Annotated in this window: 50 protein-coding genes and 1 riboswitch (2 of these 51 running past the window's edge); of the genes, 17 read left to right on the forward strand and 33 right to left on the reverse strand. The window is 70.7% G+C overall.

Translation table 11 applies throughout. The features are described from left to right. From ACGFWE_RS33400 to ACGFWE_RS33415, 4 genes are all read right to left on the reverse strand, one after another. Positions 1 to 350, reverse strand: partial view of a hypothetical protein gene (locus tag ACGFWE_RS33400; RefSeq protein WP_352382254.1) — the 5' portion only. Its footprint begins 547 nt before the window's first position; only the first 350 of its 897 coding nucleotides appear in the window; its start codon is at positions 348 to 350; the stop codon falls past the left edge of the window. Positions 351 to 363: 13 nt separating this feature from the next. Next, a complete protein-coding gene (locus ACGFWE_RS33405; RefSeq protein WP_005481602.1) occupies positions 364 to 660 on the reverse strand; it encodes a DUF4193 domain-containing protein in 297 nt (98 codons plus the stop codon). Between the two features lie 405 nt (positions 661 to 1,065). Then, positions 1,066 to 2,301 carry a HAMP domain-containing sensor histidine kinase gene (locus ACGFWE_RS33410; protein ID WP_352382256.1) on the reverse strand — a complete coding sequence of 412 codons (1,236 nt, stop codon included), beginning with the start codon at positions 2,299 to 2,301 and terminating at the stop codon, positions 1,066 to 1,068. A gap of 6 nt (positions 2,302 to 2,307) precedes the next feature. After that, the gene (locus ACGFWE_RS33415) at positions 2,308 to 2,961 is read right to left on the reverse strand and encodes a response regulator transcription factor (RefSeq protein ID WP_352382258.1); all 654 of its coding nucleotides are present in this window, start codon (positions 2,959 to 2,961) and stop codon (positions 2,308 to 2,310) included. A gap of 413 nt (positions 2,962 to 3,374) precedes the next feature. Here ACGFWE_RS33415 and ACGFWE_RS33420 point away from each other — a divergent pair, with 413 nt between their 5' ends. Then, positions 3,375 to 3,539: a hypothetical protein gene (locus ACGFWE_RS33420; RefSeq protein ID WP_352382260.1), complete on the forward strand. Its 165-nt coding sequence runs from the start codon at positions 3,375 to 3,377 to the stop codon at positions 3,537 to 3,539. A gap of 111 nt (positions 3,540 to 3,650) precedes the next feature. Here the strand turns inward: ACGFWE_RS33420 and ACGFWE_RS33425 are convergent, their stop codons facing one another. Both ACGFWE_RS33425 and ACGFWE_RS33430 read right to left on the reverse strand, forming a co-directional pair. Next, on the reverse strand, positions 3,651 to 4,466 hold the full coding sequence (locus ACGFWE_RS33425; protein ID WP_393603786.1) for an inositol monophosphatase family protein: 816 nt from the start codon (positions 4,464 to 4,466) through the stop codon (positions 3,651 to 3,653). An 8-nt stretch (positions 4,467 to 4,474) separates the two neighbouring features. Continuing rightward, positions 4,475 to 5,602: a ferrochelatase gene (locus ACGFWE_RS33430; protein ID WP_352382264.1), complete on the reverse strand. Its 1,128-nt coding sequence runs from the start codon at positions 5,600 to 5,602 to the stop codon at positions 4,475 to 4,477. Between the two features lie 168 nt (positions 5,603 to 5,770). Here ACGFWE_RS33430 and ACGFWE_RS33435 point away from each other — a divergent pair, with 168 nt between their 5' ends. The 3 genes from ACGFWE_RS33435 (at position 5,771) to sepH (ending at position 9,754) form a co-directional block, all read left to right on the forward strand. Next, the gene (locus ACGFWE_RS33435) at positions 5,771 to 7,009 is read left to right on the forward strand and encodes an MFS transporter (protein WP_352382266.1); all 1,239 of its coding nucleotides are present in this window, start codon (positions 5,771 to 5,773) and stop codon (positions 7,007 to 7,009) included. Next, positions 6,969 to 8,288 (forward strand): D-arabinono-1,4-lactone oxidase, encoded by a 1,320-nt coding sequence (locus ACGFWE_RS33440; protein ID WP_352382267.1) that lies wholly within the window; start codon positions 6,969 to 6,971, stop codon positions 8,286 to 8,288. The genes ACGFWE_RS33435 and ACGFWE_RS33440 overlap by 41 nt, the downstream gene beginning before the upstream one ends. 431 nt (positions 8,289 to 8,719) lie before the next feature. Next, on the forward strand, positions 8,720 to 9,754 hold the full coding sequence (gene sepH / locus ACGFWE_RS33445; RefSeq protein WP_352382269.1) for a septation protein SepH: 1,035 nt from the start codon (positions 8,720 to 8,722) through the stop codon (positions 9,752 to 9,754). Between the two features lie 70 nt (positions 9,755 to 9,824). Here the strand turns inward: sepH and ACGFWE_RS33450 are convergent, their stop codons facing one another. Beyond that, a complete protein-coding gene (locus ACGFWE_RS33450; RefSeq protein WP_393603789.1) occupies positions 9,825 to 10,682 on the reverse strand; it encodes a sulfurtransferase in 858 nt (285 codons plus the stop codon). A gap of 234 nt (positions 10,683 to 10,916) precedes the next feature. Between ACGFWE_RS33450 and ACGFWE_RS33455 the strand changes: the two genes are divergently transcribed. After that, positions 10,917 to 11,708 carry a VOC family protein gene (locus tag ACGFWE_RS33455; RefSeq protein WP_393603791.1) on the forward strand — a complete coding sequence of 264 codons (792 nt, stop codon included), beginning with the start codon at positions 10,917 to 10,919 and terminating at the stop codon, positions 11,706 to 11,708. A 19-nt stretch (positions 11,709 to 11,727) separates the two neighbouring features. On the opposite strand, the gene ACGFWE_RS33460 is transcribed toward ACGFWE_RS33455, so the two are convergent. The 4 genes from ACGFWE_RS33460 to ACGFWE_RS33475 are packed head-to-tail and all read right to left on the reverse strand — an operon-like array spanning position 11,728 to position 17,109. Continuing rightward, positions 11,728 to 12,387, reverse strand: a complete 660-nt coding sequence (locus ACGFWE_RS33460) for a thymidine kinase (protein WP_352382274.1) — start codon at positions 12,385 to 12,387, stop codon at positions 11,728 to 11,730. A 49-nt stretch (positions 12,388 to 12,436) separates the two neighbouring features. After that, on the reverse strand, positions 12,437 to 13,633 hold the full coding sequence (locus ACGFWE_RS33465; protein WP_393603793.1) for an alkaline phosphatase family protein: 1,197 nt from the start codon (positions 13,631 to 13,633) through the stop codon (positions 12,437 to 12,439). Next, on the reverse strand, positions 13,633 to 14,220 hold the full coding sequence (locus ACGFWE_RS33470) for a DUF5998 family protein (RefSeq protein WP_352382278.1): 588 nt from the start codon (positions 14,218 to 14,220) through the stop codon (positions 13,633 to 13,635). The genes ACGFWE_RS33465 and ACGFWE_RS33470 overlap by 1 nt, the downstream gene beginning before the upstream one ends. Positions 14,221 to 14,271: 51 nt before the next feature. After that, entirely contained in the window at positions 14,272 to 17,109 is a 2,838-nt protein-coding gene (locus tag ACGFWE_RS33475; protein ID WP_393603795.1) for a GNAT family N-acetyltransferase, read from the reverse strand. 197 nt (positions 17,110 to 17,306) lie between these two features. On the opposite strand from ACGFWE_RS33475, the gene ACGFWE_RS33480 reads away from it, so the two are divergent. Then, complete coding sequence (locus ACGFWE_RS33480; RefSeq protein ID WP_007385204.1) at positions 17,307 to 17,588, forward strand: HPr family phosphocarrier protein; 282 nt, start codon at positions 17,307 to 17,309, stop codon at positions 17,586 to 17,588. A gap of 126 nt (positions 17,589 to 17,714) precedes the next feature. Here ACGFWE_RS33480 and ACGFWE_RS33485 read toward each other — a convergent pair whose 3' ends face one another. From ACGFWE_RS33485 to ACGFWE_RS33500, 4 genes are all read right to left on the reverse strand, one after another. Further along, a complete protein-coding gene (locus tag ACGFWE_RS33485) occupies positions 17,715 to 18,410 on the reverse strand; it encodes a GntR family transcriptional regulator (RefSeq protein WP_352382282.1) in 696 nt (231 codons plus the stop codon). Between the two features lie 189 nt (positions 18,411 to 18,599). Next, on the reverse strand, positions 18,600 to 19,352 hold the full coding sequence (locus ACGFWE_RS33490) for a M23 family metallopeptidase (protein ID WP_352382284.1): 753 nt from the start codon (positions 19,350 to 19,352) through the stop codon (positions 18,600 to 18,602). Between the two features lie 13 nt (positions 19,353 to 19,365). Continuing rightward, positions 19,366 to 19,529: riboswitch (cyclic di-AMP (ydaO/yuaA leader) on the reverse strand. Between the two features lie 192 nt (positions 19,530 to 19,721). Next, on the reverse strand, positions 19,722 to 21,110 hold the full coding sequence (locus ACGFWE_RS33495; RefSeq protein WP_393603798.1) for a M16 family metallopeptidase: 1,389 nt from the start codon (positions 21,108 to 21,110) through the stop codon (positions 19,722 to 19,724). Continuing rightward, entirely contained in the window at positions 21,107 to 22,507 is a 1,401-nt protein-coding gene (locus ACGFWE_RS33500; RefSeq protein WP_352382572.1) for a pitrilysin family protein, read from the reverse strand. Before ACGFWE_RS33500 ends, ACGFWE_RS33495 begins: the two co-directional genes overlap by 4 nt. Before the next feature lie 325 nt (positions 22,508 to 22,832). On the opposite strand from ACGFWE_RS33500, the gene ACGFWE_RS33505 reads away from it, so the two are divergent. Beyond that, entirely contained in the window at positions 22,833 to 25,286 is a 2,454-nt protein-coding gene (locus ACGFWE_RS33505) for a DNA topoisomerase IV subunit A (protein ID WP_352382288.1), read from the forward strand. Here the strand turns inward: ACGFWE_RS33505 and ACGFWE_RS33510 are convergent. Then, entirely contained in the window at positions 25,283 to 26,380 is a 1,098-nt protein-coding gene (locus ACGFWE_RS33510) for a CobW family GTP-binding protein (protein ID WP_393603800.1), read from the reverse strand. The two genes, ACGFWE_RS33505 and ACGFWE_RS33510, sit on opposite strands and share 4 nt — an antisense overlap. Positions 26,381 to 26,702: 322 nt before the next feature. On the opposite strand from ACGFWE_RS33510, the gene ACGFWE_RS33515 reads away from it, so the two are divergent. The 4 genes from ACGFWE_RS33515 to ACGFWE_RS33530 all read left to right on the forward strand — a co-directional run bounded on the left by ACGFWE_RS33515 (position 26,703) and on the right by ACGFWE_RS33530 (position 28,842). Then, positions 26,703 to 27,185 (forward strand): DUF6082 family protein, encoded by a 483-nt coding sequence (locus ACGFWE_RS33515; RefSeq protein WP_352382292.1) that lies wholly within the window; start codon positions 26,703 to 26,705, stop codon positions 27,183 to 27,185. A gap of 120 nt (positions 27,186 to 27,305) precedes the next feature. Continuing rightward, entirely contained in the window at positions 27,306 to 27,542 is a 237-nt protein-coding gene (locus ACGFWE_RS33520) for a hypothetical protein (RefSeq protein ID WP_352382294.1), read from the forward strand. Between the two features lie 212 nt (positions 27,543 to 27,754). Beyond that, positions 27,755 to 28,018, forward strand: a complete 264-nt coding sequence (locus ACGFWE_RS33525) for a hypothetical protein (protein WP_393603803.1) — start codon at positions 27,755 to 27,757, stop codon at positions 28,016 to 28,018. A gap of 185 nt (positions 28,019 to 28,203) precedes the next feature. Next, entirely contained in the window at positions 28,204 to 28,842 is a 639-nt protein-coding gene (locus tag ACGFWE_RS33530; RefSeq protein WP_352382574.1) for a DUF6082 family protein, read from the forward strand. 10 nt (positions 28,843 to 28,852) lie between these two features. On the opposite strand, the gene ACGFWE_RS33535 is transcribed toward ACGFWE_RS33530, so the two are convergent. After that, the gene (locus ACGFWE_RS33535) at positions 28,853 to 30,019 is read right to left on the reverse strand and encodes a citrate synthase/methylcitrate synthase (RefSeq protein ID WP_393603805.1); all 1,167 of its coding nucleotides are present in this window, start codon (positions 30,017 to 30,019) and stop codon (positions 28,853 to 28,855) included. A 112-nt stretch (positions 30,020 to 30,131) separates the two neighbouring features. On the opposite strand from ACGFWE_RS33535, the gene ACGFWE_RS33540 reads away from it, so the two are divergent. From ACGFWE_RS33540 to ACGFWE_RS33555, 4 genes are all read left to right on the forward strand, one after another. Beyond that, entirely contained in the window at positions 30,132 to 31,394 is a 1,263-nt protein-coding gene (locus ACGFWE_RS33540; protein ID WP_393603807.1) for a citrate synthase, read from the forward strand. Between the two features lie 52 nt (positions 31,395 to 31,446). Next, positions 31,447 to 32,391, forward strand: a complete 945-nt coding sequence (locus ACGFWE_RS33545) for a sucrase ferredoxin (protein ID WP_352382300.1) — start codon at positions 31,447 to 31,449, stop codon at positions 32,389 to 32,391. 90 nt (positions 32,392 to 32,481) lie between these two features. Continuing rightward, positions 32,482 to 34,152 (forward strand): sensor histidine kinase, encoded by a 1,671-nt coding sequence (locus ACGFWE_RS33550; RefSeq protein WP_352382302.1) that lies wholly within the window; start codon positions 32,482 to 32,484, stop codon positions 34,150 to 34,152. Beyond that, positions 34,149 to 34,829, forward strand: coding sequence for a response regulator (locus ACGFWE_RS33555; protein ID WP_393603809.1), 681 nt, complete (start codon positions 34,149 to 34,151; stop codon positions 34,827 to 34,829). The genes ACGFWE_RS33550 and ACGFWE_RS33555 overlap by 4 nt, the downstream gene beginning before the upstream one ends. Positions 34,830 to 34,835: 6 nt before the next feature. Here ACGFWE_RS33555 and ACGFWE_RS33560 read toward each other — a convergent pair whose 3' ends face one another. The 3 genes from ACGFWE_RS33560 to ACGFWE_RS33570 form a co-directional block, all read right to left on the reverse strand. Further along, positions 34,836 to 35,906, reverse strand: a complete 1,071-nt coding sequence (locus ACGFWE_RS33560; protein ID WP_393603811.1) for an ABC transporter substrate-binding protein — start codon at positions 35,904 to 35,906, stop codon at positions 34,836 to 34,838. A gap of 73 nt (positions 35,907 to 35,979) precedes the next feature. Further along, positions 35,980 to 36,846, reverse strand: coding sequence for an ABC transporter permease (locus ACGFWE_RS33565; RefSeq protein WP_393603813.1), 867 nt, complete (start codon positions 36,844 to 36,846; stop codon positions 35,980 to 35,982). Then, entirely contained in the window at positions 36,836 to 37,651 is an 816-nt protein-coding gene (locus tag ACGFWE_RS33570; RefSeq protein ID WP_393603815.1) for an ABC transporter ATP-binding protein, read from the reverse strand. Before ACGFWE_RS33570 ends, ACGFWE_RS33565 begins: the two co-directional genes overlap by 11 nt. 161 nt (positions 37,652 to 37,812) lie before the next feature. Here ACGFWE_RS33570 and ACGFWE_RS33575 point away from each other — a divergent pair, with 161 nt between their 5' ends. After that, entirely contained in the window at positions 37,813 to 38,505 is a 693-nt protein-coding gene (locus ACGFWE_RS33575) for a response regulator (RefSeq protein ID WP_352382311.1), read from the forward strand. A gap of 74 nt (positions 38,506 to 38,579) precedes the next feature. On the opposite strand, the gene ACGFWE_RS33580 is transcribed toward ACGFWE_RS33575, so the two are convergent. The 6 genes from ACGFWE_RS33580 to ACGFWE_RS33605 all read right to left on the reverse strand — a co-directional run bounded on the left by ACGFWE_RS33580 (position 38,580) and on the right by ACGFWE_RS33605 (position 45,680). Beyond that, positions 38,580 to 40,172, reverse strand: a complete 1,593-nt coding sequence (locus ACGFWE_RS33580; protein ID WP_393603817.1) for a cation acetate symporter — start codon at positions 40,170 to 40,172, stop codon at positions 38,580 to 38,582. Then, a complete protein-coding gene (locus ACGFWE_RS33585) occupies positions 40,169 to 40,732 on the reverse strand; it encodes a DUF485 domain-containing protein (protein WP_393603819.1) in 564 nt (187 codons plus the stop codon). The genes ACGFWE_RS33580 and ACGFWE_RS33585 overlap by 4 nt, the downstream gene beginning before the upstream one ends. A gap of 60 nt (positions 40,733 to 40,792) precedes the next feature. Further along, positions 40,793 to 41,485 carry a response regulator transcription factor gene (locus tag ACGFWE_RS33590; protein WP_352382316.1) on the reverse strand — a complete coding sequence of 231 codons (693 nt, stop codon included), beginning with the start codon at positions 41,483 to 41,485 and terminating at the stop codon, positions 40,793 to 40,795. After that, a complete protein-coding gene (locus ACGFWE_RS33595; RefSeq protein ID WP_352382318.1) occupies positions 41,482 to 42,633 on the reverse strand; it encodes a histidine kinase in 1,152 nt (383 codons plus the stop codon). The genes ACGFWE_RS33590 and ACGFWE_RS33595 overlap by 4 nt, the downstream gene beginning before the upstream one ends. Next, entirely contained in the window at positions 42,630 to 43,157 is a 528-nt protein-coding gene (locus ACGFWE_RS33600; protein ID WP_352382320.1) for a DUF1453 domain-containing protein, read from the reverse strand. Before ACGFWE_RS33600 ends, ACGFWE_RS33595 begins: the two co-directional genes overlap by 4 nt. A 399-nt stretch (positions 43,158 to 43,556) precedes the next feature. Continuing rightward, the gene (locus ACGFWE_RS33605) at positions 43,557 to 45,680 is read right to left on the reverse strand and encodes a type IIA DNA topoisomerase subunit B (RefSeq protein ID WP_393603822.1); all 2,124 of its coding nucleotides are present in this window, start codon (positions 45,678 to 45,680) and stop codon (positions 43,557 to 43,559) included. Between the two features lie 442 nt (positions 45,681 to 46,122). Here ACGFWE_RS33605 and ACGFWE_RS33610 point away from each other — a divergent pair, with 442 nt between their 5' ends. Then, positions 46,123 to 46,353, forward strand: coding sequence for a hypothetical protein (locus ACGFWE_RS33610; protein ID WP_352382324.1), 231 nt, complete (start codon positions 46,123 to 46,125; stop codon positions 46,351 to 46,353). A 144-nt stretch (positions 46,354 to 46,497) separates the two neighbouring features. Here ACGFWE_RS33610 and ACGFWE_RS33615 read toward each other — a convergent pair whose 3' ends face one another. The 7 genes from ACGFWE_RS33615 to ACGFWE_RS33645 all read right to left on the reverse strand — a co-directional run. Next, positions 46,498 to 47,361 carry a serine protease gene (locus ACGFWE_RS33615; protein WP_393603824.1) on the reverse strand — a complete coding sequence of 288 codons (864 nt, stop codon included), beginning with the start codon at positions 47,359 to 47,361 and terminating at the stop codon, positions 46,498 to 46,500. 120 nt (positions 47,362 to 47,481) lie between these two features. Beyond that, complete coding sequence (locus tag ACGFWE_RS33620; protein ID WP_352382328.1) at positions 47,482 to 49,020, reverse strand: RNA polymerase sigma factor; 1,539 nt, start codon at positions 49,018 to 49,020, stop codon at positions 47,482 to 47,484. Positions 49,021 to 49,537: 517 nt separating this feature from the next. Beyond that, positions 49,538 to 50,425, reverse strand: coding sequence for a FadR/GntR family transcriptional regulator (locus ACGFWE_RS33625; protein ID WP_393603826.1), 888 nt, complete (start codon positions 50,423 to 50,425; stop codon positions 49,538 to 49,540). 162 nt (positions 50,426 to 50,587) lie between these two features. Next, a complete protein-coding gene (locus ACGFWE_RS33630; RefSeq protein ID WP_393603828.1) occupies positions 50,588 to 52,588 on the reverse strand; it encodes an ATP-binding cassette domain-containing protein in 2,001 nt (666 codons plus the stop codon). Between the two features lie 40 nt (positions 52,589 to 52,628). After that, entirely contained in the window at positions 52,629 to 53,387 is a 759-nt protein-coding gene (locus ACGFWE_RS33635; RefSeq protein ID WP_352382334.1) for an NUDIX hydrolase, read from the reverse strand. A 130-nt stretch (positions 53,388 to 53,517) separates the two neighbouring features. After that, positions 53,518 to 55,428: a glycogen debranching N-terminal domain-containing protein gene (locus ACGFWE_RS33640; protein ID WP_393603830.1), complete on the reverse strand. Its 1,911-nt coding sequence runs from the start codon at positions 55,426 to 55,428 to the stop codon at positions 53,518 to 53,520. Positions 55,429 to 56,093: 665 nt separating this feature from the next. Next, a protein-coding gene (locus ACGFWE_RS33645; RefSeq protein ID WP_393603832.1) for a DUF4192 family protein crosses the window boundary here: on the reverse strand, positions 56,094 to 57,098 show its 3' portion. The gene runs 843 nt beyond the window's last position; only the last 1,005 of its 1,848 coding nucleotides appear in the window; its start codon lies beyond the right edge, outside the window; it ends in the stop codon at positions 56,094 to 56,096.

Raw genomic sequence — 57,098 nt, forward strand, 5'->3', positions numbered from 1 at the left:
AACTGGCGGCGGAGGGTCGCGAGGTCCCGTACGGGGATACGCGGGGCGTTCTCGATGATGCGGTCCGTGAGGTACGCCAGGCCCGCCCTGGCCCGGCTACCGCCCTTGCGGACCCCTTCCCGGGCCCTGTCCCGGATCGCCGACACCCGTCGTCGCGCGACGGGCGCGGGCGTCCTGGTCGAATCGGTGGGCGCCGGGAGGTCGGCCCGGTCGGCCACCGGTTCGAGCGAGGCTCCCGGACCGGAAGAGCCCCGCTCGTCGTCACGCGCGTGATGGGGGCCGTCGGACGGCCCCTGCTCCGCTCCCTGCCGGGGAGAGCGGCGCTTCCAAGGAGGGGTCGAGCCAGTCATGCCCGACCCGCCCTCAGTCGCAGTCGCGGCAGATCGGCTGGCCGTTCTTCTCCCGGGCCAGCTGGCTGCGGTGGTGCACCAGGAAGCAGCTCATGCAAGTGAACTCGTCCTGCTGCTTGGGCAGTACCCGGACGGCCAGCTCTTCGTTCGAGAGGTCCGCTCCGGGCAGTTCCAGGCCTTCGGCGGCCTCGAACTCGTCGACGTCCACTGCGGACGTCGACTTGTCGTTCCTACGCGCCTTGAGCTCTTCAAGGCTGTCCGAGTCGACGTCGTCGTCGGTCTTGCGCGGGGTGTCGTAATCCGTTGCCATGTCGCTCTCCCCCTCTGGGTGTCTGCGGTGTCTCCAGCGCACGTAACGCGTGAGAGGCCGGACTTGTGCCCGACCCGAGGCGGAGATTTTGCCTCACATCAAGGTCTGTTACTCAATCGACACCCAACCGGACCCCTCTTGAGTGATCGGGTTGGATGGCGATCGGGACCGTACACGGTCCGAATCCCGCACTTCAAAGGCGTCTCACCGTGTACTTCCCGTGATCAGGACCCCTGAAAACCCGGATGTTCCCGGCTTTCCGACAGGGTGCATGATCACGGAGAGTGGATGGCGGGAAATTCTCCCTTGTGATCGATCACACAGGGGGTGGTCCTCCAGGTGCCCAGAAAATTCCGCGCAAAGCGAACATCCCTGTATGTCGGTCTCGGTGCGGGGGCCATGGTCTCAGACAGGCAGGGTGACTCGCATCACCAGCCCACCTCCTTCGCGCGGCTGAGCGGTGATGTGCCCGCCGTGCGCCCGTGCCACGGACCGCACGATGGACAGGCCCAGACCGACGCCCTTGTCGCTGCCGGTGCGGTCGGCGCCGCGCAGCCGCTTGAAGGGCTCGAAGAGGTTGTCGACCTCGTACGCCGGCACCACGGGGCCCGTGTTGGACACCGTGAGCACAGCGTGGCCGTGCTGGACCTCCGTGGTCACCTCGACCCAGCCGTCCTCCGGCACGTTGTAGCGCACCGCGTTCTGCACCAGGTTCAGGGCGATGCGCTCCAGCAGGACACCGTTGCCCTGGACGACCGCCGACTTCTGCTCGCCACGGATCGCCACGCCCTTGGCCTCCGCCTCGCCATGCATCTGGTCGACCGCCTGCTCGGCGACCTCGGCGAGGTCCACGGGCTTGCGCTCGACGATCTGGTTGTCGCTGCGGGCGAGCAGCAGCAGGCCCTCCACGAGCTGTTCACTGCGCTCGTTGGTGGCCAGCAGCGTCTTGCCCAGCTGTTGCAGCTCCACCGGTGCCCCGGGATCCGACAGGTGCACCTCCAGGAGCGTGCGGTTGATCGCCAGCGGGGTCCGCAGTTCGTGCGAGGCGTTGCCGACGAAGCGCTGCTGGGCCGTGAAGGCCCGTTCCAGTCGCTCCAGCATGTCGTCGAAGGTGTCGGCCAGTTCCTTGATCTCGTCGTCCGGGCCCTCCAGCTCGATCCGGCGGGACAGGTCCGAGCCGGCCACCGCGCGCGCGGTGCGCAGGATCCGGCCGAGGGGCGACAGGACGCGTCCCGCCATGGCATAGCCGAAGGCGAAGGCGATGATCGCCAGACCGAGCAGGGCCAGCAGCGAGCGGCTGAGGAGGTCGTCCAGGGCGTGCTGGCGCTGGGCGTTGACGCAGCTTTCCATGGCCTTGTTCATGACGTCGGCCGGGACGTCCGTGGGCAGGTTGCAGGTGTCGCTGGCGACCTTGCCCACAGTGATCGTGAAGGGCAGCCGGCTACCCACGTTCAGTGCCTGGGCGGCGATCAGGTAGATGATCGACAGCAGCAGGATGCCGGCGATCAGGAACATGCCGCCGTACAGCAGCGTGAGCCTTATGCGGATGGTCGGGCGCAGCCACGGCAGCGGCGGCGCCGGTCGCCTGGGGTCCCACGTGGGCTTCGGAGGGGCCTGGGGAGGAGCGGGAGTCGAGGCCACGGGTTATCAGATCCGGTAGCCGGAGCCGGGGACGGTGACGATCACTGCGGGTTCACCCAGCTTGCGGCGCAGGGTCATGACGGTCACCCGCACGACGTTGGTGAAGGGGTCGGTGTTCTCGTCCCAGGCCTTCTCCAGGAGCTGCTCCGCGGAGACGACGGCGCCCTCGGAGCGCATCAGCACCTCCAGGACAGCGAACTCCTTGGGGGCGAGCTGGACCTCCTTGCCGTCGCGGAAGACCTCGCGGCGGTTGGGGTCGAGCTTGATCCCGGCGCGCTCCAGGACCGGCGGCAGCGGGACGCTGGTGCGGCGGCCGAGGGCACGCACGCGTGCCGTCAGCTCGCTGAACGCGAAGGGCTTGGGGAGGTAGTCGTCGGCGCCGATCTCCAGACCCTCGACGCGGTCGCTGACGTCACCGGAGGCCGTGAGCATCAGCACGCGCGTGGGCATGCCGAGTTCGACGATCCTGCGGCAGACGTCGTCGCCGTGGACCAGGGGGAGGTCCCGGTCGAGGACGACCACGTCGTAGTCGTTGACGCCGATGCGCTCCAGGGCGGCCGCACCGTCGTACACGACGTCGACGGCCATGGCCTCCCGGCGCAGTCCGGTGGCCACCGCATCGGCGAGCAGCTGCTCGTCCTCGACGACGAGTACGCGCACGTCGCTTGTCCTTCCTGTGTCCACCCGCGTAGCGCGCTTCGGGCACGCGCGGGCAGGGGTTCGGTGAGTGTCGGCCTCCATCCTGCCCTTTTCGGCCATAAGTCGGCTGTAAGGCGGGTGAGGGCCAACTGAAAGACGGGTGTGAGAGCGGGAATGCGGGATTTTCTCGCGGGGTTGAGGTTTCCGTCGAAGGGAGCGGGGGGAGGACGGCTTTACACCCCGCGATCACGCTCTGCATGTGCCGTACCACCATGCGGCACGGCGCTGTCCGCTTCCGCAGAGCGGGCGTGGGTGTCCGGCACCGTCGCCGCCCGGCCTGGGCTGCGCTGGGCACCCGCAAGAGACGTGATCGCCCCTTCCGAACGGCACACCCCCGTGCCACCGACCCACGACCCAGGACGAGGGGGCGCAGCATGGACGCATTCACCGCAGGACTTCTGCAGCGCATAAGGGCGACCGAGACGGATCTGACGCGTGCTCTCGACGAGGGCGACGACTTCCTCGTCGAGGTGGAGCAGGGTGAGCTCGACGACCTGCGCCGCCTCGCCGCCGAACACGGTGTGGAGGTCAGCGTCTAGCGTCTGATCGGCTTCCCGGCACGACAGCGGGCCCCCGGCGAATCCAGCGCCGGGGGCCCGCTGCGTCGGTGTCCGGGCCTGTTCACCTCGTGTTCGCCCGGAGTCTGCCGGTCAGTCGTGCCAGGCGCCGAAGTCCTCCAGGAGCTGCTGGAGAGGCTCGAAGACTCCCGGGGTGCCGGCGACGGTGAGGCCGGGGTTCGGGCGCTCTCCGGGGCGGCCGCCGGTCAGGACGCCCGCTTCCCGGGCGATGAGGTCGCCCGCCCCGTAGTCCCAAGCGTTCAGGCCCCGCTCGTAGTAGCCGTCCAGGCGGCCCGCGGCCAGGTCGCAGAGGTCGACCGCCGCCGAGCCGCCACGGCGGATGTCCCGCAGGAGGGGGATCAGTTTTCGGACCACCTCGGCCTGGTGGACGCGGACCTCGGTGACGTAGTTGAAGCCCGTCGACACCAGGGCCTGCTCCAGGGGCGGCGCCGGGCGGCACGCCAGCCTGCGCTCGCCCTCCCACGCGCCCGTGGCCCAGGCGCCCTCGCCGCGGACCGCGTGGTACGTCTCCGCGCGCATCGGGACCGCGACGACCCCGACGACGGTCTCTCCGTCCTGCTCGGCCGCGATGGAGACGGACCAAGTGGGCAGCCCGTAGAGGTAGTTGACCGTACCGTCGAGCGGGTCGATGACCCAGCGGACGCCGCTGGTGCCCTCGGTGGCGGCGCCCTCCTCGCCGAGGAAGCCGTCGTGCGGGCGGTGCTCGGAGATCAGGTCCGTGATCAGCTTCTCCGCCGCGATGTCCATCTCGGTCACCACGTCGATGGGACTGGACTTGGTCCTGGCGACCGCGAGGTCGGCCGGACGGCCGTCCCGCAGCAGGGTGCCGGCGCTGCGGGCGGCCTCCTGGGCCAGCCGCAGCAGTTCCGCGTGCAGGGGGTCGGTCACGGGGCTCCTCACGCGTACGGGCTGTCGACGCCCGCGGCGGCGGGCTTGGGGGCGCGGGCGGGGCAGCAGCCGACCGGGCAGACGTTGTGGCCGGACCCGAGCGCGCCGAGGGCGCAGGGTGTGACGTCCTGTCCGCGCTCGACGGCGGCACGCTCCAGGACCAGGTCGCGGACGGCGGCGGCGAAGCGGGGGTCGTCGCCGACGGTCGCCGAGCGGCGCATCGGCAGGCCGAGCTCCTCGGCCTTGGCCTTCGCCTCCGTGTCGAGGTCGTAGAGGACCTCCATGTGGTCGGAGACGAAACCGATGGGCGCGATCACCACGGCGGGGACGCCGGACGCGTGGCGCTCCTCCAGGTGGTCGCAGATGTCGGGCTCCAGCCACGGGATGTGCGGGGCGCCGGAACGCGACTGGTAGACGAGCTGCCAGGGGTGGTCGACGCCGGTGCGCTCACGGACGGCGTCCGCGATCAGCCGCGAGACCTCCAGGTGCTGCGCGACGTACGCGCCGCCCTCGCCATGGCCCTCGACCGGTCCTGAGGTGTCCGCGGACGCGGTCGGGATCGAGTGGGTCGAGAAGGCGATGTGGGCGCCGTCGCGGACGTCCTCGGGGAGCTCGGCGAGGGACGCGATCACCCCGTCGACCATGGGCTCCAGGAACCCGGGGTGGTTGAAGTAGTGCCGCAACTTGTCGATCTTCGGCAGCTCCAGGCCCTCGGCCTCGAGGGCCGCCAGCGACTCGGCGAGGTTCTCGCGGTACTGGCGGCAGCCCGAGTAGGAGGCGTAGGCACTGGTGGCGAGGACCAGGATGCGGCGATGGCCGTCGGCGACCATCTCGCGCAGGGTGTCCGTGAGGTAGGGCGCCCAGTTGCGGTTGCCCCAGTAGATCGGCAGGCCCAGGCCGTGATCCGCGAAGTCCTTGCGCAGGGCGTCCAGCAGGGCGCGGTTCTGGTCGTTGATGGGGCTGACCCCGCCGAACAGGAAGTAGTGCTGACCGACTTCCTTCAGGCGTTCCTTGGGGATGCCACGCCCGCGCGTCACGTTCTCCAGGAACGGGACCACGTCGTCCGGGCCCTCGGGGCCGCCGAACGAGAGCAGGAGCAGGGCGTCGTAGGGGGTGGCGTCGAGCGCGTCTCGCATGGGTCGATCCTGTCATCCGGTACTGACAGCCGGGAAACGGCGGGGTGACCAGCCGGGTTCCCGCCGCCCGGCCAGGTGCGCGGGGGTCCCTCACCAGTAAGCTGTATGAGGCGCCTTCGCGCCTTACCCACCCCACGAGCCGCCGCTCACCGGCCGACCGGAGACCCTGTGCCCAGCCCTTACCGCGCCCTGTTCGCCGCCCCCGGCTCCAGGGGTTTCTCCGCCGCGGGCTTCGTCGGCCGGATGCCGCTGTCGATGATGGGCATCGGCGTGGTCACGATGATCTCCCAGCTCACCGGCAGGTACGGTCTCGCGGGCTCGCTGTCCGCGACCATCGCCCTGGCCGCCGCCGCGATCGGTCCGCAGGTCTCCCGGCTGGTGGACCTGCACGGCCAGCGGCGGGTACTGCGCCCGGCGACCCTCGTCGCGCTGGCGGCGTCCGCCGGGATGCTGCTCGCGGCACACTTCGAGTGGCCGGACTGGGTGCTGTTCGTGTGTGCCGTCGGCATCGGCTCGGTGCCGAGCCTCGGCGCGATGATCCGCGCGCGGTGGGCGGCCGTGTACCGCGGCACCCCGCAGCTGCACACCGCGTACTCCTTCGAGTCCGTCGTCGACGAGGTCTGCTTCATCTTCGGACCGATCATCTCCATCGGGCTGTCCACGGCCTGGTTCCCCGAGGCGGGTCCGCTGCTCGCCGCCTGCTTCCTGGCGGTCGGTGTCTTCTGGCTGACCGCGCAGCGGGCCACCGAGCCGGCTCCGCACCCGCGTGAGCAGGACGGCGGCCGTTCGGCGCTGCGTGCGCCGGGCCTGCAGGTCCTGGTGGCCACCTTCGTGGCGACCGGGGCGATCTTCGGGGCGGTGGACGTGGTCACCGTGGCCTTCGCCGACGAGCAGGGCCACAAGGGCGCCGCCAGCCTCGTGCTCGCCCTCTACGCGGCGGGGTCCTGTGTCGCGGGCCTCGTCTTCGGGCTGTTGCACTTCCCGGGCAGGCCCGAACCTCGCTGGCTGCTGGGCATATGCGCCATGGCCGTGAGTATGATCCCCCTCCTACTGGTCGGAAACTTGCCGTTTCTGGCCGTGGCGCTGTTCGTTGCGGGCCTGTCCATCGCTCCCACGATGATCACGACGATGTCCCTGATCGAACAGCACGTACCACGCGCGCAACTGACCGAGGGCATGACCTGGATCAGTACCGGGCTCGCGGTCGGGGTCGCACTCGGCTCCTCTGTGGCCGGCTGGGTGATCGACGCGGCCGGTGCGCGCGCCGGGTACGGGGTTCCGGCGGTGTCCGGGGCCGTCGCGGTCGCGGTCGGTTTCCTCGGGTACCGCCGGCTCAAGAGGCCGGCTCCACGTCGGGGAGGCAGCGTTGAGCACGGCAGCGAGCGCGAGGAACGGCACGTGGCGTAACTGGGGCGGCAATGTCGCGGCGCGCCCCGCGCGGGAGGTCACGCCCGCCTCGGTCGACGAGCTGGCCGCTGCCGTGCGGAAGGCCGCCGAGGACGGTCTCAAGGTGAAGGCCGTCGGCACCGGGCACTCCTTCACCTCGATCGCCGCGACCGACGGTGTGTTGATACGCCCTCAACTGTTGACCGGTATACGCAACATTGACCGGGACGCCATGACGGTCACCGTGGAGGCCGGTACGCCGCTCAAGAGGCTCAACGTGGCTCTCGCGCGTGAGGGCCTGTCGCTAACCAACATGGGCGACATCATGGAGCAGACGGTCTCCGGAGCCACCAGCACCGGCACCCACGGCACGGGCCGCGAGTCGGGCTCGATCGCCGCCCAGATCAGGGGACTCGAACTGGTCACGGCCGACGGCTCGGTGCTCTCCTGCTCCGAGAAGGAGAACCCCGAGGTCTTCGCGGCCGCCCGGATCGGTCTGGGCGCGCTCGGCATCGTCACCGCGATCACCTTCGCCGTCGAGCCGATCTTCCTGCTCACGGCTCGCGAGGAGCCGATGAGTTTCGACAAGGTCACCAGCGCCTTCGACGAACTCTGGGCCGAGAACGAGCACTTCGAGTTCTACTGGTTCCCGCACACCGGCTCCACCAACACCAAGCGCAACAACCGCAGCGCGGGTCCGGAGAAGCCGGTGCCGCAGCTGCAGGGCTGGTTCGAGGACGAGTTCCTCTCCAACGGCGTCTTCCAGGTGGCCCAGTGGGTCGGCCGCGCGGCGCCGGGCACGATCCCCTCGATCGCGCGCATCTCCAGCAAGGCGCTGTCCGCGCGGACGTACACCGACATCCCGTACAAGGTCTTCACATCGCCCCGCAGGGTGCGGTTCGTGGAGATGGAGTACGCCGTCCCGCGCGAGGCCGTCGTGGAGACGCTGCGCGAACTGAGGACGATGGTCGAGCGGTCCGCCCTCAGGGTCAGCTTCCCGGTGGAGGTGCGCACCGCGCCCGCCGACGACATCACACTGTCCACCGCCTCGGGCCGCGACAGCGCCTACATCGCCGTCCACATGGTCAAGGGGACGCCGTACCAGGCGTACTTCACGGCTGCGGAGCGGATCTTCACGGCGCACGAGGGGCGCCCGCACTGGGGCAAGGTGCACACGCGCGACGCCGAGTACTTCGCGCGCGTCTACCCGCGCTTCGGCGAGTTCACCGCGCTCCGGGACCGCCTCGATCCCGACCGGCGGTTCCAGAACGACTATCTGCGCAGGGTGTTGGGGGCATAGCCGGGCGATCGCCGGACATATGCACGAAGGCAATAGTTCCGTTTCTGGCGATTCCGTGAACTACGCCACGTCCAAGATCGCAAGAACTGCTCAACGAACGGCCGGACAGGGTTTCTTGAACGAAGTCGAGTGGCGCGCCAATCCACGCAGGTGGCCCAAATGGAGTACTGTTGCGAGCCCTGGGTCAGGTCTCCCGCCAGGACGTCCGTGGCCTTCAAGGGCGGCCGGGAGGGGGCCAGTTGCACAGGGTGACGGAGTTGGTCACTTAGCGTTGCGAATAGGTAACCGTGCCATAACGGCGATCCAGGGCCCTGGCCCGACACGCCGGGCAACTCGGCAAGGTTGTGGCAGGCTGCACCCGGGCAGGCCACACTCGACTAGCGGAAGCAGCGACGCACGTGACGTCGGCAGGCACCACCCGGGAGGTCCCCATGCCCGAACTGCGTGTCGTGGCCGTCTCCAATGACGGCACACGGCTGGTGCTGAAGGCTGCCGACTCAACGGAGTACACGCTTCCGATCGACGAGCGGCTGCGCGCGGCGGTGCGCGGCGACCGTCCCCGCCTCGGCCAGATCGAGATCGAGGTCGAAAGCCATCTCCGTCCCCGCGACATCCAGGCGCGTATACGCGCGGGTGCCACCGCGGAAGAGGTAGCCCAGCTCGCAGGTATCCCCGTAGACCGCGTACGGCGCTTCGAGGGCCCCGTGCTCGCCGAGCGCGCCTTCATGGCCGAACGAGCCCGCAAGACCCCGGTCCGCCGGCCCGGCGAGAACGCCGGACCGCAGCTCGGCGAGGCCGTGCAGGAGCGGCTGGTGCTGCGCGGCGCCGAGAAGGACACCGTCCAGTGGGACTCGTGGCGTCGCGACGACGGCACCTGGGAGGTTCTGCTGGTCTACTGCGTCGCGGGTGAACCGCACTCGGCGAGCTGGACCTACGACCCGCCCCGGCGGCTCGTCCAGGCCGTCGACGAGGAGGCGCGCTCACTCATCGGCGAGTCCGAGGACCTCGGCGCGCCGGAGCCCAGCTTTCCCTTCGTGCCGCGTATCGCACGGCTGCCGCGCGACCGTCCGCTGGACCGCGCTCTCGACCGGCCGAGCCTGCCCCCGGCCGAGCCCGTCGAGGAGACCGTCGCCGAACGGGACTCGCTGACCAGCCTGTTGGAGGCCGTGCCGAGTTTCCGGGGCGACATGGTCGTACCGGAGCGGCCGTCCGAGACGGCGAGCATCGAGGAACCGCCCGCGCTCGAGGAGGAGCCGGAGGTGGAGGAGCCGCCGGCCCCCGCGGCCTCGGCCGGTTCCGCCTACGCGGACGTCCTCATGCCGCGTTCGGTGGCCAGCCACCGCGACCGCCTCATCGGCGCGACCGACCGCCAGGCCGAGGCCGACGGCGTCCGCCCGGGCCGCAGAGCGGCGGTCCCGAGCTGGGACGAGATCGTGTTCGGCACGCGCAGGAAGAAGCAGGAGTAGTCAGCCGTACGAGGATCAGGGCCGCACTCGTCGAGTGCGGCCCTTTCCCGTCGTACCGGGCAGGGGCGGGCTACTGGGGATCCGGGCCCACGGCGACCGGTCGCTCCGGGTCCGAGGACCACTCCGACCAGGAGCCGACGTACAGCGCCGCCGGAATGCCCGCGACCGCCAGCGCCAGGACCTCGTGGGCGCCGGAGACGCCGGAACCGCAGTAGACGCCGACCTCGGTGCCGTCGGTGGCGCCGAGGGCCTTGAAGCGGGCGTTCAGCTCCTCCGCGGGCAGGAAGCGGCCGTCCGGGCCGACGTTGTCCGTGGTGGGCGCGGACCGGGCGCCAGGGATGTGGCCGCCGACGCGGTCGATCGGCTCCACCTCACCGCGGTAGCGCTCCCCCGCTCGTGCGTCCAGCAGCACACCCGCGCGGGCCAGCGCCGCGGCCGCGTCGGCGTCGAGCAGACCGGCCGCCGCGGGCACCGGCTCGAAGTCGCCCTCGGAGAGAGCGGGACCCGGCAGGGAGGACTGCAGCGGCCCCTGCCAGGAAGTCAACCCGCCGTCGAGGACTCGCACATCCGGGTGACCTGTCCAGGACAGCAGCCACCACGCGCGGGCGGCCGCCCAGCCCTGCCCGCCGTCGTACACGACGACCGGTGTACCGGAGGAGACACCCGCCCGGCGCATCGCTGCGCCGAACTCCGCGAGGTCCGGCAGCGGATGCCGCCCGCCGGCGCCGGCCGGGCCGGCCAACTCCCGGTCCAGGTCGACGTAGACCGCGCCCGGGAGGTGCCCGGCCGCGTACTCGGCCCGGCCGTCGAAGGGTGGCTCACCGGCCGCCTTGGCCACGCTCAGCTGCCAGCGGACGTCGAGCAGCACGGGCGGGTTCGGACCCGCCAGGGCGCTCGCGAGTTCGGATGCGGAGATGATGGCGTTCATGGCCACCATCCTTGCGCACCGGGTGGCCGCCTCGTCCATGTCCGGCTACTCTGCTCCGCCGGACAGGCCCGGTCACCAGGCGTACGGGAACGGGCACATGCTGTACAGCCGATCGACATCCGTCGGCCATCGCGTGGCAACGGCCAGCCGGCCGCGGGTGGTGCGAGCATCGGCACGGAGGTCCCGACAGCGGACACGACACGGCCACCGCGAGGGGCCGAGGAGAGAGTGACGATGACCGAGGCAAGGGGGTCGGCCGCCCCGCCCGCTCGGCACACGCCCGGTACACCCTGCTGGGTGAGTCTGATGGTGCACGGCATGGCCGCGACCCAGGAGTTCTACGGATCGCTGTTCGGCTGGGAGTTCGTGCCGGGACCGCAGCAGCTCGGGCCCTACGTCCGCGCGCTGCTCGACGGCCAGGACGTCGCCGGGATGGGGCAGTCGCCGCCCGACCGCAATCTTCCGGTCGCCTGGACGCCCTACCTCGCCTCGGACGACATCGACCTGACGGCCGAGTCGGTCCGGCTGTGCGGTGGCACGGTGGGGGTGGGCCCGCTGGAGGCCGGGGAGGCCGGGCGTCTGGTGATCGGCTCGGACCCGTCCGGTGCCGTCTTCGGCGTGTGGCAGGCGGCGGCCCACCTGGGCACCTCCGTCGCGGGCGTGCCGGGCACTCCCGCCTGGCACGAGCTGCTCACCTTCGAGACGGTGAGCGTCGCCAAGTTCTACGAGACGGTGTTCGGTTGCGAGGGCGAGCCCGTGGTCTCCGCCGACTTCGACTACGTCACCCTCCAAGCCGGCGGCCGCCCCGTGGCCGGTCTGCACGGCGTCGGCCACGCCCTCCCCCGCGACCGGGGGCCGCACTGGATGACGTACTTCGAGGTGGCCGACGCGACCGCCGCCGCCCGTCTCCTCACCGACCTGGGCGGCCATGTGCTGCAGTCGCCGCACGACAGCCCGCACGGTCGCGTGGCCACGGTGGCGGATCCGGAGGGGGCGCGCTTCTCGTTGATCGAGAATCCGCACTGAGAGCTCTGACCGAGTCAGGTCAGAAGCGTGCCCCGGCCGACGGGACGGGCAGGACGTCCGGGGACAGCGCGGCCGCGTGTGCGGTGCCCGAGGTCATCCGGCGCCGGTGGTGCCGGCGGCACAGGACCTCGTAGCCGACGTCGTCGGCCTGGTTGACGTCGCCGACGACCACCTGGGCGCCCTCGACCACCATCTCGCCGTTGACCGTACGGGCGTTGTGCGTGGCCCGGGCGCCGCACCAGCACAGGGCCTCGACCTGGAGCACCTCGACCCGGTCGGCCAGTTCCACCAGGCGCTGGGAGCCGGGGAACAGCTTGGAGCGGAAGTCGGTGGTGATGCCGAAGGCGTAGACGTCGAGATCCAGATCGTCGACGACACGGGCGAGCTGGTCTATCTGCTCAGGCGTGAGGAACTGCGCCTCGTCCGCGATCACGTAGTCCGCGCGGCCGCCGCGGGAGAGATGGTCGACGAGATAGGCGTACAGGTCCTGGCCGTCCTCGACCTCGACCGCGTCCGTGACCAGACCGAGCCGCGAGGAGAGCTTGCCCTCGCCGGCCCGGTCGTCCCGGGTGAAGATGATGCCCGTCAGACCACGCGCCGAACGGTTGTGCTCGATCTGGAGAGCCAGTGTGGACTTCCCGCAGTCCATGGTTCCGGAGAAGAACACCAGCTCGGGCATGGCAGGTCGAGCACCTTTCGGTTCTGTGGGAGACGGAGGCGGGTCGGCTTCAGGAGCGTACTTCGAGCAGCGGCACCAGTTGCTCGGCGGGGGTCATGGAACCGTGGTTGCCGACCATCGCCGACTCCTTCGGCTCCCGCTCGGAGGCGATGAGGAGTACGTCGTCGCGGGCGGCGGCGACCACGTCGCCGATCCGGTCGTACACCCGCTCGTCGAAGTGGTCCGGCGGCCCGAACCAGCCCGCCGCGATGGCCTCGTCCCGCGAGGCGACCCAGAACTGCTCGCCGAGGACCTCGCGCCAGCAGGTCAGCACATCGCCTGCGGCGCCGGGCACCGCGTAGACATGGCGGGCCCGGCCCTCGCCGCCCAACAGGGCGACCCCGGCGCGCAGTTCCCAGTCCTCGTCGAAGTCGATGCGGTGCTGCTCGTCGAAGGGGATGTCGACCATGCCGTGGTCGGCGGTGACGTACAGCGCGCTGTTCGGCGGGAGTTGCTCGGCGAGGCGCTGGACCAGGCGGTCGACGTACATCAGCTGGCCGCGCCAGGTGTCGGAGTCGACGCCGAAGCGGTGTCCCGCGCCGTCGACCTCGGCGTAGTACGTGTAGACCAGCGAGCGGTCGGCGGCGGCGAGTTGCTCGGCCGCGAGGTCCACGCGCTCCTCGCCGGACAGCCGTCCGTGGAACGTGCCGCCGCTGAGCGCGACCTTGGTCAGCGGGGTGTTCTGGAAGGTGGGCGAGGAGACCTGGGCGGCGTGCACCCCGGCCCGGTCGGCGAGTTGGAAGACGGTGGGGTACGGCTGCCAGACGTGCGGCTTGGTCCACGGCTGCCAGCGCAGCTGGTTCATCAGCTCGCCGGTGGCCGGGTTGCGCACGGTGTAGCCCGGCAGGCCGTGGGCGCCGGGCGGCCGGCCGGTGCCGACGGAGGCGAGGGAGGTCGCGGTGGTCGCCGGGTAGCCGGTGGTCAGGGGCCGGCCGGTGCCGCCGCGCGAGGTGGCCAGCAGGGAGGTCATGAAGGGCGCCTCGTCCGGGTGCGACTTCAGCTGCTCCCAGCCCAGGCCGTCGATCAGGAACACGCAGTTCCGGTCGGAGGGGGTGAGCTCCTGGATCGTGGCGGTCATGTCCGGTACGGCCATGCCGGCGGCGAGGGTGGGCAGCAGGTCGGCGAGGGAGCCGGTGCCGTACTCGGGGACGGGCGCGGTGTCGAGGGCCAGGGGTTCGGGGTGGTCCCAGGCTGCGGGCTGCACCATCAGCGGGGGACGTCCGCGGTCGCCTCGGAGATGGCCTGGGCGAAGGCGAGCGCCTGGCGCACGGTGTCCGGGCCGTCCCCCGCCTCGCTGACGCGCAGGCTCAGGTCGTCCGCGGTGGAGCTGCCGGTGTAGCCGTGGTCCGCCTCGCAGTTGGGGTCGCCGCAGGCGGCGGGCTCCAGGTCGATACGGGAGACGGCGCCCCAGCCGATGGTCAGCACGACCTCGCGGGGCAGGGTGCCCGGCTGGTACTGCTCCGGGTTCGCGACGACCCGGCTGACCACGACCGACGAGATCCGGCCGAGCTTCACGGACTCCGTGGAGGTGGTGGCGTACGGCGTCGGGGACGTGCTGTCCGCGGCCTGCTCGTCGGTGTGGCTCACGATGAAGCGGTTGCCCGTGAGGACGAGCACGGTCACGTGCCGCCGCACCTCGTTCTGGTCGAACGTCGTCTCCTGGTGGACCAGGTACGACCGGATGGGCTCGCCGCCCAGCGCGGACTCCACCGCCTCGGCCACGAGGGCCGGGTAGTAGCCGCTGCGCTCGATCGCCGCACGCAGCCCCTGGGTCGTCGTACTGGTCTTGGCCATGACGTCCATCCTACGGTGGCGCGCTGACTGCGAGGCACCGCTCGCCGCCGCTCAGTACGCGGGAAGGGTCCGCGGGCCGAGGTCGTCGCGGGCGGGCGGTGGCGCGAGCCGTACGGAGGCGCCGAGGACGCTCAGGCCGCGCGGGGCGACGACGACCGGCTCCAGGGTGACCGCGACGACCTCGGGATGGTCGTCGACCAGCCGGGACACCCGCAGCAGGAGCTCCTCCAGGGCGGGGGTGTCGACCGGGGTGGAACCGCGCCAGCCGAAGAGGAGCGGCGCGGTCCGGATCGATCGGACGAGGCTCGCCGCCTCCCGGTCGGTGACCGGAATCAGCCGGTGAGCGGTGTCGTCGAGCAGCTGGGAGGCGGCCCCGGCGAGCCCGAAGGACAGCACGGCGCCGGCGGCGGGGTCTATGACGGCCCGGATCACGGTGTCCACCCCGCGCGGGGCCATCCCCTGCACCACGGGCCGCAGTTCGTCGGGCGTGCCGAACAACTCGGTCAGCTCGGCGTACGCCCGCCGCAGCTGCTCCTCGTCCGCGAGATCCAGGCGTACGCCGCCTAGGTCGGCGCGGTGGCGCAGGTGCGGGGCGGTGGCCTTGAGGGCGACCGGGTAGCCGAGGGTGGCGGCGGCTTCGACGGCGGCGTCGGAGGTGGCGGCGGGCAGGGCGCGGTGGACCTGGATGCCGTACTCGGCGAGCAGTCGGCAGGTGTCCTCGGTGCCGATGGTGAGGCCCTGCCCGCGCGTGAGCAGGCCGTCGATCAGGGTGGCGGCGCCCTTCTCGTCGATGTTCTCGTACTCGGGCACCTTGCCCGGTTCGGCGGACTCCCGGCGCCACTGGCCGTACTGCACGACATCGGCCAGGGCCCGCACCGCGCGCTCGGCGGCGGGATAGGCGGGGATGAGGCGGTCGCCGTTCCCGGGGGCGGACGTCTCCGCGGGGCCCGGTGCGGTGCGCAGCCGGTCCAAGGCGCGGAACGGGTGGTCGGCACGGATCTTCGGTGGGCCCGCGGTGGCCTGGGGCGCGGTGCTGGTCGCCGCCGACAGGGCCTCCGCGAGGCCGCCGAGTTCGACGTGGACCACGAGGACCGGCTTGCCGGGGACCTGCTCCGCCGCGGACCTGAGCGCCTCGGCGAGGGCGGCGTCTCCCGCGGACCCCTCGCCGACCCCCGGGATGGCCGTCACGATCACCGCGTCGCAGGAGTCGTCCGCCAACGCGCGCGCGAGGGCCGCGTGGAAGTCCTCGGGCGCGGCCGCGGTGGTCAGGTCCAGCGGGGGTGAGGGCGTCAGCCCTTCGGCCACGCACGCGTCGTACGTGAGCAGGCCGAGCGACTCGGAGTTGCCGAGGATCGCCACCTTGGGTCCGGTGGGCAGCGGCTGGCGGGCGAGCAGCAGGCCGGTGTCCACGAGTTCGGTGATGGTGTCCACGCGGATCACTCCGGCCTGCCTCAGCAGCGCGGACACCGTCGCGTGCGGCAGGCGGGTGGCGCGGACGGCGTGGCCCTGCGGGGCGGTGCCCGAGCCCTGCACGACGACCAGGGGCTTGGCCGCCGCCGTACGCCTGGCGAGGCGGGTGAACTTGCGCGGGTTGCCGATGGACTCCAGGTACATGAGGACGACGTCGGTGTCCGGGTCGTCGTACCAGTACTGCAGGACGTCGTTGCCGGAGACGTCCGCGCGGTTGCCGGAGGCGACGAAGGTGGAGACGCCGGTCACGCCGGTGACCCCGCCGCCGCGCCGGTGCAGCCGGGAGAGCAGGGCGATGCCGATGGCGCCGGACTGGGCGAACAGGCCGATCCGGCCGGGGCGGGGGGTCTCGGGGGCCAGTGAGGCGTTGAGACGGACGTCCGCGGAGGTGTTGATGATGCCGAAGGCGTTCGGGCCGATGATCCGCATGCCGTACGCGCGTGCGTGGCGCACGAGTTCACGCTGGCGCTCGCGCCCTTCGGGGCCGCTCTCGGCGTACCCGGCGGAGAGCACGACGAGTCCCTGCACGCCGTGTGCCCCGCACTCGGCGACGACCTCGGGCACATGCTCGGCCGGTACGGCGACGACCGCGAGGTCGACGGGGCCGTCGATGTCCCGCACCGAGCGGTGTGCGGGGATGCCGTCGAGGTCCTTCTGGTCCTCGGGGAACGCCTTGTTGACGGCGTACAGGCGGCCGGTGAAGCCGTAGTCCCTGATGTTGCCGAGCACGCTGCGGCCCACACCGCCCGGGGCGCGTCCGACGCCCACCACGGCGACGGAGCCGGGGGTGAGCAGCCGCTGCACGGACCGCGACTCGGCGCGCTGTTCGCGCGCGTACTGCACGGCGAGCGAGCGGTCGGTGGGCTCCAGGTCGAACTCCAGGCGCACCACGCCGTCTTCGAAGCTGCGCTTCTGGGTGTACCCGGCGTCGGTGAACACCTTGATCATCTTGACGTTGGCGGGCAGCACCTCGGCGGCGAAGCGCCGGATGCCGCGCTCGCGGGCGACGGCCCCGATGTGTTCGAGGAGGGCGGAGGCGACGCCCCGTCCCTGGTGGGCGTCCTGGACCAGGAACGCGACCTCGGCCTCGTCGGCGGGGGCGGTGGCGGGCATGCCGTCGGCGCCGATGCGGTCGTAGCGTACGGTGGCGATGAACTCGCCGCCGACCGTGGCGGCGAGTCCCACCCGGTCCACAAAGTCGTGGTGCGTGAAGCGGTGGACGTCCTTGGCGGACAGGCGAGGGTAGGGCGCGAAGAAGCGGTAGTACTTCGACTCGTCCGAGACCTGCTCGTAGAAGCTGACCAGGCGATCGGCGTCGTCGACGGTGATGGGCCGGATGCGCGCGGTGCCGCCGTCGCGCAGCACCACGTCGGCCTCCCAGTGGGCGGGGTACTCGTGCCGGTCCGACGCGCTCTGCATGGGCCCCAGAGTACGGCTCGCGTACGACAACGGCGCGAGGCAGTCTGTGGAGAACACGCGAGGACGCGCAAGGACGGAAGTCGGGCCGAGGCCGCGGTCCGACCACTCCCCCGGCAGGAACCTCAGGTCCTGTCCGGGGGCGCTTCACGTGTGGGAAACTGGTCTAGACAACCCTGAACACCGAAGGGCAGCATCACATGGCTGAGCGCCGCGTCAACGTCGGCTGGGCCGAGGGCCTTCACGCCCGCCCCGCTTCCATCTTCGTCCGGGCCGCCACGGCCGCAGGTATCCCGGTGACGATCGCCAAGGCCGACGGCAACCCCGTCAACGCGGCCTCCATGCTGGCCGTTCTCGGCCTGGGCGCCCAGGGCGGCGAGGAGATCGTCCTCGCCTCCGACGCCGAGGGCGCGGACGCGGCCCTCGACCGGCTCGCGAAGCTGGTCGCCGAGGGGCTCGAGGAGCTTCCCGAGACCGTCTGAGGGACGGTGCCTTAAAAGCACCGAGGGGCTCGCCCGAATTACCGGGCGGGCCCTTCGCATTTCCCTTTTACGGGCAGCGGAAATACTCCCCCTCGAATTCCCACCCCTTTGTATACGGTGCCCGTGTTAATGCCGCAGACCTGTCACGTTTACAGGATGTTGCGAGGTCCTCACACGGTCCGCGCGGTCCTGCCCGGAGGTGAACCGCAGCCGGTGCACCGCGCTCGAGCGCTCGGTGTGCAGCGCCGTGATCGCCCGCGCGCGCTCGCCGTCCCCGCGTGCCACCGCGTCCACGATCGCGCCGTGCTCCGCCCAGGACTCCACCGGGTTGGCGGGCGCGTCCACGAGGTACATCCAGGCGATCTTGTGGCGCAGCTGGGTCAGCATCGAGGTCAGCGCGGGGCTGCCGGAGGCCTGCGCGAGCGTCTCGTGGAACCAGCCCCCCAGCGAGCGCAGATCGTCGCTGTTGCCGCGCCTGGCCCGCTCCTGACCCAGCCTGACCAGGCCGCGCAGCACCTTCAGATGGGCCTCGGTGCGCCGCTGGGCGGCCCGGGAGGCGCCGAGCGGTTCGAGAAGCATGCGCATCTCCAGGAGGTCGGCGCCCTCCTGCTCGGTCGGTTCGGCCACACACGCGCCCGCGTGCCGCCGCGTCACCACGAAGCCCTCGGCCTCCAGTGTGCGCAGGGCCTCGCGGACCGGGACCCGGGAGACGCCGTAGCGGCGGGCGAGCAGTTCCTCGGTGAGCCGGCTCCCGCGCTCGTGGACACCGGCGACGATGTCGTCCCGGATCGCCGTGCATACCGAGTGCGCCGGAATACGCATGTCCGACCTCCGTCTTAATCCCCGTGAAACGTCGCCGATTGACGTGTGTTCAGTGACTCTATTGCAATGAGCGGGAATTTCCGACGGCGGACCGGAATCCGGGGATATTTTTTGGACAACGGGGCCCCGGAAACGACGAAAACCCCGGCTCGGGGAGCCGGGGCCTCGCGGAGATCGCGCGGTGGGTCGTCAGACGTTCACGCCGTGCGAGCGCAGGTAGGCGACGGGGTCGATGTCCGAGCCGTACTCGGGGGTGGTGCGCGCCTCGAAGTGCAGGTGCGGGCCGGTGACGTTGCCGGTCGCGCCGGAGAGGCCGATCTGCTGGCCGGGGGTGACCGACTGGCCGGCCGAGACGCCGATGGACGACAGGTGGCCGTACTGGGTGTACGTGCCGTCGGCCATCCTGATCACGATCTGGTTGCCGTACGACCCGCCCCAGCCGGTCTCCACGACCGTGCCGCGGCCGACCGCGTGGACCGAGGTGCCGCTCGCGGCGTGGAAGTCGACACCGGTGTGGCTGCCGGAGGACCACAGGGAGCCACCGCTCTTGTAGCCGGTGGACACGTAGGAGCCGGAGATCGGGGCGACGAAGCGGTTGAGGCGCTTGCGCTCGGCCTCGCGGGCGGCGCGCTCCTTGGCCTCGCGTATCTCCTTGGCGCGCGCCTCGGCCTTGCGCTTGGCCTCCGCCGCCGCCTTCTTCTGCGCGGCGGCTTGCGCCTGCGCCTCGGCCTGGGCGTCGAGCTGGTCGGCGAGGGACTCTCCGACGCTGACGACGGGCATGAGACCGGTCTGCTCGACGGAGTTGTCGGCGGCGAACGCCGGGGCTGCGATGGTGCCGATGACGCCGGTGGTGGCGAGGGCCGCGACGCCCGCCGCGCGGGCGGTGGTGCGCTTCATACGGCTGGGACGACGGTGCTTCCCGGTGGCGCAGGTGAACGCCATGTGGTGGCCGGTCCTTTCCTTCCTTCTCGCCTACCGGGTTAGCTGACGGGTTCGGAGCAGGAAGGTCTCCTACGGACCCCCTCGCGGTGCGCGGGCGTCCGATTCACCCCAGGGACGCATGGTTGGGTCCCCGGCTCCCCTGGCTCGCGCCATGCGGGGACTCGGCGATGGCTGTCCGGTGCCGCGGACGCGGCGCAGTGCCTGACGGACAGCCCAGAGGACGCTAAGCGGGGCCACTTTCAATCCCCAAACCGATCACGGGATTTGTAGCGCATCCCACAGGGCAGACAGGCAACCTCCTGCCCAATTCGGACATCCAGGGGCCCTGGTGACGCTTGCGTCACCAGGGCCCCTGGGGCCGGGGTCCCGCTACTCGGCCGTCACGACCTTGACTTCGCCGATGCCGAGCGCCTCGACGGGCTCCTTGATGGCGGCCGCGTCGCCGACCAGGATCGTCACCAGCCGGTCCACCGGGAAGGCGTTCACGACGGCCGCGGTGGCCTCGACGGTGCCGGTCGCGGCGAGCTGCTGGTACAGGGTCGCCTGGTAGTCGTCGGGCAGGTGCTGCTCGACCTGGTCGGCCAGCGTGCTCGCGACGGCCGCGGCCGTCTCGTACTTGAGCGGTGCCACACCGACGAGGTTCTGTACGGCGACATCGCGCTCGGCGTCGGTCAGACCGCCCTCGGCGAGCGTGCGCAGCACCTTCCACAGGTCGTCCAGGGCGGGACCGGTGTTCGGGGTGTCGACCGAGCCGCTGATGGCGAGCATCGCGGCGCCCGAGCCGTCCGGGGCGGACCTGAGGACCTGGCCGAACGACCGTACGCCGTAGGTGTAGCCCTTCTCCTCGCGCAGCACGCGGTCCAGGCGGGAGGTGAGAGTGCCGCCGAGGCAGTACGTGCCGAGCACCTGCGCGGGCCACACGCGTGCGTGCCGGTCGGCGCCGATACGGCCGATCAGCAGCTGCGTCTGGACGGCGCCAGGGCGGTCCACGATGACGACCCGGCCGGTGTCGTCGGCGGTCACCGGCGGTACGGGGCGCGGCCGGGCCGTGGACCCCGTCCAGGAGCCGAGGGTGTCGGCGAGCAGCGCGTCCAGGTCGATGTCGGTGAGGTCGCCGACGACCACGGCGGTCGCGGTGGCGGGGCGCACGTGCTTCTCGTAGAAGGCGCGTACGGCCGCGGAGTCGATGTTCTCGACGGTCTCCTCGGTGCCCTGGCGCGGGCGCGACATGCGCGAGTCCGCCGGGAACAGCTCCCTGGAGAGCTCCTTGGCGGCGCGACGGGACGGGTTGGCCAGCTCGTGCGGGATCTCGTCCAGGCGGTTGCGGACGAGCCGCTCGACCTCGCTGTCCGCGAACGCGGGCGCCCTGAGCGCGTCGGCCAGCAGACCGAGGGCCTTGGCGAGGCGGGAGGCCGGTACTTCGAGGCTGAGGCGCACGCCCGGGTGGTCGGCGTGCGCGTCGAGGGTGGCGCCGCAGCGCTCCAGCTCGGCGGCGAACTCCTCGGCGGAGTGCTTGTCGGTGCCCTCGGAGAACGCGCGCGCCATGATCGTGGCGACACCGTCCAGGCCGACCGGCTCGGCGTCCAGGGGCGCGTCCAGGAGCACCTCGACGGCGACGACCTGCTGGCCGGGCCGGTGGCAGCGCAGCAGTGTGAGGCCGTTGTCGAGCTTCCCGCGCTCGGGGGCGGGGAAGGCCCAGACCTTGGGCTCGCCCGCCTGCGGCTGCGGGTGGAATTCCATCGCGGCGAGCTCGGTCACTTGGCCGCCTCCTCGTTCTCGTCGGTCGCTTCCACGGTGGCCGCGGAGTCCGGGTCGTCGGCGCCCTCTGCGTCCTCGGCGCTCTGGGCGATCTCGGCCGGGGCGGTGGGCTCGTAGACGAGCACCGCGCGGTTGTCGGGGCGCAGCTTGGCCTTGGCGACCTCCTGCACCTCCTCGGCGCTCACCTCCAGGACGCGCTGCACGGCGGTCAGGGCGAGCTGGGGGTCGCCGAACAGGACGGCGTAACGGCACAGTTCGTCGGCGCGGCCCGCGACGGTGCCGAGCCGGTCCAGCCACTCGCGCTCCAACTGGGCCTGGGCGCGCTCCATTTCCTCGGCCGTGGGACCCTCGGCGGCGAACCGCGCGAGCTCCTCGTCGATGGCGGCCTCGATGACCGGCACCTCGACGTCACCGGAGGTCTTCACGTCGAGCCAGCCCAGGGAGGGCGCACCGGCCAGGCGCAGCAGGCCGAAGCCGGCCGCGACGGCCGTACGGTCGCGCCGTACGAGCCGGTTGTAGAGGCGGGAGGACTCGCCGCCGCCGAGGACGGTGAGGGCGAGGTCGGCCGCGTCCGCCTCGCGGGTGCCGTCGTGCGGGAGCCGGTAGGCCGCCATCAACGCGCGCGCGGGGACCTCCTCCTCGACGACCTCGCGCAGCTGCTCGCCGATGACCTCGGGCAGGGAGCCGTCACGGGGCGCGGGCTTGCCGTCGTGCGAGGGGATGGAGCCGAAGTACTTCTCGACCCAGGCGAGCGTCTGCTCCGGGTCGATGTCGCCGACGACCGACAGGACGGCGTTGTTGGGCGCGTAGTAGGTGCGGAAGAACGCGCGCGCGTCCTCCAGCGTGGCCGCGTCCAGATCGGCCATCGAACCGATCGGGGTGTGGTGGTAGGGGTGACCCTCCGGGTACGCGAGCGCGGTCAGCTTCTCGAACGCGGTGCCGTAGGGGACGTTGTCGTAGCGCTGCCTGCGCTCGTTCTTGACGACGTCGCGCTGGTTCTCCATCGACTCGTCGTCGAGGGCGGCCAGCAGGGAGCCCATGCGGTCGGCCTCCAGCCAGAGGGCGAGCTCCAGCTGATGGGTCGGCATGGTCTCGAAGTAGTTGGTGCGCTCGAAGCTGGTGGTGCCGTTGAGCGAGCCGCCCGCGCCCTGGACGAGCTCGAAGTGCCCGTTGCCCTTGACCTGTCCGGAGCCCTGGAACATCAAGTGCTCGAAAAGGTGAGCAAGGCCGGTACGCCCCTTGACCTCGTGGCGCGAGCCGACGTCGTACCAGAGGCACACCGCCGCGACCGGGGTCAGGTGGTCCTCGGAGAGCACCACCCGCAGCCCGTTGGCCAGGCGGTGCTCGGTCGCTGTCAGGCCCCCGGTGCCTGCCTGGTCTGTGGCCGTGTGACCCATGGGCATGTACGTCCCTTCGATCGCGTTCGCGGTCGTGGAAACCGCGGTTTTCCTGCCGGTCCTGCCACTGTATGCAAGCGTGCGGACCCTCGGCGAAGTTCCCGGAGCGCGTACGCCCACAGCGGATCGCGTAGCCTGCGGGCAACCGTGACGGAGGCGCTGTGCCGTTGCCGGGCCGGGCGGCCCGGCCGGGCCCTGGCCCGGACTGTCAGTGCCGCGGTCCACAATGGTCCGCGCAGACCCGTTCACGCTTCAGCAAGAGTGAGCCAAAGGGCCGACGTGAGCGACCCGTAGGCGAGCGACCAGAAAAGAGGAGCCGGCAGCGATGGCCCGCCGCAGCACGAAGACCCCGCCGCCCGACGACTCGTACGAGGAGCGGATCCTCGACATCGACGTCGTGGACGAGATGAAGGGCTCGTACCTCGAGTACGCGTACTCGGTCATCTACTCCCGCGCGCTCCCCGACGCCCGCGACGGCCTCAAGCCGGTGCACCGGCGCATCGTCTACCAGATGAACGAGATGGGCCTGCGCCCCGACCGCGGCTATGTGAAGTGCGCCCGCGTGGTCGGCGAGGTCATGGGCAAGTTGCACCCGCACGGCGACGCGTCGATCTACGACGCCCTCGTGCGCATGGCCCAGCCCTTCTCGATGAGCGTGCCGCTGATCGACGGCCACGGAAACTTCGGCTCGCTGGGCAACGACGACCCGCCGGCCGCCATGCGGTACACCGAGTGCCGCGCCGCCGAGGCCGCGAGCCTGATGACGGAGTCCATCGACGAGGACACGGTCGACTTCGCACCCAACTACGACGGCCAGGAGCAGGAGCCGGGCGCGCTGCCCGCCGCCTTCCCCAACCTCCTGGTGAACGGCGCCTCCGGCATCGCGGTCGGCATGGCCACCAACATGGCGCCGCACAACCTCACCGAGGTCATCGCGGCCGCCCGCCACCTGATCCGCTACCCGAACGCGGATCTGGACGCCCTGATGAAGCACATCCCGGGTCCCGACCTGCCCACCGGCGGCCGGATCGTCGGCCTCTCCGGCATCCGGGACGCCTACGAGACGGGCCGCGGCACCTTCAAGATCCGCGCGACGGTGTCGGTGGAGACGGTCACGGCCCGCCGCAAGGGCCTGGTGGTCACCGAGCTGCCCTTCACGGTCGGCCCGGAGAAGGTGATCGCCAAGATCAAGGACCTGGTCGGCTCGAAGAAGCTGCAGGGCATCGCCGACGTCAAGGACCTCACCGACCGCGCGCACGGACTGCGTCTGGTCATCGAGATCAAGAACGGCTTCGTGCCGGAGGCGGTCCTGGAGCAGCTCTACAAGTTGACGCCGATGGAGGAGTCCTTCGGCGTCAACAACGTCGCGCTGGTGGACGGACAGCCCCTCACCCTGGGCCTCAAGGAACTCCTCGAGGTCTATCTCGACCACCGCTTCGAAGTGGTGCGCCGCCGCAGCGAGTTCCGCCGCACCAAGCGGCGCGACCGGCTGCACCTGGTCGAGGGCCTGCTCACCGCCCTGGTCGACATCGACGAGGTCATCCGCATCATCCGCTCCAGCGACAACTCCGCGCAGGCGAAGGAGCGGCTGATCGAGCGCTTCTCGCTGAGCGAGATCCAGACGCAGTACATCCTGGACACGCCCCTGCGGCGCCTGACCAGGTTCGACCGCATCGAGCTGGAGTCGGAGAAGGACCGGCTGAACTCGGAGATCGCTGAGCTGACCCGGATCCTGGAGTCGGACACCGAACTGCGCAAGCTGGTCTCCGCCGAGCTGGCCGCGGTCGCCAAGAAGTACGGCACCGAGCGGCGCACGGTCCTGCTGGAGGCCGGCGCCACGGCCCCCGTGGCCGCCGTACCGCTCCAGGTGGCGGACGACCCGTGCCGGGTGCTGCTGTCCTCGACGGGGCTGCTTGCCCGTACGGCGAACGGCGAGCCGTTCCCGGAGGAGGCCGGCGGGAAGCGTGCCAAGCACGACGTGATCATCTCGGCTGTGCCGGCCACCGCGCGGGGGGAGATCGGCGCGGTGACGTCGTCCGGACGTCTTCTCCGCCTGAACGTCATCGACCTGCCGCAGCTCCCGGAGTCGGCCGCGAACCTCGCGGGCGGGGCACCGCTGTCGGAGTTCCTCTCCCTGGAGGACGGCGAGACGCTGATCTGCCTCACCACGCTGGACGAGTCCTCGCCCGGCCTGGCGCTCGGCACCGAACAGGGCGTCGTCAAGCGCGTGGTCCCCGACTACCCGTCCAACAAGGACGAGTTGGAGGTCATCACGCTCAAGGAGGGTGACCGGATCGTCGGCGCGGTGGAACTGCGCACCGGCGACGAGGACCTGGTCTTCATCACCGACGACGCCCAGCTCCTGCGCTACCAGGCCTCGCAGGTCCGTCCGCAGGGCCGTCCGGCGGGCGGTATGACGGGCATCAAGCTCACCGAGGGCGCCAAGGTCATCGCCTTCACCGCGGTGGACCCGGCGGTGGACGCGGTCGTCTTCACGGTCGCGGGCTCGCGCGGCACGCTCGACGACTCGGTCCAGACGACGGCCAAGCTCACGCCGTTCGACCAGTACCCGCGCAAGGGCCGCGCCACCGGCGGTGTCCGCTGCCAGCGGTTCCTGAAGGGCGAGGACTGCCTGTCCCTGGCCTGGGCGGGCGCCGTCCCGGCCCGCGCCGCGCAGAAGAACGGCACGCCGGCCGATCTCCCGGAGATGGACCCGCGCCGTGACGGCTCGGGCGTGTCGCTGGCGAAGACGGTGTCGGTGGTGGCGGGGCCGGTCTAGGCCGGTTCCTCGGGGTCCTCTTCGGTGCCCTGTACGTAACGCAGGACGCCCCACATGCCGGCCTCGTCGGCGTGCGGGGCGTCTGTCGTGTGTGCCCTGCACGCCTCCAGATCCTTGCCGAGGGCGGGCACGTCGATGCCGGAGCCGATGAGGACGAGCTGGGTGAGGCGGGGGTCGCCGGGCGGCCAGGCCTCCGGGTAGAACCGCAGAAACCGCCCCACGGCATGGACGGCGTAACGGTTGCGGACGTCGTACGGTCCGAAGTCGACGTATCCCTTGATCCGGTAGAGGCCTTCGGGACGGCTGTCGAGGAAGCCCATGAGCCGGCGTGGGTCGAGGGGCGTGTCCGAGGTGAAGGACAGGCTGTCGTAGGCGGAGTGCAGATGCCCCGCGTGGTCGTGGTCGTCCTGGTCACTGTCATGGTCGTCGTCGTGGTCGTGCAGGTCGTCGAAGGAGAGCTGTCCGATGCGCTCCTCGCTGGGCCGGCAGTCGAAGAGGAACTCGGGGTCGATGCGGCCGTAGGTGGCCGGGACGACGGCGGCGCGGTCGACGAGGGACCGGACAACCGCCAGAACCCGCTCGGCGTCCTGGGGGGCCGCCCGGTCGAGCTTGTTGACCACGACGAGGTCGGCGAGTGCGAGATGCCGGTCGAGCTCGGGGTGCCGGGCGCGGGTGTCGTCGAACTCGGCGGCGTCGACGACCTCGACGAGACCGCCGTAGACGATGTGCGTCTCCTCGCTGGCGAGCACCATGCGGACGAGTTCCTGCGGCTCGGCGAGACCGCTGGCCTCGATGACGATGACGTCGATTCCGGTGTCGGGGTGGGCGAGCCGGGAAAGGTACTGGTCGAGTTCGCCGACATCGACCGCACAGCACAGGCAGCCGTTCCCGAGGGAGACGGTGGAGTCGCCGAGCGCGCCGGCGACGGCCATGGCGTCGATCTCGATGGCACCGAAGTCGTTGACGACGGCTCCGATACGGCTGCCGCCGCTGCGGTGCAGGAGGTGATTGAGGAGCGTGGTCTTGCCGGACCCCAGGAATCCGGCGAGCACGACGACCGGGATCTGCCGGGGGCTCACGCTCGGCTGACTCAACGTACGACCTCTTTCGCGCTGCTGCGTGCACCGGATCGCGGTCCCGGCGCACGTACGAGCTTTGAATGCCGGACCAGGATACGAGCCGGAATAATCACCGCGAAGTGAACGATTGTTAGCAGCACCGGCGGGGCAGACGTTGGGCAAGGCGCCGGTTCGTGCGACCCTCGCTTCCCTCCGTGCGCCTCCTCTCCGCCTCCCCCGCCGATCAGAGCCGCTCGGCACCCTGGGAGACGGCAAGCGCCGCCCACCGCTCGCCGGTCCCCTTCAGTCGACCCGCACCCCGACGACCGGCGGACGGCCGTTTGAACCGGGGGTTGACATGGCCACACAGAAAAGCGCGGTACGCAGGCTCGGCTCCGCGACCGGGATCTCGGTCGCCGCCTACCTGCTGGGCGTACGGCGACGGCAGCAACGTGCGCAGAGCGAGCGGCACCGACTGCACTTCGACCTGCTGTGCAAAGCCATGGACGATCCGTCGCTGACCGCAGTACTGGACACCTATGAATCCGACGTGCCGGGCGAGAAGCAGAGGCAGTTCCTGTTCGCCAATGCCCTGTACATCAACGCCCTGCACGCGCACCGGATCGGTGCGATCAGTCTGCGGGAACTCTTCGGACACCTTCGGGTGATGTGCCAGAACCAGGTTTTCCGCGAGTACTGGGAGGCCACGCGCCATCACCGGGCGAGCTTGGGCACCTCGCTGGAGGCACGCCTGGGTCGCGTGGTGGACGGCCTCATCCGGGACTTGGACGACTCGGACACCGAGGAATGGTGGGTGGTGGGTGAACCTCCCACCGAGTAGGGCAAGTTACTGCGTGCATAAAGTTGCGTCCGTCCGGAGTACATGTGAGTTGTGCGCATCTTCGAGCCGCTAATGTGTCCCCGCCGTAGCCACTCACACGTTCCAAGGACCGGGATCCATTTGAAAATCGTGCGCCGCATCGGTGCTGCTCCACGGGAGCGAGGAAGCCAAACCGGCCAGACCTGCCCGGACATTTTCGAACTCGAGGACGGCGACTTCGCCGTCATCGGGCGGGAAGCCACTGAGGAACTCGACGGCGAGCTCCCCCGCGACGCCGCGCGGGCGGACTACGAGCGGATCGTCGTCATCAGCCGGGAGACCCTCCTGAGGGCCAAGGCCGACATTCCCGACGCCTGATCTCCCCTTCGCAGTCCTGTGTCACCTCTCATGCCCGGTCCGTGACATCACCTCGTCTCGGCAATCCGGCGTCGCCCCCACCGAGACACCACTCGGTCGCAGGAGGGCACCCGGGCGAGAACCACCCCTCTCACACCATGCGGCGAAGCGCACACCCCCGCGCTTCCACTCCCTTTTCGTTCCGCCTCATTGCCAGTCGATCGGAGATCCGCATGACCGTCCGTCTTGGACGCGCAGAGGCCCGCAGGCTTGCGCACAGGAGGCACCGGATACTGAGGCGGCTCGGACCCTGCCTCGACGGTGACTGCTGTCCTGCCGCATTTCTGCTCGACAACAACGACGTCGCCGTGATGGGCACGGCGCTGTCCGAGGAGAACCGCAAGAAGCACAGCCTGCCTGACCCCGAACCGCATCACACCTATGTGGTGGTGCCCAGCTCGGTCATCAGGGAAGCGAAGAAGGCACTGGACGAATAGGACGAGCCGAACCCGGGGACAGACCCGCGCGTCGGCGTCCCCGGGGGCGGCACCAGGACCAACCGGAGCTGTTTCTTCCACCGGCGCCTGGGCAAGGCTTGAGCGTGCCGACGAGGAGGAGATCAGTGGCGCGCCACGGTATCCGTCGTTCGTTGCTTTCGATCGGAGCGTGGGCCGCCGCTGCGGTGACCTGCGTAGCCGCTACGGGTCTGGCATCCATAGTCGTCAGCAGATGGCTCATCGACGGGGTTCAGCAAGTAGCCGGGGACCGCAGAGCGGCGACTGAGCTCAGCTCTCTCGGTGACTACTTCGGCGGGGCGAGTGCCGTGTTCTCAGGACTCGCCCTTCTGATGCTGGTGATCGCTCTGTTTTTCCAGCAACGCGAGTTGCGGTCACAGCGCGAGGAACTCACGCTCCAACGCGAGGAACTTGCCGCCTCACGCGCCGAGTTGCGCCGCAGTGCTGAAGCAGACATGCGCGCGCTGCACATCCAACTCACCCAGATGGCCATGGCCGACCCCACTCTCGCGAGCGTATGGACCACCTATCGCGAAAGCCCGCAGGCGACCCTCCGCCAGCACCTCTACTCGAATCTGGTCTACGCCCACCTGGTTCTGGCACGCAGTTGGAACACCTACTCGGACGCAGACGTCCGGGCGGCCGCGAAGACGATGCTCAGTAGCGACGTCTTCCGGCACTACTGGGAGACCACTCGCGAACAGAAGCGGCGGATGTCTCCACAAAGCCCGGACGGCCAGGCCTACCAGCTCTTCGAGGAGGCACTTGCCGACATACGGCGAGTGACGCCCCCGGATCCGTCCTGAGAGCTCCAGGTCAGGCCATCACCGGCACCGCCACCGGCGCCTCCACCCCCACGTACCGCGCCACCGGCCGAATGATCTTCGAGTCCGCCGCCTGCTCCAGGACGTTGGCGCTCCACCCCACCACCCGCGCCGCCGCGAACGTAGGCGTGAACATCTCGCGGGGCAGCCCGCACAGTTCCATGACCACGCCCGCGTAGAACTCCACGTTGGTGTGCAGTTCCCGCCCCGGCTTCAGTTCGGCGAGGATCGCCTCGACATGGCGTTCCACCTCGACGGCGAAGTCCACTCGGGGCCCGCCGAACCGTTGGGCGACCTCCCGGAGCATCCGGGAACGCGGGTCCTCCGTGCGGTAGATCGCGTGACCGAAGCCCATGATCCGTTCGCCGGCGAGTACGCGCTCACGGATCCAGTGGTCGATACGGTCGGGCGTGCCGATCGCGTCCAGAGTGTCCAGGGCCCGGCTCGGCGCTCCCCCGTGCAGCGGCCCGGACAAGGCTCCGACGGCCCCCACCAGACACGCCACCACGTCCGCCCCCGTCGACGCGATGACCCGTGCCGTAAAGGTTGATGCATTGAAGCCGTGATCAATGGTTGAGATCAAGTACTGCTCGACCGCCCGGACCCGCTGCGGCTCCGGCTCCGCGCCCGTCAACATGTAGAGGTAGTTCGCCGCGTACGAGAGATCCTCACGTGGCTCCACGGGCTCGAGCCCCTTCCCCAGCCGGTGCAGCGCGGTGAGCAGCGTCGGCACCGCCGCGGCCGCAGCCAGCGTGTCCCGCCGTCGCTCGTCCGGGCCGATGTCGTACACAGGCCGGAACCCCTTCGCCGCGCCGAGCAGCGACAAGGCCGTGCGCATACCGGCGAGGGGGCCCGACCCTCCGCTCGCCGCCGCGATCGCGGGCAGCGCCGCCCGCACCTCGTCCGGCAGTCGCCGCAGCGCGGCGGTCTCGGCGCGGAACGCCACGGCCTGTCCTGCGTCCGGCAGTTCGCCGTGGACCAGGAGATGCCAGACGTCCTCGAAGCAGCGGGTCTGCGCGAGCTCGACGGCCGAGTACTGGCGGTAGTGATAGAACCCCTCGCGCCCCCGGACGTCCCCGACCTCGGTGTCGGTGACGACGACTCCGGCGAGTCCTCGCGGTACGTCGACGAGCGTGGTTGCGGACCTGTTGACCGACATGATTCCTCCCTGGACTTGATTCAACTGTCCGTGGTTGACTCATTCTCTGTCAATATTGATTGAATCAATACAGTCTAATCAACCTACCCGGTTGCGGATACGGTGACCTCTTATGCGCGATCAAGCCCCCCTCCCCGGCCCCGCCGACCACCGGCTCAGCACCAAGGAGGCCGCCGAACTGCTGGGCGTGAAGCCCGAGACCGTCTACGCCTACGTGAGCCGCGGCCAGCTCAGCAGCCGACGCGTTCCCGGCGGCCGGGGCAGCACCTTCGACGCCAAGGAGGTGGAGGCCCTCGCCCGGCGCAACCGCCGGGAGGGCGGCGGGAGTCCGGGCTCCGGCGGTGAACTCTCCGTACGGACCCGCATCACGTTCATCGACCGGGACCGCTACTACTTCCGGGGCGTCGACGCGACCGAACTCGCCGCGCGCCACTCCTACGAAGAGATCGCGGAGTGGCTCTGGACGGGACGCATGCAGCCCGGCGTCACCTTCACCGCGCCCGACGCCACGGTCGACACGGCCCGCCGCGCGGTGGACTCGCTGCCCGAACACACCGGCCCCACCGACCGGTTGCGCGTCGCCGCGATCGCCGCCGCGGCGGCCGACCCACTGCGTTTCGACCTGTCCGAGGAGGCCGTGCTCGGGAGCGCCCGGACCCTCATCCCCACCCTCGTCGCCGCGCTGCCACCCGTGCTCCACGACCGCCGCCGTGACGACGGCCGGCTGGCCTCCCGGCTGTGGACGCGGCTCAGCGGACGCAAGCCCGACGAGGCGTCCCTGGACGCCCTGGACACCGCGCTGGGCCTTCTCGTCGACCACGACCTCGCCGCCTCGACCCTCGCGGTACGCGTCGCCGCATCGGCCCGCGCGCACGCGTACGCGGCCGTGTCCGCCGGACTCGGCGTCCTGGAGGGCCCCTTGCACGGCGCGGCCAGCGGGCTCGCCCACAAGCTGCTGCTCGACGTGCTCGACCGCGGCGACGCGGCCCCCGTGATCTCGGAGGAGCTGCGGGCCGGCCGGCGCATCCCGGGCCTCGGTCACCGGCTCTATCCGGGCGAGGACCCACGCGCGCGTGCCCTGTTCACCCTCCTGGAGGGGATCCCGCGCGCCGAACCCGCCCTCCTCGCGGCCCGCGACATCGTGGCCACCACCGCCCGCCACGCCCCCCTGCACGCCAACGTCGACCTGGCCCTGGCCGTGCTCACCGCCTCCTCCGGGATGCCGGCCTCGGCCGGCGAGACGGTCTTCGCCGTCGCCCGTACGGCGGGCTGGATCGCCCATGCGCTGGAGGAGTACGGGGAACGCCCGCTGCGGATGCGCCCGAGCGGCACCTATGTGGGCCCGAAGCCACCCCAGCCGCTGCCGGAGCCCTGACACAGGCCCGGCCGGAAGTCGCCGCGCGTCAAGTCAGGTTAGGCTCACCTCTGTGAGTACCTGCTCAACGGTCTCGCACGACCTCGACGAGCCCGTTTCCGGAACCGCGGCCACCGCGCGGACCTGGCTGCTGCTGGAGCAGTCGGGTCCCTGGGGCGCCAAGGCGCTCACGTCGAGCCACCTGGACCCCGCGCTGGGCCGCGCCCTCGAGGCAGCGGCGAAGGGCACGGGCGTGCGCATCGCACTCATCCGCCGCCCTGGACGGCACGCCGACAGCGGAGCAGCCACCACCCGGCAGGTGTACGCCGCCCACACCGTGCCCGGCAACGTGTGGCTGCGCGGTGCGACGACCCGCGATCCGTGGGACCTGCTCGGCCTGGACCTCGCCGCACTCGGCAGGGGTGACCACGGCAGCTTCGACGCGACGCTCGGGGGCCGCCCCCACACCGGCGATCCGCTCGCACTCGTCTGCACCAACGGCAAGCGGGACCGCTGCTGCGCACTCCTCGGCCGTCCGCTCGCCGCGGACCTGGCCGCCTCGGGCGTCGACGGCGTCTGGGAGGTCACCCATCTGGGTGGTCACCGCTTCTCCCCGACGCTGCTCGTCCTGCCGTACGGCTACGCCTACGGCCGTGCCGAGGCCCATGCCGTCAGGGAAGTCCTCCAGAGCGTCCAGGAGGGCCGGATCGTGGTCGAGGGGTGTCGCGGCAACTCCGCCTGGGAGCGTCCCGGCCAGGCGGCCGAGCTGGCCGTCCGCACGGCGGTGCGTGAATACGCGGCCGAGGCCCTGACCGTCGTACGCACGGACGGCGCGGCCCCGCGCTGGGAGGTGACCGTCGCACACGCCGACGGCCGCCATTGGCGCGTCCTCGTGGCCCAGAGCGCCTCCCTGCCGCCCCGTCCGGAGAGCTGCGGGGCGTCGGTGCTCGGCTCACCCGCGCGGATGGACGTGGTGGCGGTGCGTGAGTTGAGGACATCGACAGCGTTGGCGTGCTGACCGGGCCTGCTGACCCGTCAACGTATTGATCAAGAGATCCATGCCACACCCCCTTCGGTGGATCCGGTGCCTCCCCGTACCGTCAGGGGTATGAGCCGCACTCCCCCTGCCCGTCGCCTGCGCCTCGGCCTGCCCCGCCGGGTGTTCTCGCAGGTTCTCCTCATGCAGTTGGCGATCGCCGCGGGAGTAGCGGTGCTCGCGACCGGTCTGTTCCTCGCGCCGTTGAGCAATCAGCTGGACGACCAGGCGATGCGCCGGGCGCTGGCCATCGCCCAGACCATCGCCGCGGAGTCGCAGATCCCCGAGCAGGTCAAGGACACACCCCCGCTGCCCGACGGTCCCGTCCAGCGGGAGGCCGAGCGGGTCCGGAGGGCGACCGGGGCCGAGTACGTCGTGGTCATGGACTGGCGAGGTGTCCGCTGGTCGCACCCCACCCGCAGCGAGGTGGGCAGGATCGTCTCGACCGACCCGGGCCAGGCCCTGGCCGGCAAGGAGATCATGCAGATCGACAGCGGCACCCTGGGCCGTACCGCCCGCGGCAAGGTGCCGCTCTACGACAGCGGGCACCACATCGTCGGGGCCGTCTCCGTGGGCATCGCCTACGACAGCGTGCGCGCGCGGCTGATCCACGCGATCCCGGGACTGTTCGCCTACGCCGGCGGGGCTCTCGCCGTGGGTGCGCTGGCGGCCTGGCTCATCTCCCGCAGAGTCCAGCGACAGACCCGCGACCTGGCGTTCTCCGACATCTCCGCGCTCCTCGCGGAGCGTGAGGCCATGCTGCACGGCATCCGGGAAGGCGTCGTCGCCCTGGACCGCGCCGGACGCATCCGCCTGCTCAACGACGAGGCCAGGCGTCTGCTGGGCATCGGCGACGAGGCCGTGGGGCGCTCCCCCGACGAGGCGCTCGGTGACGGTCGTACGGCCGATGTCCTGGCGGGACGCGTGGCGGGCACCGATCTGGTCACCGTGCGCGGCCAGCGGGTGCTGGTCGCCAACCGCATGCCCACCGACGACGGCGGCGCGGTCGCCACCCTGCGCGACCGCACCGAGCTGGAGCAGCTCGGCCGGGAGCTCGACTCGACCCACGGCCTCATCGACGCCCTGCGCGCCCAGGACCACGAGCACGCCAACCGGATGCACACGCTCCTGGGGTTTCTGGAGCTGGAGATGTACGACGACGCCGTGGAGTTCGTCGGAGAGGTCGTCGGCGACCACCGGGCCACGGCGGAGCAGGTCACCGAGAAGATCGAGGACCCGCTGCTCGCAGCGCTGCTGGTGGGCAAGGCGACCGTCGCCGCCGAGCGCGGGGTCGCCCTGTGGGTCTCCGACGGGACCCGGCTGCCGGACCGGCTGGTCGATCCGAGCGGACTGGTCACGATCGTCGGCAACCTCGTGGACAACGCCCTGGACGCCGTCGCCGGAGCACCGCACGCGCGCGTGGAGGTCGAGCTGCGCGCGGAGGGCCGTACCGCCGTCCTCAGGGTGCGGGACACCGGGCCCGGCATTCCGGTGGAGCAGCGGGAACTGGTCTTCACGGAGGGTTGGTCGACCAAGGAGCCGCCCGCGCATCGAGAGCGCGGCCTCGGGCTCTCCCTCGTGCGCAAGCTCGCCGAACGTCAGGGGGGCAGCGCGGCCGTCGGCGAAGCCGGCGGCGGCGGAGCGGAGTTCACCGTCGTACTGCCGGACGCACTGGCCGAGCCGCAGCCGGCGCTCACCGCGCCGCCCACCCGGCAGACCGCCGTCGAGGAGGAGTCGCGATGATCGAGGTCCTGATCGTGGACGACGACACCCGCGTGGCGCGCGTCAACGCCGCCTACGTCGAGAAGGTCCCCGGCTTCTACGTGGCCGGCGAGGCGCACAACGCCGCGGACGCGCTGCGTCAGCTGGAGAGCCTCCCCCACGTCGACCTGGTCCTCATGGACCACTACCTGCCCGACGAGACGGGCCTGGCGGTCGTCCAGGAGATGCGCCGGCGCGGCCACCAGACCGACGTGATCATGGTGACGGCGGCCCGGGACGTGACGACCGTCCAGGCGGCGATGCGTCATGGCGCGCTGCAGTACCTGGTCAAGCCGTTCGCCTTCGCAGGGCTCAGGGCCAGGCTGGAGGCGTACGCCGAGCTGCGGCGCACCCTGGACGGCGGCGGCGAGGCGGAACAGGCGGAGGTCGACCGCATCTTCGGTGCCCTCTCCTCGCCGGCTGAGCCCGATCTGCCCAAGGGGCACTCCCCGACCACGGTGGAGCTCGTCCGCAGGTCGCTGATGAACGCCGAAGGGCCTTTGTCGGCGCAGGAGATCGCCGACCGGACAGGGGTGAGCCGACAGACCGCCCAGCGCTATCTGAAGCTCCTGGAGCGCACGGGGCGGGCCAGACTCACCCTCAAGTACGGCGACGCGGGCCGCCCGGAACACCGTTACGTGTGGGCGACCCGCGCGTGAGGAGGCTCAGCCGGCGTTCTGCGCGGCCTTGTCGACGAACTCCGTCGTGTACGTCTTGTCGAGATCGACGTCGGCGTTCTGGATGTTGGGGTTGAACGCCTTGAGGACCTTCTCGACGGTCTCGGGACCGTCCTTGGGCATCACGCCGTCGTCGGTGAACATCGGCAGTGTGTTCTTGATGGCCACCGCGTACAGCAGCTTGTTGCCCTGCGAGTAGTCGGCGGGCATCTTGTCGGCGATCTGGGTGGCGCTGTGGGTGGACATCCACTTGAGCGTCTTGACGAATGCATTGGCCAACTTCTGGACGGTCTCCTTGTGACCGTTGACCCAGTCTGTCTGCATGTACAGGCTTGACGACGGATACGGCCCGCCGAGTGCCTCGTCCGAGCCCTGGGGCGTGCGCATGTCCAGGAGGACCTTGCCGGCCTTCTTGTCCAGGATCGTCGCGACGGTCGGGTCGGTCGTCATGCCGCCGTCGATCGAGCCCTGCTGGAGCGCCGAGATGAACGTCGGTCCCGCACCGACGGCGACCGGGGTGAAGTCGCTGACCTTCACGCCGTTCTTGACGGCGAGGTACTTGGTGAGGAAGTCGGTCGAGGAGCCGAGGCCCGTGACGCCGAGCTTCCTGCCCTTGAAGTCCTTGGGCGAAGTGATGTCGGCGGACGCCTTGTTGGAGACGATCTCCACCTCGCCGGGCGCGTGCGAGAACTGCACGACCGACTCCACGTCCTTGCCCTTCACCTGCAGGTCGAGAGTGTGGTCGTAGAAGCCGACGGCCCCCTGGACCTGGCCGGAGACGAGCGCGGTCTCGGCCTGGACGCCGGCGGGCTCGCTCAGCAGTTCCACGTCGAGTCCCTCGGCGTCGAAGTAGCCGAGCCGCTGGGTCAGCATCGCGGGCAGGTAGATGACCTTGTCGAGGCCACCGACCATGATCTTGACCTTGGTTCCCTTGCCGTCACCGTTGCTGCCGGAGCCGGCTGAGGCCGTACTGGCGGCGTCGTTGGCACAGGCGGTGAGCGAGGTGAGGGCAAGCAGGCCGGCGGCGGCCAGGGAGGTGTATCTGGCGGTCTTGCGCATGGAGTTCACGTCCTTGTGAGGGGCGGTGCGGAGGGGCTGCTGGAGCGAGGAGGCGGCGGCTGCGTGGACGGCCTCAGCTGTCCGAACTTGTCGGCTTCCAGCGGAAGATGCGGCGCTCGGCGAAGGTGAGCAGACCTTCGGCGAGGAGGGCGACGACGGCGAGGATGACCATCGCGGCGTACACACCGGCCGCGTTGAAGGTGCCCTGCGACTGCGCGACGAGCAGGCCGATGCCCTTGGTCGCGCCGATGTACTCGCCGACGATCGCGCCGATGAGGGCGAAGCCGAAGCTGACGTGCAGGCTGGTGAAGATCCACGAGGTCGCGGACGGGATGACGACCTGAAGCGTCACCCTGCGATCGCTCGCGCCCAGGATGCGGGCGTTGGCCACCAGGTTGCGGTCCACCTCGCGGGCGCCCTGGAAGGCGTTGAAGAAGACCGGGAAGAAGACCAGGACGACGGCCGAGGCCACCTTGGAGGCCGGTCCGAGTCCGAACCAGATCACGAAGATGGGTGCAAGGACGATCCTCGGTATCGAGTTGAGCACCTTGATGTATGGACCAAGGACGTCGGCGAGCAAGGTGATCCGCCCCAACGCAATACCGAAGACCACACCGGCCACCACGCCGACGACCCAGCCCAGCAGCGCCTCGTACAGCGTGTACCAGACCTGCTCGCCCAGCGAACCGAGTGCGGTCCCGTGCGTCACCCACGTCCAGATCTGGTCCCAGATCTTCGAGGGCATGGAGAAGTTGAAGGGATCGATGACCTCGGCCCGCGAGAGCACTTCCCACAGACCGAGGACGGCCACCAGGAGCAGCACGCGGGCGGCGGCGACGACGATGCGGCGTCTGCGGGCGGCACGCGCGCGTGAGTGCGCGCGGTCCGGCGGGGGCGTGGCCGTGTCCACGACCGGTGTGCTGAGGACCTCAGGCGACATGGGCTGCGCCCCTCTCCCGGGTGATGCGGACCTCTTCGCCGAGGGACTGCCAGATCTCGCGGTAGATCTCGATGAACCGCGGCTCCAGGCGCACCGACTCGACCTTGCGCGGCCGTGGCAGGTCGATCTCGAAGACCTGCTTGACGGTGGCGGGCCCGGCCGTCATCACGACGACCTTGTCGGCCAGCGCGATGGACTCCTCCAGGTCGTGGGTGACGAAGACGACGGAGGCGCCCGTGCCCTCCCACAGTTCGAGGAGCTCGTCGGACATCAGGGCCCGGGTCTGCACGTCGAGCGCGGAGAACGGCTCGTCCATCAGCAGGATCTCGGGGTCGTTGACGAAGGTCGCGGCGAGCGCGACCCGCTTGCGCTGGCCTCCGGAGAGCTGATGGGGGTAGCGGTCCTCGAAGGCCGTGAGCCCGACCCGGGCCAGCCATTCCCGCGCCTTCTGCCTGGCCTCCGCCTTGGGCACGCCCCGGAAGCGCGGGCCGGCCATGACATTGGACAGGACCGTGCGCCAGGGGAAGGTGGCGTCCTGCTGGAAGACGAAACCCACCTTGTCCCCGACTCCCCGGACCGGCTCCCCGACGACCAGAACCTCGCCCTCGGAGGGCTCCTCCAACCCGCTGACAAGGGTCAATGTGGTCGACTTGCCGCAGCCCGTGGGTCCGACGACCGCCACGAACTCCCCACGTCCCACCGCGAGATCAAGTCCGCTGACGGCCGTGTGCAGACCCCCCGACGGGGTCCGGAATGTCTTGCTCGCGCCCCGCAGTTCGATGGCGGGGCTAGTGTCTGCGCTCATGGCCGGGGACGGTAGATGTGGCCTGTGCCACGGCATCAGTCTTCTGGGCACATGCCGTTCTTTTGCTTGCAACGGCCTGTTGTGCTCGTTTTGCGCGCGCTACAACAGCGGAGCCGAAACACGGGCGTGACGCCCGCCAGGCCTTGAGGGAAAGAGGCCCGATGATTGACGTCCTGGTCGTGGACGACGACTTCCGTGTCGCCGAGATCAACGCGAAGTACGTGGGCAAGGTTCCCGGCTTCCGGGTGGCCGCCCGCGCCCACAGCGCCGCCCAGGCGCTGGCCAGCGTGCAGCGCGGGACCATCGACCTGGTCCTGCTCGACCACTACCTGCCCGACCAGACGGGCCTCGAACTCGTCCACCGCATGCGGGAACAGGGACACGGCACGGACGTCATCATGATCACGGCAGCCGGGGACGTGACGACCGTCCAGACGGCGATGCGCCTGGGCGCCCTCCACTACCTGGTCAAACCCTTCACCTTCGCGGCGCTGCGCACCCGCCTGGACTCCTATGCCGCCCTGCGCCGCACCGTCGACCGGGTCGGCGGCCACGGCATCGCCGGTCAGGAGCAGGTCGACCGCATCTTCAGCGCCCTGCGCACCACCTCGGCTCCCGTCTCCCCCGGCCTGCCCAGCGGCCACTCGGAGCCGACCACGGACCTCATCTGCCGCGTCCTGCACCACGCCGGCCACCCGCTGTCGGCCCACGAGGTCGCGGCCGAGACGGGCCTCAGCCGCTCCACCGCCCAGCGCTACCTCCGCCACCTCGAACAGGCCGGCCGCCTCCGCCTGTCCCTCAGATACGGCGACACGGGGCGCCCGGAGCACCGGTACGCGTGGGTGGCGCCATAGCCGTGCGCCCCGAGACGGCCTGCCGGCGGATGCCGTACGACGACGAGGGCACCGTCCGGTCACAGGCGCCGTCCCTACACGGCCCCCGCCCCTGTGAGTGACCGCACCTCGGTCTCCGCGTGCTTGGCCTCGTCGGCAACCTCCGCCGAGGTGACCGTGCCGAGCCAGCCCGCGACGAAGCCCAGCGGGATGGAGACCAGACCGGGGTTCTGCAGCGGGAAGTACTGGAAGTCGACACCCGGGAAGAGGGACTCCGGGCTGCCGGACACCACGGGCGACAGCAGCACCAGGGCCATGGCGGGGATCAGTCCGCCGTAGACGGACCAGACGGCACCCCGGGTGGTGAACCCGCGCCAGAACAGCGAGTAGAGCAGCACCGGCAGATTCGCGGACGCGGCCACGGCGAAGGCGAGGCCCACCAGGAAGGCGACGTTGAGATCGCGGGCCAGCAGGCCGAGGGCGATCGCGATCACGCCGATCCCGACGGCGGCTGTCCTGGCCACGGCCACCTCACTGCGAGGCCTGGCCCGTCGACGTCGCAGTGAGGCGTACAGGTCATGGGCGACGGAGGCCGAGGAGGCGAGGGTGATGCCGGCGACCACGGCGAGGATCGTGGCGAAGGCTACGGCGGCGACGATCGCGAACAGAACCGTTCCTCCCGTGGAGTCGGCGCCGCCGCCCAGGTCGAGGGCCAGGAGGGGAACGGCGGTGTTCCCCGCGGCGTTCGATCCCCGGACCGTCTCGGGCCCCACGATCGCCGCGGCGCCGAACCCGAGAACGATCGTCATGAGGTAGAAGCCGCCGATGAGCCCGATCGACCAGACCACCGAACGCCGTGCGGCGCGTGCCGTGGGCACGGTGTAGAAGCGGGACAGGATGTGCGGAAGCCCCGCCGTGCCGAGTACGAGGGCGAGTCCCAGGCTGATGAAGTCGAGGCGGGCGGTCCAGTCCCCGCCGTACTTCAGCCCCGGTGCCAGGAACGACCGGCCGTGGCCGCTGCGCTCCGCGGCCGTGAGCAGCAACTGGTCGATGTCGCCGTGGAACCGCACCAGCACGAGCACGGTCAACGCGACGGTCCCGCCGAGCAGCAGGACCGCCTTGACGATCTGGATCCAGGTCGTCGCGCGCATCCCGCCCAGGGACACGTAGATCACCATGAGCGCCCCGACGGCGATGACGGTCCAGGACTGGGCCGCCTCACTGGTGCCTCCGAGCAGCAACGCGACGAGGCTGCCCGCGCCCACCATCTGGGCCACCAGATACAGAACGGACACGGTGACCGAGGAAGTTCCCGCCGCGATCCGCACCGGCCGCTCGTTCATCCGCGCCGCGACCACGTCGGCCAGCGTGAACCGCCCGCAGTTGCGCACCAGTTCGGCGACGAGGAACAGCACCACCAGCCAGGCCACGAGGAAGCCCACCGAGTAGAGCATGCCGTCGTACCCGAAGAGCGCGATGAGCCCGGAGATACCGAGGAAGGAGGCGGCCGACATGTAGTCACCCGCGATGGCAAAACCATTCTCCATCGGCGAGAACAACCGCCCGCCCGCATAGAACTCCTCCGCCGAACCGTGCCGGTGGCGGCTCACCCACGTCGTGATCCCGAGCGTGACCGCGACGAACGCACTGAACAGCAACAGCGCCAGAGTCTGGTGGTCCACCGTCACGACGACGCACCGCCCCGGGCCGTACGCGTCAGTTCCTGCGTGTCCCACCGCAGTTCGAGGGCGGCCCGGTCCCGGCGCAGCCGCGCGTGCCGGGCGTAGGCCCAGGTGAGGACGAAGGTGGTGAGGAACTGCCCGAGTCCCGCGAGCATCGCCACGTTCACCGCGCCTGCCACCGGTCGCGCCATCAGTCCCGGCGCGCTCGTCGCCGTCACGACGTAGGCCACGTACCAGGCGAAGAACCCGATGCCCGCCGGCACCACGAACCTGCGGTACCTGCTGCGCACCTCCTGGAAGGCCGCGCTGCGCTGCACCTCGAGGTAGACGTCGGCCGCTGCGGCGGCCCGGTCCTCGCGCTCCGCGCGTGCCGTCGCGACCGGTGCCGCGGATGTGCCGTCACCGCCGGTCTCGCCCCAGCCGGAGGCGAGCTCGTCGTACCAGGGGTCGTCGTACCGCACCCCGGCGGACGCTTCGGCACGCGCCACATCGTGGCCGTCGTGGTTCTCGGCCGGACTCTCGGCATCATCCTCGCTTCCGCGGGGACGAGCGTTGCTTGACTGCATGCCCAAGGATGGACAGAACGGGAAGATCCCCGACTCTTCTTCCCGGTGCTCTTCACCCCATCAGGTGACTCCTCCCATCGGTGGCCGTACAAGCCCGTTCGCGTACGCGTAACGCACCGCCTGCGCACGGTCCTTGATGCCCGTCTTGGCGAAGAGGTTGTTGATGTGGGTCTTCACCGTGGCTGTGGAGACATGCAGTTCGCGGGCGATCTCCTGATTCGTCAGCCCTTCGGCGATCAGCGCCAGCACCTCGACCTCACGGGCGGTGAGCCCGTCGGGCGCCTCCGCGGGCACCGGCTGCGGCGGCTCGGGGTCCGACAGCCGCTCCAGCAGCCGCCGCTGGATGCTCGGCGACAGTCCGGCGTCCCCGGAGAGCACGCTGTGCACGGCCCGCACGATCTCGTCACCTCCCGCGTCCTTGGTGAGATAGCCGCGCGCCCCCGCCTTGAGCGCGGGAAACAGCGACTCGTCGTCCGCGAACGTCGTCAGCACCACGACTTGAGTCCCCGGGTACTCGGCCCGGATCCTGCGGGTCGCCTCCACCCCGTCGCAGCGGGGCATACGCAGGTCCATCAGCACCACGTCCGGGGCGAGTTCGGCGACGAGCGCCACCGCCTCCTCCCCGTCCCCGGCCGCGCCCACGACCTCGACACCGGGCAGCAGACCGAGCAGCATGACGATGCCTTCGCGCACCACGGTCTGGTCGTCCGCGACCACCACCCGCGCGGACTTCGTCTCCGCCCCCACGGTCATACCGGCACCTTCAACGTCACCACGAACCCTCCGTCGTCCGGCCCGGCGTCCAGCGAACCACCCAGCAGTTCGGCGCGCTCCCGCATCCCCAGCAGACCGTACCCGCCTCCGGTGGTGGTGAGGTCGCCCGCCGAACCACCCGAGTCCCGTACGACCAGCGTCACCTGCTTCTCTCCGTACTCCAGCCGCATCCGGACCTTGGCTCCGGGCGCATGCTTGCGGACGTTGGTCAGGGCCTCCTGCGCGACCCTGCGCACCGCCTGCGATGCCTCGGCCGGCAGCGGCCTGCGCTCACCCGAGATGGTGGTCTCGGCGCCGTCTGCCGTCCCGACGAGCTGGCTCAGGAACTCCTCCAGCGGAGTCATGTCCCCTCGCAGAGCCGACAGCGCCTGCCGCGTCTCCGCGAGACCGTCGCGGGCCATGCCCCGGGCCGCCACCACCCGTTCGAGTATCTGCTCCCGGTCCGCACCCCCCTCGATCAGCAACCGGGCCGCCTCCAGGTGCACGAGCTGGGCCGAGAGACTGTGGGCCAGCACGTCGTGGATCTCCCGAGCGATCCGGGCCCGCTCCGCAAGTGCCGCCGACTCCGCCTCGGCCGCCCGCGCGGCCCGCTCCTGTTTGAGCAGCCGCTGGGCGTTGCCACGGGCCTCGGCGTCCAAGCGCAGGACATAGCCGGCCAGGGCGAGCCCCGCGGTCGTGGCCAGGGTGGTCAGCCACACGTCGTCGTTGAAGGCGGCGTAGAGGGCGAGGGCGACCACGGTCACGGGCAGGGCGGCGGCGATGGGCAGCCGTTCCAGAGCGGTGATGGCGCAGCCGCACCACAGCACGAGGGCGACGACCCCGAAGTCGGCGGCCTGGGCGGCGGCCGCGATCGTCAGGAGGACGCCGTAGAGCGCCAGGGAGGGCCAGAGCCGGTGCGCCAGGGTGGTGCGGAAGAGGGCCCAGGCGACGACGGCGGACAGGAGGATTCCCGACACTGCTCCGAGCACGCCCCAGCCCTGCACACGGCTGCTGTGGAAAGCGCCCCACAGGAGCATGACGAGCACCAGCGACCGCGTGACCCAGCCGAGCAGACGCCGAGGACGCGTGGTCGCCTCACGCCCGAGCGCCTCCCGGGAGGGCCAGCGAGTCCAGGCCTTGTCCGTCACACGCGTTCCTTCCCCGTGGACCGGACCATGGGCTCACCGTACGCCGCCGGGGCGGGTGCGGCGGCAGGGCGCAGGGAGTGCGCTCGCCGGACGAGGATTCCGGAGCGCACGAGCAGGGTGGCCGCCAGGGCGAGCAGCAGCGCGGAGGTGTCCTGGTGGACACCGATCGCCGCGCCCAGGGCGAAGAGGCCGACGCGCAGTGCGATGCCGACGGCCCAGACAGCCCCGCTCGCCTTGGTACTCCGGCTCCACACCTCGCCGTCCGGCTCCGTCCATGTCCGGCTCGTCCAGGCCCAGCCGGCCCCTATGGCGAGGCCGGTGAACAGTTCGACGATGAGCAGGGTGACGGATGCCGTGCGGTGATGAGCGTCCACCAGCCCCGGCTCGCGCAATGCCACGACCGCCAGGACGGCGGGCAGGAGCCACCAGCGCCGGCCGGTGTCGATCCGGCTCGCCCGGAACTGCCGGGCGATCACGACGACCACCGCAACCACGATCAGCAACGCATCGACGAGCCCGGACATCACAGCCTCCGTGAGCGAGGAAGGGTCTTCCGGCAGCGGACGCCGCCGACACCTTCGAAGCTACGGAAATCCGCAGGTCGGGAGATCGGAGCTGGGGTGGATCACGGGTGGATTCCCGGGCAGTCGGGCTCTCCACCCACGGGTGGACAACCGCCGCACCCAAGCCCGCCGGGCCCGCCCCGTCGACCGCCTGCGCACCGTCGACCGCCTGCGCCACGGTCAGCCACCGAGCCACGGTCAGTCATCGCCGGCGACGTCATGAGCGCCGGGTGGCGGTGACGACCGTGCTGCCCGCCCACCTCGGCCGACCTTGAAGGCTGTAGGGCTGTGCCGCGGGTGCGCACCAACCCGTCCGAACATGAGGCCGGGGCCGGTCGTCATACCGGCCCCGGCTCAGCGCTATGCGTCGATGCGCGACCGGTCCAGCGTCGCCGCTGAGCCCGAGATGAACTCCTTCCGCGGCGCCACGTCGTTGCCCATCAACAGATCGAAGATCTGCTCCGCGGCCTCCAGATCGGCGAGGTTGATCCGCCGCAGAGTCCGGTGCCGCGGGTCCATCGTCGTCTCGGCCAGCTGGTCGGCGTCCATCTCGCCGAGACCCTTGTACCGCTGGATGGAGTCCTTGTACCGGACGCCCTTGCTCTGGAACTCCAGCAGCTTTTCGCGCAGCTCACGGTCCGAGTACGTGTAGACGTACTTGTCCTGCCCCTTCTTCGGCTGGACGAGCTCGATGCGGTGCAGCGGCGGCACCGCGGCGAACACCCGGCCCGCCTCGACCATGGGCCGCATGTAGCGCTGGAACAGCGTCAGCAGCAGGCACCGGATGTGAGAGCCGTCGACATCGGCGTCGGTCATCATGATGATCTTGCCGTAGCGGGCCGCGTCGATGTCGAAGGTCCGGCCGGACCCCGCTCCTATGACCTGGATGATCGCACCGCACTCGACGTTCTTGAGCATGTCGGTGACGGACGACTTCTGGACGTTGAGGATCTTGCCGCGGATGGGCAGCAGCGCCTGGAACTCGGAGTTCCGGGCGAGCTTCGCGGTACCGAGCGCGGAGTCGCCCTCGACGATGAACAGTTCGCTGCGGTCGACGTCGTCGCTTCGGCAGTCGGCGAGCTTGGCGGGCAGCGAGGACGATTCCAGAGCCGTCTTGCGGCGCTGCGCGTCCTTGTGCTGGCGGGCCGCGATACGCGTGCGTGCGGCGGCGACCGCCTTCTCCATGACGACCCGCGCCTGGGCCGCGGCGTCGCGCCTGGTGGACGTCAGGAACGCCTTGAGCTCCTTGGAGATCACGGTGTTCACGATGCGGCGGGCCGCCGAGGTGCCGAGAACCTCCTTGGTCTGTCCCTCGAACTGGGGCTCGGCGAGGCGCACGGTGACGACCGCGGTCAGGCCCTCGAGGGCGTCGTCCTTGACGATGTCGTCCTCGGCGACACGCAGCATCTTCTTCGCGCGCAGCACCTCGTTCATCGTCTTCGCGACGGCCTGCTCGAAACCGGCGACATGGGTGCCGCCCTTGGGCGTGGCGATGATGTTGACGAACGACCTCAAGGTCGTGTCGTAGCCGGTGCCCCAGCGCATCGCGACATCCACGCCGAGTTCGCGGGTGACCTCGGTGGGCGTCATCTGGCCGTGCTCGTCCAGGACCGGGACAGTCTCCTTGAAGCTGCCCTGGCCAGAGAAGCGGAGGACGTCGTTGACCGGCTTGTCGGTGGCCAGGTACTCGCAGAACTCGCTGATGCCGCCGTCGAAGCGGAACGACTCCTCGCCCTTGCTGCCGCCCTCGCCCAGGCCGTACTCGTCGCGGACGACGATGGTCAGGCCGGGCACCAGGAACGCGGTCTGCCGAGCGCGCCCGTGGAGGTTCTCCAGGGAGAGCTTGGCGTCCTTGAGGAAGATCTGCCGGTCGGCCCAGTACCGCACGCGCGTGCCGGTGCGGGTCTTGGGGATCCTCTTGGCCTTGCGCAGGCCGCTCGCGGCCTCGAACTTGGCATCGGGGCCGTTCCCCGCGAAGGCACCGGGCACGCCGCGCCGGAAGCTGATCGCGTGGGTGTTGCCGGCGCGGTCCACCTCGACGTCCAACCGCGCGGACAGGGCGTTCACCACGGAGGCGCCCACTCCGTGCAGTCCGCCCGAGGCGGCGTACGAGCCGCCGCCGAACTTGCCACCGGCGTGCAGCTTGGTCATGACGACCTCGACGCCGGACAGGCCCGTCTTGGGCTCGATGTCGACCGGGATGCCCCGGCCGTTGTCCCGGACCTCCACCGAGGCGTCGTCGTGGAGGATCACCTCGATGTGGTCGCAGTGCCCGCCCAGGGCCTCGTCGACGGAGTTGTCAATGATCTCCCACAGGCAGTGCATCAGGCCACGGCTGTCGGTAGATCCGATGTACATACCCGGGCGCTTGCGTACGGCCTCAAGCCCTTCGAGGACGAGCAGGTGCCGCGCGGTGTAGTTGGAACCGTCCCGGTCTGCTCCTGCCAGCAGAGCTGTGGACGGCACGGACGTCTCGGCGGTCACGCGGTTCGCTCCTCGCTGAATTTCAGGTGGGGCCCTTGTGGGTAAGGGCGCGGCTTCGGTCGCCGCCATGAGGGTACCGAGGCCTGGTAGAGCCGTTGTAACGCCACCCTCGTGCGGAAACACAGAGTAGTCCAGGGTCGCATACCTGTTCGATCCCTCGATGGGGTGAAGTACATATCACGTTCCCTTACAGGCATGAACCATTTAGGCTCCGGGCACGTCCTCATGAACAACCGGCAATCCAGCCGGGAGGACCGACCTTGACCGACAGCGCGAAACCGTAAGACACACAGACACGCAATACGGCACATTCGCCGCCAAACCGGCAGCAGCCAGCCGCCCGGAAAATTTCTCTCTGGGAGAAGCCCCGAGCGGGAACGTTTTGGGGCTGGTTGGATGTTGACCCTGGTACGACAGCTCGTCGAGCTAGAGAAGAGGCGACGTGACTACTGTTCTGACCCCCGCGAGCCCGCTGACGGCCGCTGACCGCTGCGACCGCTGCGGCGCCCAGGCGTACGTGCGCGTCGTGCTGCTCAGCGGTGGAGAGCTGCTCTTCTGCGCCCACCACGGTCGCAAGTTCGAGCCGGAACTCAAGAAGATCGCCGCTGAGATACAGGACGAGACGGAGCGGCTCACGGCCGTTCCCGCATCGGTCTCAGAAGAAGACCGCTGACACCTCGCGTCCACGACGAGCCAGCTCCGGCACAGGCCGGCATAAGGGCGGCTGTCCCTGCTCCCAGGGGCAGCCGCCCTTACTCATGGCTCTCCGAGGACCTCATGGCCCTGCGCGAGGACGCTCAACGCCCCCAAGGCACCGTCACGCGGTTCCATGGCGTCCGTCGGCCGCGTTGCGACCGGCCGATCCCAGCGTCCGCATGACGTCGGACACGCGGGCGTACACACCGGGGCGGCCCGCTCGTCCACAGCCGCTCCCCCAGGACACCAGCCCGATCAGCTTCCCCTGGGCGACCAGCGGCCCACCGCTGTCCCCCTGGCAGGCGTCACGACCGCCCCAGTCCTCCCCGGCGCACAGCATGCTGTCGGCGCGGTAGGTGCCGTCGGCGCCGCCCGGATAGGCCTCCGTGCAGCCCGCGTCGGCCAGTACGTGTACTTGTGCCGCCCGCAGACTGCGCGCGTAGTCGCCGCCGCCCGTGACGTCACCCCAGCCGTACACCGTGGCACCGGTTCCCGGCTGGTACGCGGTGTCGCCGGCGGCCGCCATGGCGATAACCGCGTTCTGCGGCAGCGGCTCGGCGAGAGTGAGGACGGCGAAGTCCCCGGCGTTGCTCTGCGGGTCGTAGCCGGGATTCACCCAGGCTTCACGTATGGCGATCTCCTTCCCCTGATCCGAGAGCAGATCCGTACGGCCCGTGATGACGCGGAAGTCGCTCACCTGCTCGGGCGGCGCCCCGAGGACGTCCTCGCCCATGCAGTGGGCCGCGGTGAGCACCGTGGTGCGGCCGACGGCGACACCGCCGCAGAACTGCCCGGCGCGCGTACCTCCGAACCGGTCACGGCTGGACAGGGCAACCGTAAAGGGCGCTTTGGACACATCGACCGGGAAGCCCCCGACGACGATGCTGTCGGCAGCCACGGGGGCGGCCGACGCCAGCGGTATGGCCGCCGCCAGGGCCGCCAGTACCAGCGGCCGGACCAGTGCCCGGGCAATGGGGTGACGCATGCATACTCCTCACTCGGGGTGATGATCGGAAACCCAGAGTCATGCAGGGCGCCTGTGCGCGCAGCACGAAGGCCCGGTCCCCGAGGAGGGGCCGGGCCTTCGGTGTCGTACGACTACGGCTTAGTCGAGGTAGTCGCGCAGCACCTGCGAACGCGACGGGTGACGCAGCTTCGACATGGTCTTCGACTCGATCTGGCGGATGCGCTCGCGCGTGACGCCGTAGACCTTGCCGATCTCGTCGAGGGTCTTCGGCTGACCGTCGGTGAGGCCGAAGCGCATCGAGACGACGCCCGCCTCGCGCTCCGACAGGGTGTCGAGGACGGAGTGCAGCTGCTCCTGCAGGAGCGTGAAGCTCACCGCGTCGGCCGGGACGACGGCCTCGGAGTCCTCGATGAGGTCACCGAACTCGCTGTCGCCGTCCTCGCCCAGAGGAGTGTGCAGCGAGATGGGCTCGCGGCCGTACTTCTGGACCTCGATGACCTTCTCCGGGGTCATGTCGAGTTCCTTGGCCAGTTCCTCCGGGGTGGGCTCGCGGCCCAGGTCCTGGAGCATCTGGCGCTGCACGCGCGCGAGCTTGTTGATGACCTCGACCATGTGCACCGGGATACGGATGGTGCGGGCCTGGTCGGCCATCGCGCGGGTGATCGCCTGACGGATCCACCAGGTGGCGTACGTGGAGAACTTGTAGCCCTTGGTGTAGTCGAACTTCTCTACCGCGCGGATCAGACCGAGGTTGCCCTCCTGGATGAGGTCCAGGAAGAGCATGCCGCGGCCGGTGTAACGCTTGGCCAGGGAGACCACCAGACGGAGGTTGGCCTCCAGGAGGTGGTTCTTGGCGCGGCGGCCGTCCTCGGCGATGATCTCCAGCTCGCGCTTCAGCTTCGGGGCGAGCTTGTCGGCGTTGGCCAGCTTGTCCTCGGCGAACAGACCGGCCTCGATGCGCTTGGCGAGCTCGACCTCCTGCTCTGCGTTGAGCAGAGGGACCTTGCCGATCTGCTTGAGGTAGTCCTTGACCGGGTCGGCGGTGGCGCCGGCGGCCGCGACCTGCTGCGCGGGCGCGTCGTCCTCGTCCTCGTCGGACAGCACGAAGCCGGCGCTCTCGGCGCCCTCGGGCTCGTCGCCGGTCTTGGGAGCGTCCTCGAGGACCTCTTCCTCGACGACCTCGGCGTCGTCCTTCTTGGCGGTCGTCTTCTTGGCCGCCGCCGTCTTCTTGGTGGCGACCGTCTTCTTCGCGGCCGCCTTCTTGGTGGCGACCGCCTTCTTCGCGGCGGGCTTCGTGGGCTCTTCGCCCTCGACTGCGGGCTCGGCGGCGGGGGCCGCCGGGGTGGCGGTGGCGGTGGCCTTCTTCGTGGTCACCGTCTTCGCCGCGACCGTCTTGGTGGCGGTGCGCTTGGCCGGACTCTTCGCTGCGACGCTCTTTCGGGTGCGCTTGGGCTCCGCGGCACTGACCATCAGCGTCACACCCTCTTCCTCGAGGATCTGGTTGAGGCTGCGCAGTACGTTCTTCCACTGAGTGGCCGGAATCTGGTCAGCTTCGAAGGCCCGACGCACGTCATCGCCGGCGATCTGCCCCTCAGCCTTTCCCCGCTCAATGAGAGCCATGACAGAGACGGACTCGGCGATCTCCGGCGGGAGCGTACGGGATGTGCTGGCCGACACGAACAACCTCTCGGAACGTTGGAAAACGGCTTCCGGCCCCGTCCACAGCGGACAGAGGCCGACCACCGGCCTGGGAGTGGCCGACGGCGCGGGCGGGGAGCCGGGAAGATGCACAGCGCCTGAAACGGCGTCCGTATTCCCTCCGCGGCTGTCACCTCTTAGGTCATCGCGCTGCTCCCGCGAGCGTTACGCCCAATCTGCGTGGCCCGAGTCACACCCCGTAGGCAGGCAAAAACAGTCAGACATGGACAGACAAGGTCACTCGCCTGCCCGGACCAGCAGAGGCCCCGTCGGCAGAGACCGGATCGACAGAGGCAGGGTCGGCACAGCACGGGTCGGCACAGCACGGGTCGCCACAGTCCGGGTCGCCACAGTCCGGGGTGACGTCACCGCCCCGGACCGTCGGACCCCGCAGGGTCCCTGGAGATCCTGCGGGGTCCGACGGAGGCGGTTCGGCAGCCGGACGATGCCGAAGGAGGTGGAGGACATCCTTGACCGCGACGCCCGCGGTGCGCGGTCAGTGCTCGCGCGGGGCCGGCACCACGCGCTCCACCTCGGGATGGACGGTGAGCAGTTGCCGCATGGCCGCCTCGGCCGCCGCCGCATCGCCGGTGGCGAGGGCGTCGGCGATTCGGCCGTGGTGCGCCAGGGACGACTCGTTCGGCCGGTCACAGCCGGCGACCGGGCCGCCGGAAACCTGGAGGGCGGAGGAGACGATCCCGGAGAGATGCTCCAGCATGCGGTTGCCCGCGAGCTGGATCAGCAAGGAGTGGAACTCGGCGTCGGCACGGGAGAAGGTGAGCGCGTCACCCTGGCTCATGGCGTGCCCCATGATCTCGACCATGTCACCGAGGCGCTGCTGGACGTCCTCCCGGCCGTGTCCCGCGGCCAGGCGCGCGGCGAGCGGCTCGATCGTCCAGCGCAGCTCGCTCAGCTCACGGCGCTGGTTGTCGCGCTGCGGTCCGAAAGCCCGCCATTCGATGATGTCCGGGTCGAGGAGGTTCCAGTCGCTGACGGGACGCACGCGCGTGCCGACGTTCGGGCGGGCACTGACCAGGCCCTTGGCCTCCAGGACGCGGAGCGACTCACGGACGACGGTACGGGAGACCTCGAAACGCTGGCCGATTTCCTCGGGGACCAGCGGCCGGTCGGCTCCCAGGTCACCGGAGACGATCATCTGGCCGAGCTGCTGGACGAGTTGGCCGTGCAGTCCGCGCCCGCGGCTGCCCGCGGCCCGTCGGCCCACGCGGCCCAGCTCCGGGTCCGAGCCGTCCCAGACGGAGGCTCCGACGCGGCCTGCGGCCGGGGCCTCGGCGTAGGGGTAGCGGTCGAGATCGCCCGGGCCGGCCAGACCGGAGTCGGCGGAGCGGGCGGCGGTCATCATGGTGTGCGCAAGGGTACTCACGGATCCTTTGTCGGCGCCGCCTCCAACTCCCTTGAGGTCTTTGGTGAAAAGCACACGAAAGGGTGATCGCTCACCCCATCGCAATTGACGCCTTATCGGAAAGAAATGCGCTTTCGTCGGGAAGTTGTGCGCAGGTCGGGACCGGAAGCGCACGGTCGGTCGTCATCGGACCCTGCTACGCAGGGTCGTGAGCAGATACGCACACAGCAGGGCGGTCAGCGACAACGTCAGTGCCCCGCCCACCGGTTGGGCGATGACACGTACCGCTCCGACGAGATAGCGCTCGCCGCCGAAGGGCCATTGCAGCAGGAAGACCTCGCGCAGCCGCGCGGGAAGACCGGCCGCCGCTCGCAGGGACGCCCCCTCCAGGGCTTTCTGCACAAGGGGTACGACGACAACGGGTACGGCGACCACCGCGGCGAGCCCGGCCGTGGTGGACCGGAAGACGCCGGCGGCCAGGACACCGGCCCAGGCGCACCCGACCACGAGCCCGAACCAACTCGCGCTCAGCACCAGCCAATCCGCGGGAACTTCCGCGAGTTCCCGTCCGTAGACGAGATAGAGCACTTCGGCGTCGCAACCCACCGCGAGAAAAGCCAGCATCAGGGCGGTGAGGGCGGCGACGACGAGTTTCGCGGTGAGCAGTCCCAGTCGGCGGGGGACGCTGCCGCGGTCCGCAGCCAGGGCGGGGTGGCGGAACTCGTCGCCGAACGCGAGTGCGCCGAGCAGGCCGGCTCCGAGTGCAGCCGGGGGCAGCGGCAACTCCCTCGGCCACGCGGCCAGCAGACGTGCCTGCGGGGTGTGACCGACTCGCGCCAGGAGTACGGCGGTGAGGGCGGACGTGACGAGCACGGCGGCCGCGGTGAGGAACCCGGTGCCGATTCCTGTCGCGCGACGCAGTTCGTAGCGCAGGGGGTGCAAGGGGCTGGGGGCGGACCGAGCGGAGATGGGGGGTGGGAGTGGGGGTAGGGGGGCGGGGGCCTTGGAGACGGTGGTGGGGCTCGGAGCGGTATCGCCGCGCCCCTCAGTCGGGCCGCTGTCGGTGTTTGGACTGCCGTGTACCGCTTGGTCGCCGCGCGCCCTCCGGTCGGCGGGCACGACCCGGTCACCGGGCCTGTGCGAACCGTCCTGCGACGCGGGTTTGTCCTGCGCTCGGCCGCCCCGCGGTGCCGTCCCGGCCAACCCCACGGCCCGATGGCCAGGGAGCTCACCGGACTCGGGTTCCGTCACGTCCTCCCTCGCGTCCCGGGCCGCTTCCTCGGTCTCGCCGGGAAACGGCCCGGCACCGGGCCCCATGTCCCCCATCTCGTCGGCGAGTTGGTGGACCAGGATGCCGTGGCGGAAGGCCGTCTCGCCGACGTCGGCACAGGTACTGCCATACACGGACAGGCGGTTGCCGCCTTCCCGGACGACTTCGACGGAGCGTTGAGCCGTGCGGGCCTCCTTGGCGAGCAGGGCGGCGAGCCGGACGGCATGGGGGGTACGGACGGCGACACGAGGGCGGAGTCGGGTGCGGGTGAACTCCGCGGCAACCTGGTCTGCGACGAGTCGGCCTTGCTCGAGCGTGATGACGTGGTCTGCGGCGCGCGCGGCCTCTTTGGGCTCGGACGTGGTGAACAGGACTGTGCCGCCCTGGGTGGCGTGCGCTCGCAGCATGCCGTGCAGCCAGTGGCTCTCACGGGTGGAGAGCCCGTCGGCGGGATCGTCCAGCACGAGGGTGTGCGGGTCCGACAACAGGGCGCAGGCCAGGCCCAGGCGGCGGTCCATGCCCCGCGACAGCGTGCCGAGCCGCTCGTCGCGCAGGCTGACCAGGCCCACCACTTCGAGTACTTCGTCGGCGCGCCGGGCCGGGACGCCGACTGCGGCGCTGAGCATGCGCAGGTGGCCGCGGACCGTGCGCGCGGGATGGCCGGGCACCTCGCCCAGGAGTACGCCGACCTCGCGCGCGGGGTGCGCGATGCGGTGCAGCGGGCGGCCCCTGAAGTAAGTGAGACCGCGGCCCTGTTGGAGTTCGAGCATCAGTCGGAGCGTTGTCGTCTTGCCCGCGCCCGTCGCTCCGAGGAGCGCGGTGACGTGGCCCGCACGGGCCTCCAAGGACACGTCATCGACCGCGGGCGGGAGGCCCTTGTGGGATTGGCTGGTCAGTCCGAACGCCTGGATCACCCGTAGCAAGATAGCGCGTTATGTCCCGTTTTTGGGTCTGTCACACTTCGGGGCGCAGCATTGGGGGATTGAGAAGAGTGGCACCGCCGGCACGGAAGAGCTGTGCGGGGCGGCCGCCCTGCCGCGTGGTGGTGCCGCCGGTAGGGACCAGGAAGCCCGGTGTGCCCGTCACCTTGCGGTGGAAGTTGCGCGGGTCCAGTGCCACGCCCCACACCGCTTCGTAGACCCGGCGCAGCTCGCCGACGGTGAACTCGGGCGGGCAGAACGCCGTGGCCAGCGACGAGTACTCGATCTTCGAGCGGGCGCGCTCCACCCCGTCGGACAGGATCTGCGCATGGTCGAAGGCGAGTGGCGCGACCGGCTCGCCGTCTCGGCCGTGACCGCCCTGCTGCAACAGCTCTTCGACGGGTGCCCAGCGTGCGTTGCTGGCGTCACCGCCTGCCCGGGGGGCGGGCAGGTCGGGGGCGAGGGCGAGGTGGGCGACGCTCACGACACGCATCCGGGGGTCACGCTTGGGGTCGCCGTACGTCGCGAGCTGCTCCAGATGCGCTCCGTTGTCCTGGACGGGGACGGCCGGGTCATGGGCGCGCAGCCCCGTCTCCTCGGCCAGCTCGCGGGCAGCGGCCTGCGCCAGATCCTCATCGGCCCGCACGAAACCGCCGGGAAGCGCCCAGCGCCCCTGGAAGGGCGGCTCGCCCCTGCGTACCGCGAGCGCACACAGGGCGTGACGACGCACGGTCAGTACGACCAGATCCACGGTGACGGCGAAGGGCGGAAAGGCTGACGGGTCGTAGGGCATGCGGCGATCATAGTCGTCTGCCTGACGATAAACACTCCCTTCGCCGGTCGCATCGGCGGTTGATCCACTGCCACCTGAACAGGTGCCTTCTCCCTCTGTGCGCCTCTGGCGGACCAGGTGTCGCTCGATGTCACGTCCTGAGTTGCAGCCCCTCGGCGGCCTCCTCGACCATGGCGAGTCCGAGCCTGCTGACCCGTACCGAGAACGGCGCGCCCTTGATCCTCAGGCCGGTCAGACCGATCTCTCCGAGAGGCGCGCTGCGCACGGGGCGCAGCGTGACCGTCCCCGCCGGGACGTCGGGGCGGATTCCCGCAAGGGTGCTGAGCAGATGGACTGCGGCGGCCGCCGCAGTGGCCGCCGGGCGACAGGCCGCCGGGTGGGGAAGGGGGGCGCTCCCATCGGTGCGTTGTTCACCGGCGTACATCTCGGGGAGGCGGTGGCCGAAGGCCTCCGCCGCGGCCAGCAGACCCCGCACGAGCGAGTCGGCCTCCTTCTCGTACCCGGCGGCGGCCAGGCCCGCTACGGCGATCGCCGTCTCGTGAACTCTCACGGCACCGGTGCGATGGCCGAACGGGTTGTAGCCCGCCTCGTTCGTGCCCAGTCCGCGCAGCCCCCAGCCCGAGTCCATGGCCGGGCTTCCGAGCAGCCGGGCGAGCTGCTCGGTCTGCACCCTGTCGAGCAGGCCGGGTGCCTGTTCGCCCCCTCCCAGCAGCCCGGTGTCCAGGAGATGGACAGCCGAGGCGCCGAGGTGCGACAGGAGGCGACCGTCGGGGGCCCGCGCAGCCGCCGGTCGACCACCGCTGCGGTCCTCGATCCAGAAGTCCTCGCGGAAGGCCACGCGTAGTTCGCGGGCCCACTGCCGCAGCGCCGCCCCACCGGGTCTGTCGAACGCGTCGAGCAGGTCGGCACCGAGGACGGCCGCGCGGTGCGCATGTGCTTGCGTCTCACAGCGGACGGGGCCGCCCGTCTGTGGGTCGCACAGATATGTTCCCTCCCCCACGGCCGTCCGCAGCCAGCTCAGACACCGCTCGACTGTCGGGAGCAGCTCTTCCGTCTCCTGTGGCGAGAGCCCCCATCGGAACGCCTCCGCGAGGAGGGCGGGGAAGAGCAGGGTGGCCTCGGTACCCGTACAGCCGGCTGGAAGATGGGCGCCCGCGTCCCGGCGCGGCCCGGGAATCATGCCGGACTGCGCTGTCTGTCCGCGGATTTGGGTGCGCGCGAGGCTGCGCAGCGTCCCCGCGGCGAGCCGGGTGCCGAGTGGCAGTGTCATACGGGCCGCGATGAGCGCGTCGGCGGGGGCCAGGCCGCAGCGCCAGGGGACTCCGGCCGCGAGGTGGGTGTCGGTGGGGTGTGCCGGGTCGCGCAGCAACAGGGACTGGAGATCGTCGATGCTCGTGTGCAGGAGCGGCCGGACCGCGGAGTGGTCCCCCGACGCGCGGGCGGAAGCCAGGGGGCTGGTCGCCACGCGCCCCGCAGCTCGGACAGGGCTCGTGCCCTCCAGCCGGACGCGCAGCTCCAGAGCGACCGTGCCTGCGGGGGGCAGGTCGAGCTCCCAGCGCAGCAGGCCTGCCGACGCGAGCGCGTCGGCAGGTGGTGGGTCGGCCGTGACCGACGCCCCTCCTGCCGCGCAGGACCAGCGCAGGCCGGAGTCATGGACGATCGCGGGCAGCTCGGGTCCCGCTCGGCCCGAGGCGATCGCGCCCAGGTCCGCCAGGTCCGTACCGAGTGCCACCTCCACCGGCAGGCGCAGTGGGCGGGCGGCGGAGCTGTGCAGCATGATGCGTTCCGTCCCGTCCGCATGGCGGATGCGCTCTACGACCACGTCGGGATCCGGGCCGCCGCCCTGGGAGACACGCGCGGTGGCCACGAAGCGTGCGCGATCCGCCGCGGTCGTCTGTGCCTGGACCGCGAGTGGCTCGCGGCCGGCGACACGGATCTGACACCGGGAGAGCACACGTCGGCCTGCGCGGTAGAAGCCTTCCAGTCCCTGACCGGTCAACTGCCCTTGAGCCGTGGAGATGGCGAGGCCGGGAAGCGCCACGCAGATGATGACCGAGTGTGCCGGGGGAAGGTCGGCTGGGGCTCGCGGGCCCGAGGAGCGGCTCTGTGGCGGCGGTCCGGACGGGACGACCGAAGGTGGGCGGGGAGGACGGCTCGCCTTCGGCGTGGGAGTCGGGCTCGGCCTCGCCGGTGTCGAGGGGCGTCGTACGGCCCCCTCCGACGGAGACGGTTCGCGGTCCCATGACAGCGAGGGAGCGGTGCCCTCCCGATCCTGTTCCGCGGTCGGGTCCGGGCGGTGTTCCGCCGCCACCGAGGTGTGCTCGGTGCTGCTGGGGAACCTCGGCTCAGGCATGCCCGTGTCCGTGGCCCGCGGCGGCGGACCGGCGCTTCCCTTCCACCCTGTCGTCGGCGCGCCGATGGCGGGGCGGCCTTCGCCGGTGGAGGGCGGAGTCGGCTGGTGCAAGGTGCGCTTCCTCTGCGCTCTGTGCGGCTCGGGCGGGTTCGGCGCCCGGTGCGGGGCTCCTGAAGGGCATGGGCGATGCGGCGGTACGGTCCGGTAGGGGATTCCGCCACTCAGGTGAACGGGACGGGCCCGTCCGGGGTCACGCCCACGGGCCGGGAAGCCGACCGAATGGCGGCGGCCCGGAGCTAGCACCCGGCGGCACAGGTGTGACCACCCGCGCGCGACATGCTTCCAGCGATCGCTCATCCCTCTTCCTCGGTGGCACCGCCCCCGGGCCGTGTGCCCTCGGGGCGCCGGGCGTCGTCCTTGCCGGTGGTGCGGCGGACGACACCGGGCCGCGTACCGCGGGCCGAACGGGAGCGCGGGCGGGACTCCTCGGCGCAGGGGTGTCGCCCCTCCGCCTCCGCGGAACGGGGACGAGCATCGGCACGAGCGCCGGAACGCACCCGCCTGCGCCGACGGGAGGCCGTAGACACCGACGTCGACAGAGTCGGGTCGGCATCGGAAGGGCACGACGGCAGCGCATCGTCGCCACCGGACGTGCTCGGTGGCAACGCACCTTCGACGGCGGACGCGCACGGTGGGAGCGCGCCTTCGACTTCTGATGGACCCGGCGGCAACGCACCTTCAGCACCGGACGGGCACGCGGGCAGCGCGTCCTCCGAGGTGTCGGGCAGCTGGATCATTCCGGCGGAACCTGGCCGGGATGCTGCCTGCCCCACGTCCGGGCCAGGCATGTTCGGTCGCATCCTGTCCTCGGTCGTCTTTCCGTCGCCGGATCGAGCGGCCTCCGACCGCGCGCGTGCGTCGCGTCCCTGGCGTTCCGCGCGCAGGCAGCGGCGGATGGACTCCGGATCGAGTCCCTCGTTGCAGGCCTGGTGCAGGAGCCGGGCGAAGAGATAGCTGGGATCTGCGCCCAGGGCCATGGCCAGCGCCTCCCTGGCCTCGATCTCGTCGCCCTCGGACCAGGCGACCCACCCGGCGAGGGTGAGCGGCGCCGCCGCGTGCTCGCCGTAGGGTCCGACACAGCGGCGGGCCAACGCGCGCCACAGGCGCAGGGCGGGCCCGGCCTCCTCTGCCTCCATCCACTCGGCCGCGCGGTCCCGGGTCGTCCGGTCCTGCAGGCCGAGAATGAGTTGCGCCGCGTCTTCGTGTCCCAGCAGCTCGTCGTCGCGCAGGTCGGCCTGGAGCGGGCCCGACACAGGCACTGCCTCAGCGAAGCGTGTCATGGTGCGCCTGGCCAGGCG

Origin of the sequence: Streptomyces sp. NPDC048523, from assembly GCF_043199815.1 — a bacterium.
Classification (GTDB): domain Bacteria; phylum Actinomycetota; class Actinomycetes; order Streptomycetales; family Streptomycetaceae; genus Streptomyces.

What these genes read in the sequence shown, in the direction of transcription:
- ACGFWE_RS33405 (WP_005481602.1), bottom strand. Translation starts at nt 660, where the DNA reads ATGGCAACGGATTACGACACCCCGCGCAAGACCGACGACGACGTCGAC.
- ACGFWE_RS33420 (WP_352382260.1), top strand. Translation starts at nt 3,375, where the DNA reads ATGGACGCATTCACCGCAGGACTTCTGCAGCGCATAAGGGCGACCGAG.
- ACGFWE_RS33430 (WP_352382264.1), bottom strand. Translation starts at nt 5,602, where the DNA reads ATGCGAGACGCGCTCGACGCCACCCCCTACGACGCCCTGCTCCTGCTC.
- sepH (WP_352382269.1), top strand. Translation starts at nt 8,720, where the DNA reads ATGCCCGAACTGCGTGTCGTGGCCGTCTCCAATGACGGCACACGGCTG.
- ACGFWE_RS33450 (WP_393603789.1), bottom strand. Translation starts at nt 10,682, where the DNA reads ATGAACGCCATCATCTCCGCATCCGAACTCGCGAGCGCCCTGGCGGGT.
- ACGFWE_RS33455 (WP_393603791.1), top strand. Translation starts at nt 10,917, where the DNA reads ATGACCGAGGCAAGGGGGTCGGCCGCCCCGCCCGCTCGGCACACGCCC.
- ACGFWE_RS33460 (WP_352382274.1), bottom strand. Translation starts at nt 12,387, where the DNA reads ATGCCCGAGCTGGTGTTCTTCTCCGGAACCATGGACTGCGGGAAGTCC.
- ACGFWE_RS33465 (WP_393603793.1), bottom strand. Translation starts at nt 13,633, where the DNA reads ATGGTGCAGCCCGCAGCCTGGGACCACCCCGAACCCCTGGCCCTCGAC.
- ACGFWE_RS33470 (WP_352382278.1), bottom strand. Translation starts at nt 14,220, where the DNA reads ATGGCCAAGACCAGTACGACGACCCAGGGGCTGCGTGCGGCGATCGAG.
- ACGFWE_RS33475 (WP_393603795.1), bottom strand. Translation starts at nt 17,109, where the DNA reads ATGCAGAGCGCGTCGGACCGGCACGAGTACCCCGCCCACTGGGAGGCC.
- ACGFWE_RS33480 (WP_007385204.1), top strand. Translation starts at nt 17,307, where the DNA reads ATGGCTGAGCGCCGCGTCAACGTCGGCTGGGCCGAGGGCCTTCACGCC.
- ACGFWE_RS33485 (WP_352382282.1), bottom strand. Translation starts at nt 18,410, where the DNA reads ATGCGTATTCCGGCGCACTCGGTATGCACGGCGATCCGGGACGACATC.
- ACGFWE_RS33490 (WP_352382284.1), bottom strand. Translation starts at nt 19,352, where the DNA reads ATGGCGTTCACCTGCGCCACCGGGAAGCACCGTCGTCCCAGCCGTATG.
- ACGFWE_RS33500 (WP_352382572.1), bottom strand. Translation starts at nt 22,507, where the DNA reads ATGGGTCACACGGCCACAGACCAGGCAGGCACCGGGGGCCTGACAGCG.
- ACGFWE_RS33505 (WP_352382288.1), top strand. Translation starts at nt 22,833, where the DNA reads ATGGCCCGCCGCAGCACGAAGACCCCGCCGCCCGACGACTCGTACGAG.
- ACGFWE_RS33515 (WP_352382292.1), top strand. Translation starts at nt 26,703, where the DNA reads ATGGCCACACAGAAAAGCGCGGTACGCAGGCTCGGCTCCGCGACCGGG.
- ACGFWE_RS33525 (WP_393603803.1), top strand. Translation starts at nt 27,755, where the DNA reads ATGACCGTCCGTCTTGGACGCGCAGAGGCCCGCAGGCTTGCGCACAGG.
- ACGFWE_RS33535 (WP_393603805.1), bottom strand. Translation starts at nt 30,019, where the DNA reads ATGTCGGTCAACAGGTCCGCAACCACGCTCGTCGACGTACCGCGAGGA.
- ACGFWE_RS33540 (WP_393603807.1), top strand. Translation starts at nt 30,132, where the DNA reads ATGCGCGATCAAGCCCCCCTCCCCGGCCCCGCCGACCACCGGCTCAGC.
- ACGFWE_RS33550 (WP_352382302.1), top strand. Translation starts at nt 32,482, where the DNA reads ATGAGCCGCACTCCCCCTGCCCGTCGCCTGCGCCTCGGCCTGCCCCGC.
- ACGFWE_RS33555 (WP_393603809.1), top strand. Translation starts at nt 34,149, where the DNA reads ATGATCGAGGTCCTGATCGTGGACGACGACACCCGCGTGGCGCGCGTC.
- ACGFWE_RS33560 (WP_393603811.1), bottom strand. Translation starts at nt 35,906, where the DNA reads ATGCGCAAGACCGCCAGATACACCTCCCTGGCCGCCGCCGGCCTGCTT.
- ACGFWE_RS33565 (WP_393603813.1), bottom strand. Translation starts at nt 36,846, where the DNA reads ATGTCGCCTGAGGTCCTCAGCACACCGGTCGTGGACACGGCCACGCCC.
- ACGFWE_RS33570 (WP_393603815.1), bottom strand. Translation starts at nt 37,651, where the DNA reads ATGAGCGCAGACACTAGCCCCGCCATCGAACTGCGGGGCGCGAGCAAG.
- ACGFWE_RS33575 (WP_352382311.1), top strand. Translation starts at nt 37,813, where the DNA reads ATGATTGACGTCCTGGTCGTGGACGACGACTTCCGTGTCGCCGAGATC.
- ACGFWE_RS33585 (WP_393603819.1), bottom strand. Translation starts at nt 40,732, where the DNA reads ATGCAGTCAAGCAACGCTCGTCCCCGCGGAAGCGAGGATGATGCCGAG.
- ACGFWE_RS33590 (WP_352382316.1), bottom strand. Translation starts at nt 41,485, where the DNA reads ATGACCGTGGGGGCGGAGACGAAGTCCGCGCGGGTGGTGGTCGCGGAC.
- ACGFWE_RS33600 (WP_352382320.1), bottom strand. Translation starts at nt 43,157, where the DNA reads ATGTCCGGGCTCGTCGATGCGTTGCTGATCGTGGTTGCGGTGGTCGTC.
- ACGFWE_RS33615 (WP_393603824.1), bottom strand. Translation starts at nt 47,361, where the DNA reads ATGCGTCACCCCATTGCCCGGGCACTGGTCCGGCCGCTGGTACTGGCG.
- ACGFWE_RS33635 (WP_352382334.1), bottom strand. Translation starts at nt 53,387, where the DNA reads ATGCCCTACGACCCGTCAGCCTTTCCGCCCTTCGCCGTCACCGTGGAT.